The sequence below is a fragment of the Salinivibrio costicola subsp. alcaliphilus genome (genome assembly GCF_001996185.1).
Taxonomy (GTDB): domain Bacteria; phylum Pseudomonadota; class Gammaproteobacteria; order Enterobacterales; family Vibrionaceae; genus Salinivibrio; species Salinivibrio costicola.
This window is the reverse complement of sequence record NZ_MUFR01000001.1, coordinates 1-57,671: the sequence shown is the minus strand read 5'-3', so window position 1 is coordinate 57,671 and position 57,671 is coordinate 1. Positions and strand designations below refer to the sequence as shown.

Below are 57,671 nucleotides of genomic sequence, written 5' to 3'. Positions count from 1 at the left end.
GCTTATATTGCTGGTGTGACTGCGCCTCCAGGCAAACGTATGGGCCATGCGGGTGCAATCATTTCTGGTGGTAAAGGTACCGCAGACGATAAATTTGCGGCCTTGGAAGCGGCAGGCGTGACAACAGTGAAAAGCTTGGCCGATATTGGCAAAGCACTACGTGAAAAAACCAACTGGTAATGTAATTTTCCAGTCACGTAAAGCCCAAAGCCGCTCATGTGAGCGGCTTTTGTCGTTACAGGGAAAACGTTAAGGCCTGCGCGTTTTCACAGCATAAACGTGTTTAACGTTTAGACTCGTTCAGACTATGATCGTCTTCAGGCTATGATCGCATTCAGAGCATCATCGCATTCAGGCCGTGGTCGCAGATACTCAGGTAACGGCGCGAGAAGGGACCAGCTGCGTGAGCATAAATACACTGGCTGCAGCAACCACTACTGACGGCCCTGCGGGCGTATCATAAAACCAGGATCCAGCCATACCCAGCATCACGGCGAACATGCCAATCAGGCTAGCAAAAGCAGCCATTTGCTCTGGCGTAGACGCCAGTCGGCGGGCTGTTGCAGCGGGAATGATCAGCATGGATGTAATAATCAGCGCGCCAACAAACTTCATCGCCAATGCGATCACTAAACCAATCAATAGCATCAATAAAAGCCGCAGTTTTTCGACCGCTATCCCTTCGACTTTAGCCAGCTCTTCACTGACGGTCATCGATAGAAGTTGTTCCCAATAATATCCCAGTACAGCAAGCGTAAAGCAGGCGCCGACCGCGAGCCAGGTAAGGTCAGAAAATGAAACCGCCAGCAGATCGCCAAACAAATAGGCCATCAAATCAACCCGCATGTTGTCTAAAAAGCTGACCGCCACTAAGCCCAAAGACAGAGCGCTGTGTGCCAATATCCCGAGTAAGGTATCGGTAGAAACCAGATGTTGGCGTTGCAGACCAACCAACAAGATCGCGAGAAGCAAACACGTCACAACCAGCGCGAGATTTAAGTCAATTTGGAGCAAAAACCCAAGCGCGAGCCCAAGTAATGAAGCGTGTGCTAAGGTATCGCCGAAATAGGCCATCCGACGCCAGACCACAAAAGAGCCTAATGGCCCAGCAATGGCAGCGATAAGTAGGCCACCCATAATAGGGGCAAGAAGGAACTCAATCATGGTGGTGCTCTTGGTGATCACAGCTTACAGGCTGGCCTGCAAGATCATGTTGGTGATGATGGTGGTGATGATATAACGCCAGTTGTTCACTGGTTTGACGACCAAACATCGCGACATAGGATGGATGCTGAGATATGGCGTCGGGTGCGCCAGAGCAGCACACATGGTGTTGAAGGCAAATGACGTCATCGGTCTTGGCCATGACTAAATGCAAATCGTGTGACACCATTAATACCGCGCATTTTAGTGTATCGCGCAGGTGAGCGATGAGGCTATACATTTCTAATTGGCCGCTGACATCGACCCCTTGCACCGGTTCATCTAACACCAGCACATCCGGCTGTTTTAAGATCGCACGCGCCAAAAGAACACGTTGTGTTTCACCGCCCGAAAGCGTGTGCATATTGGCGTATTGCAATGATTCTGCGTTGACGGTTTTCAACGCGTGATCAATTTGGGAATTGGTATAGCGTGTTCCTAGGCGAATAAATCGGTCAACCGTCAAAGGCAGTGTCTGGTTAAGCTGAAGTTTTTGTGGCACATAGCCTATCTTGACCCCTTTAGCGACGTGAACCATACCCGCTGCAGGCTTCACTAAACCAATTAATGCTTTGACCAAGGTTGATTTCCCCGCGCCATTTGGACCAATGAGCGTGGTAATCTGTCCTCGTTTTAATTGCATAGAGACCTTGTCCAGCACATTTCGGCCGTTATAGGTCACCGTCACCGCGTCAAGCGAGACTAGCGAATTTGTCATAGTGAAAAAAAGCATTGTGAATTGGAATTGTTATAATATAACATTTCTGCCCGTCGAGAAAACAAAAGAATGAGAGGAATGATGACAGCTCGTATTATTGGTGGACTTTTTGCGCTATTGCTGGTGATGCCGGCTCACGCGATCACGGTGATGACAACCATTAAACCGCTTCAGCTTATTACGGCAGGACTCATTGCCGATGATGATCGTTTAGACGTGCTGCTACCTCCTGGCGCATCACCGCATGGCTACGCCCTGAAACCTTCGGATATTCGCGCGTTGAATCAAGCCGATATTACCCTATGGGTCGGGCCCGAACTCGAACTGTTTCTCGATAAGTTATTAGCCGATAAGCCCTCGGTGCTGACGCTATCTCAGATTGAGGGGATGCCACTGCGTGATTTTGACGGCGCCCATGATCATCATGGCCATGATCACGGTGAACATAACATCGACCCTCATCTGTGGTTGGGTCCAGACACCGCACGGGTAGCCGCGCAAGCGATTACCGCGGCTTTAATTGAGGCGGCGCCGGATAAAGCGGCGATCTATCGGGCTAACCTTAACCGTTTTAATACCCAGCTAACCCAAACCGTCGCGGATATTGAAGATGAGTTATCCACGCATATGCAGTCAGGCTACTTTGTCTTTCATGATGCCTATGGCTACTTTGAAACGGCCTTTGGCCTCGAGAAAACCGGCCATTTTACCGTGGATCCAAGCCAAAAACCGGGCGCTAAGACGTTAGTAACCATTCGCCGAGGATTGCTTAATCATGATGCGACCTGTATCTTCACTGAGCCGCAGTTTAATCCTGCACTGATTGATGCTGTGACCCGACATAATGACGTCAATGTCCTCGAACTCGATCCATTGGCGACGTCAATTCAGGTAACGCCTGATGCTTATCAGGTGTTTTTAAAAGATATGGGAAATCGTTTCGCACGTTGTTTAAAGCATGAAACTACTCACTAACTGGTTAGCTGCTACGGCTCGGCTACCACGCCAGCACAAGCTAGCACTCGCATCATTATCTCTTTTAGTTGGCGCTGCCTTGATGTGGCAGCCCCATCCTTTTTCCTCTTCACGTGATCGCCAACCGATACCTATCCCGAACGATACGCAAAATATCACCTCCGTCGAGCACAGTGAGCCTATCGAACAGGGTCTGGATGCCGATGATCCTGCACTTCGCGTACCGGAAGATGCATTAGAAAAAGACATCACCTCGGAAGCACCGCGCACCCACCAACACACGGTGGCTGCCGGCGATACGTTGGGAGGTATTTTTTCCCAATACGGACTTCCGATCAGCCAGCTTTATCAAATGCTTGATGAAAATGATCGCGTGGGTGACATCCGTCGTGGTCAAAACATGGAGTGGCAGGTCGATGAACAAGGACGGTTATTAACGTTCACCCTGTACCAATCGCTCAAATACCGGGATCAGTATCGTTTTGAGCAGGGGAAGGTAGCGTATGCGCGTTTAGAAACCAAAGGGGATCGTGAAAAAGTCACCGTGATTGGTCGTGTCAACAGCAGTTTTTACCAACAAGCTCGCCAAGCGGGGCTAACCCCCAATCAAATTCAAAACCTGGTTTCGGCATTACAATGGCGGTTTGACTTTGGACGCCAATCGCGTCGAGGCGATCAGTTTGCGATTCAGGTAGATAAAGAGTTTATTGACAATAAACCGGTCTCATCTGGAAATATATTCGCCATGCTCTATCGAGCGGGAGATCGTGATATCTTCATTTATCGACATACGGATGGCCGTTTTTATGATGAGCAAGGGCAAAGCTTAGATCGTGCCCTGCGCCGCATCCCTACGGCGAAACGCTACCGGATTAGCTCCTCGTTTGATCCTCACCGCAAGCATCCCATTACGGGGCGTATCTCTCCGCATAATGGGACCGACTTTGCTACCCCCGTTGGGACGTCGGTGCTAGCGGCAGGTGATGGCGTGGTGGTGAAAGCGCGCAAACACCCGTTAGCAGGAAACTATGTTGTCATCAAACATGGTCGTGAATACTCAACCCGTTATCTCCATTTACACCGGATTTTGGTGAAACCTGGCGACCACGTATCAATGGGACAACGGATTGCGCTCAGTGGCAACACGGGACGCTCGACCGGCCCACACCTGCATTTTGAGTTATTAAAGTACGGCCACCCTGTGAATGCCATGAAAGTGCCGTTGCCCGAAGCTCATCCCGTGCCGAGTCAGGAGAGAGGTGAGTTTCAGCGTCAAGCAAAACATGCGCAGCAAGCATTGGAGCAGCGTCTTAATGGGTAATAAATATTAAAAATGTGAGGACTCGCTCACATTTGGGGACGCAGGGTTTTCTTTCGTAGTGACTAGCAGGACACTACAAGGCTTAACCCTGCAACCCTGTCTCGCATTTTATACATGAAACGCCAATGTCTTTGTTTTTTATGGTTGGCTCTTGTTCTCCTTTGTCTGCCTTTGCATGCGCACGAACCACTACAAACGTCATTTCAATCTTATCCGGGGCTCAGTGCGCTTGGTGATGTGCGTGATGTCGCGGTCCAACCCTCAGGCGGTATGTGGCTGCTTAATAATCAAGGCGATATTTATTTCTTCGATGGACAACAATCCCACCCTCTAGACGAAACGCTGACCTTACCTGACGAAAAAATAGTGACCATCGCCTATGCCCACCAAACGTTATGGCTTGCGGGCCAACGAGGTATTTACCGCTTTCGAGCGGGTGACAATACACTAATCCAATATAAGTTGTCAGACAGCGGCAAAGACACTCGTGGCGAGAGTCAACCTCGATTAGCCGCGGTGAATAACACGCTGTGGTATATCCAAGATGGACAATTAAGCCGTTATCACGTTAAAGAGAATCAATTTCGTATTTGGCGAGCTGGTCAATGGCGTGCGGACCATACGTGGCTTACCGATGAGCACCGATTAGTCGCGATCGGCAAAGGTTTGTATCAGCTTACCGATGACGGTATTCGCCAACTCACGCGCTTTACAAGCTCTGTGACTGCGATAACGGCAAAGGGAGATAGAGCTTGGGTCAGTACTGAACGAGGTGTCTACCTCTTAGCGTTATCAGACCGTGCGGTTCAAGCACAGCATCTACTTAATACCCAAGGGGGTTACCAGCGCCTAACGGTTGGCTCCGGTGGGCTTTGGGCGGCGCGTGCCGATGGCGTCTATTTTCTCTCTATTAGCGGGGAAGCAACGCCCGTGTGGCAGCCCGGCGCTCGGTTAATACCGGGAAAGTCAGTCACCTTTTTGTGGGGCGACTTTGAGGGCGGCGTCTGGTTTTCAACCGATAAGACAACCCGTTATCGCGCGCCTGGGCAACGCTGGATTTCGCATCAACATCAGGATGTGCCAACAGCGATGACACAAGGTTTTCTGGCCAGTAGTGATTGGCGGGGGCTGTATTCAGGCGGTTGGCGGAATTTAAGCGCTGACCTCACGCTCCCCGAGTCTCTCTCGTCACTCTCGGCTCAGCATTTATATGTCGACTCAAATGGCGTTATGTGGCTGGCGTTCAAGGATCGCCTCATTCGCTATTGGCCTGAATCTGAAAAGGTCATCGATTATGGCACTAATTGGCAATCTGATGCGGGCGATATATTAGGCTTTTATGATGATGGCAGAGGGAGTGTTTGGATTCGTCATCGCCAAGGGCTGACGCGTTATCGTCATGACCAGTTCCAGCCGATACCGCTCATGGATGCTTTACTACCCATCGTTGATCTCTATGCCGATGAGCAAGGGCGGGTATGGTTGGTGAATAATAAGGGGCTATATCAATACAACCCAAACTTATCTAATTCAACCTCGGTGGCGTACCTAGCATTGGAGAATGAAGCCTTTCGCTGTATCACTGGAAATCGAGATGGTATCTGGGCGTACAGTAATCAGGCTTTAATCCACATTGCACCACGAGGTTTTATCCGCACTTTCCGACTGCCTTCTGAGTCTGAGCAAGTGGCTTGTTTTGCGTCTCGCCCGCATCAGTTGACCATTCTGGACGCTGAAAATAAGTACGTGATTGAAACCGACCAACTCGCGTTTTCGCTGCGTAAACCGCCTCAGGTGGTGATCGGGGCTCTGTGGCAGCAACATAAGCGCTGGCGTGTTGGCCCACGCCAGCAGACCGCAATCACACTGCTCGAAAAAAGCCCGGTTAACGTGTCTTGGGGAAGCTGGCCGCCAGAGCGTCAGGTCTCTCGTATTCATTACCAATTGGTCCCTTACCGACAATCTGGCCAGTCTTTGGCTAAACCGCTGGCCGCTTGGCAGCAAACCGGAAGAGAAACCTTCTCGTTAGCGAATATGGTCGGAGGGCACTATCAGCTTCGGATTGCCATTCCGCGTGATGGCGCGTCGCATACTGTACTGGATATGAGGGTCTCTATGCCGATATTGCCTCACCTGGTGAGCGGTGTCATGCTGATACTCTTTGTCAGTATTGTATTAGCCGCAGTTAGGTTAGCGTTCAAACAACGGCACCAGGTTGGGCAGCATACTGATTTTCCCTTGGATCATGCCGGTGCATATCCGCTTTTTCAGTCCACGTTGAAACCCATGTGGACTGAATACCAAGCGCTCGCTGTGCCGAGTGAAACTAAAAAACGAGAGGGTGCAACGGAGGCCTTGGCGGAATCCTCGGATGCTGGGTGACGTGATCACGACAAAACCGTTAATCCTTGAGTAACAAGCGCCTCTCTAAACTGACTCACAAGTGCTGTTTGCTGTGACGGTGAGCGCGGCGTCGCCTGGAGGTGCCCCCAGATTGGATTGGGCCATACTGCATCGTCGCGAAATCGCGCAACATGATGGAGATGAAGCTGCGGGACCAGATTACCAATTGCTGCAATATTGAGCTTATCGGGAGCAAAAAGAGATTCTAGACAGCTTGCGACCAGGGCGGACTCTTGCCAGAGTGTTTGTTGATCGCTTGGGCTGAGATGATGGATTTCTTCGATGCCACTTACCCGAGGGATAAGCAAAAGCCATGGACCAAAATCTGCGCCTGCAAGGCGTAATTGGCATAATGCAAAATCGCCGACATACGCGCTGTCAGCGGCTAAACGAGGGTGAAGACAAAAAGACATAGCCACTCCGTATTGAAATGAATCTCGCCAGCTTATATCACAACCGACGAGTGGGTCACGGCAAATAAAAAGCCCACCGACAAGGTGGGCTTCACTATTAGGTTATCTCGTCCGCTTAGCCATTACATGCGTTCAAGCGTATTGATGCCCAATAGCGCCAAACCTTGCTTGATGGTTTTCGCAGTGAGTGCGGCCATGCGCAAGCGGCTTTGGCGAGTGTGTCCTTCTGAGAGCAGGATTGGGCAAGCTTCATAAAAGCTAGAGAACAAGCCTGCAAGCTCAAAGAGGTAACTACACATTAAGTGCGGCTGTCCTTCTCGGGCTACAGATTTCACGGCTTCTTCAAATTGCAGTAGCTTAGCAACCAATGCTTTTTCTTTTTCGTGCTCAATGATCATCTCACCGTCAAGCGCATCCCGATCGACGCCTGATTTTGCAAAGACTGAGGCAACGCGAGTATATGCGTATTGCATGTAAGGCGCGGTATTCCCCTCAAAGGCCAGCATATGATCCCAGTCGAAAATATAATCGGTAGTACGGTGCTTGGAGAGATCGGAGTATTTTACCGCTGCCATCGCAACCGTCGTCGCGATATTCGCTTGCTCGGCCGCATCCATATCAGGGTTCTTTTCAGCAATCAGTGCTTTGGCACGCGTTTCTGCTTCGTCCAATAGGTCAGCAAGACGCACTGTGCCGCCCGCACGTGTTTTAAACGGTTTGCCATCTTTACCCAGCATCATGCCGAATGCATGGTGCTCCAAGCTAACGGTTTCCGGAACATACTCGGCTTTACGAACAATGGTCCAGGCTTGCATTAGGTGTTGATGCTGGCGTGAATCAATGAAATACATCACGCGATCAGCGTTAAATTGTTCATAGCGATACTTGGCGCAAGCAATGTCGGTGGTGGTATAAAGAAAGCCGCCATCACGTTTTTGGATGATCACACCCATCGGCTCGCCATCTTTATTTTTATATTCGTCGAGAAAGACCACCTGAGCCCCATCGTCTTCGACCGCGATGCCTTTCGCTTTTAAGTCTTCAACAATACCCGGCAGCATATCGTTATAAAGGCTCTCGCCCATGACATCTTTTGGTGTCAGGGAAACGTTTAGACGGTCATAGTTCTGCTGGTTCTGCTCTAACGTGACTTTAACGAGCTTTTCCCACTTCTCTTTGCAATAGGCATCGCCACGCTGCAATCGCACCACGTAGTCACGTGCGGTGGCGGCAAAGGCTTCGTCTTCATCGTAGCGCGCTTTAGACTCACGATAGAAGTTTTCAATATCGCCCAGCTCCATAGAGATATCATCACCGCGTGACTCGTGCAGCTCGAGGTTAGCAATCAACATACCGAATTGCGTTCCCCAATCACCTAGGTGGTTGGCCCGTGTAACCTTGTGACCCAAAAACTCTAATGTACGCACCACCGCATCACCGATAATGGTGGAGCGTAAATGACCAACGTGCATTTCTTTAGCAACGTTAGGTGCCGAGTAATCGACGACAATATTTTGCTTATCTTGTTTCTCGATACCTAAGTGAGCGTCGGACAGGGCGATATCCGCCTGTTTAGCCAGCCACTGATCGTTTAAAAAGATATTGATAAAGCCTGGACCGGCAATCTCTGCGCGACTTGCCATATCACCGAGATCAAGCGCGTCCAATACCTTTTGGGCAAATTCACGCGGGTTCGTCCCGATCTTTTTGGCTGCACCCATCACACCATTGGCCTGATAATCACCAAATTGTGGTTTTGCAGATTGACGCACTGCTGCTGGTGTGCCCTCAGGCGCACCCGCCGCAACCATGGCGGCAGAAACTTTTTCGTTAAGAAGACTTTGAATATTCACTTGCTTACCTTTACTACTAGCCGGGCTGATTATGAATGACCCGTTATGTGGGTTTCCAGCTTATCAATACAAGAATCCGCCAACACTGCATTGCGCGAGAATGAAGCGTGCAAACACAGTGTTGGCGGGATGCTGTATTGTCGCGAACCATGACGTTCATCGACGCGGATGATCCCTAATGATACCCATAAAACAGCAGGCATTGGCAATAGTTATTCACCGCCTTCCTTGATATCTTTACGCGCCGGAATACAACGAGCCTTTTTTCCCTCTCGGAGGTTACCAATTATGATGCCATTAAAGGCAAAGTCGTAGTGCGAGATGACACCACTTTTTAGATAAAATCAACCAGTTGCTTACACAGGTTCTTATGATCTCAACAATGAGGTAGAGGCCAGCGCCGGTGCGCTGGCAATCGATGGCAGTTTGGTGAGAATAAGGAGGCTGAGCTATAAAATCACGGTTTTATTGCCGTGTACGAAGACGCGATCGTCGATAACGCGAGCGATCGCTTGGCTGAGCACGCTTTTTTCTACGTCCCGGCCAGCTTTTGCCATATCTTGTGCGCTAAAGCTATGATCAACATGAATCACATCTTGGCCAATAATAGGGCCCTCATCCAAATCGTTGGTCACGAAATGGGCGGTCGCACCAATGATTTTGACCCCGCGCTCGAAGGCTTGATGATAGGGGCGTGCACCAATAAAGGCAGGCAAAAAGCTATGGTGAATATTAATAATGCGATGCGGATATTGGGCGACAAAATCTGGCGTTAGCACCCGCATATATTTGGCGAGAATAATATAATCAGGCTGGTGGCCTTGAATGGCCTTAATCATCGCTTGCTCGTGCTCGTCGCGACTTAATCCTTCATGGCTAACAAAGTGAAACGGGATATCAAACCGCTCGGTTAAAGGCTGTAACTTATCGTAATTCCCTACCACAGCGGCAATCTCTATATCGAGCGATCCGTCATACGCTTTCATCAAAATATCGCCGAGACAATGCGACTCTTTGGTGACCATGATCACCACACGTTTGCGACGCGAACTGACTAATTGACGCTGACTGCCGGGTGGTAATGCGTGGTCAAGATCCAATAGCAAGGTATGATCGTTGAAAATTCCCTCCAGCTCGGTGCGCATATAAAACTGACCGGTGGCGTGATCAACGTATTCGCGGTTATGAATAATATTGAGTTGGTGTTTGTAGCAAATATTGGTAATGGTAGCGATTAAGCCTTGAGCGTCAGGGCAATCCGTGAGTAGTGTTTTTCGTTCCATGCTGATACTGTGCTGCTTATTATTAAACCCTCGGTTTTACCCTGTCTGGCGGGCTAGGTCAAAGTGATTTTCGCAGTGATCTTGGCTTTCGACCCTGAATGGTTTGATCCATTTTGGGGGTTTGGCATAATGCTCTCTTTCCCCTGTGTATTTATCCAATGATCCGTAAGGTTTTCTCAGAGACGGGCGCGCTGGCTAAAGCCATTAACGGCTTCGTGCCTCGCCAACCGCAAACAGATATGGCGATCGCTGTCGATACGGCCATTCGTGAACAAGGCCAGTTAGTGGTTGAAGCGGGCACAGGAACCGGGAAAACCTATGCCTATCTGGCCCCGGTGTTGTTAAGCGGCAAAAAAGCGATTATCAGTACCGGGTCGAAAAACCTGCAAGAGCAGCTCTACCATCGCGATTTACCCTTGATGAAGTCTGCGCTGGGCTATACCGGTACCACGGCGCTACTCAAAGGCCGGGTCAATTATCTTTGTCCTGAACGTTTAGAGCGGCAAATCAGCGAGTGTCACCGCCCAGATAGTGAACCGGGACAACTGAGTCAGTTGGTCAAAATTCGTGAGTGGTCATCGTATACTGAATCAGGCGATTTGAGTGAATGCGAGGCGCTTGCCGAAGACAGTCCGCTCATTCCTGTTGTGACCTCCACCAATGATAACTGTCTGGGGAAAGACTGCCCGAGCTATGAAGATTGTTATGTAGTGAAAGCGCGGCGCCGCGCGATGGATGCCGATGTGGTGGTGGTGAATCATCATTTATTTTTGGCAGATGTCGCCATCAAAGAAACCGGCTTTGGTGAACTGATCCCAGATGCCGATGTGATGGTGTTTGATGAAGCGCATCAATTGCCCGATATCGCCAGCCAGTATTTTGGCCAGTCTTTGTCAAGCCGACAGCTTCAAGATGCCGCGAAAGATATTCATATCGCCTACCGGACCGAACTTCGTGATACCCGCCAACTGGAAAAAGTGGCCGATCGCCTCTCGCAAGCAGCGATGGATATGCGGTTAGTAATGGGGGAGCCAGGGTTTCGAGGCAATTGGCGCGAGCTTCAAGCGTCACCCGTGGTTGAAAAAGAACTGGTGCGACTGTCCGATGCCCTCGATTTAGTTCATGACGTTGTCAAGTTGTCGCTTGGGCGAAGCCAGTTATTGGATGCCGCATTTGACCGTATTACGCTGTTTAAAGCCCGATTAACGCGCCTTCGCGATACGTCGATAACCGGATATTCCTACTGGTATGAATGTACACGCCATCATTTTAGCTTGAATATTACGCCATTATCCGTAGCGGACCGTTTTCGTGAACAAATGGCCGAACAAGGCGGTGCATGGATCTTTACCTCGGCCACCTTGGCCGTAGAGGGAGATTTTGGCCACTTTAATCACCGATTAGGGATCGATGCCAAACAACAAATGACGCTGGAAAGCCCGTTTAATTATCCAGAACAAGCTCGATTGTGTGTGCCACGTCATGTCCCTGAGACCAATAGTTATCGCCGTGCGAATAAATTGGCCGCCATGCTCGGGCCGGTGATTGAACGCAACCAAGGCCGTTGCTTTTTTCTCTGCACGTCGCACCAAATGGTCCGTGAGCTCTCGGCGTTATTTCGCGAGCAGTTGTCATTGCCGGTGTTGATGCAAGGCGAAATGCCTAAACAGCGCCTATTGGCAGAATACTTGTCTTTAGGTAACGCGCTACTGGTGGCGACAGGGGCATTTTGGGAAGGCATTGATGTACGAGGCCAGGCCTTGAGTTGCGTTATCATTGATAAGTTGCCGTTTGCGTCGCCGGATGATCCTTTATTAAAAGCACGCATTGAAGACTGCAAATTGCAAGGTGGCGATCCCTTCGCTCAGGTACAAATTCCCGAAGCAGTGATCACGCTTAAACAAGGCGTGGGGCGATTGATTCGTGATCAACAAGACTATGGCGCATTGATTATCTGTGATAACCGCTTAGTCACCCGTGCCTATGGCGCGACCTTTTTACGCAGTTTACCTGCTATCCCACGGACACGGGAGCTTAACCATATTGACGATTTTTTGTCGCCCTCAGAGGCGGACAATAAAACCGTTCACTCGCATTTATCACATCAACCTATAGAGGGTTAAATGACGCTAAAAATACTTGCCGTCGATACGGCGACGGAGAATTGTTCAGTGGCACTTAGTTGTGGCGATCATGTTATTTCACGCAGTGAAATCGCCCCACGCGAACACACGAATAAGATCCTGCCGATGGTTGATGAAGTCCTGGCAGAAGCCGGCGTCGCACTCAGCCAGGTGGATGCGTTGGCGTTCGGCCGCGGGCCGGGCAGTTTTACCGGTGTACGCATTGGTATTGGTATTGCCCAAGGACTCGCTTTTGGCGCGGATTTGCCCATGATTGGCGTGTCAACGCTAGAGGCGATGGCGGCACAAAGCTACCGACTGAGCGGCGCAACCCGTGTCCTCGCTGCGATTGACGCGCGGATGGGCGAGTTATATGTCGGTCAGTACCAACGCACACAAACAGGTCGTTGGCAGTGTTTAGGTGAGGAAATGGTCGTCGCACCTGATGCGCTTTTACCTCACTCTAACCAAGGTGTTTGGACATTGGCAGGAACCGGCTGGCCTGCCTATCCTGATCTAGAGGCCCAGTTGGGATTGCAAAGCGTCAGGTCAGATGTGTTGTACCCGCAAGCGCAAGATATGATCGCGATTGCACAACACGCGTACCAGTCAGGAGAAGCGGTGGCCGCCGAGCTAGCCAGCCCTACCTATTTGCGAGATAAAGTCACGTGGAAGAAATTACCCGGGCGAGAGTAGGCCGGTAGTCGGTCGGTGAGCATAGGAAGCGAATATGGTATCGATTAACGGTGTACCGTCCCCACAGACGACCCGATCGAATCAATCCCAGCGTGCGGCAAACAAACAGAAAGCCACACGCAAGCAAACGCCGAAGACGACGCAAGTTGCCAACGCGGTTCGCCAGCGCGTTGACCCAGTGTCGGTTGCGCAAGCTGAGCAAGCGCAGCAACAGGTGCAGTATGATTTACCTGATGGTCGAGGTCGGCAGGCAATGGAATCTTACTTCGCCGTGTTAAACCAAACACGGCGAGAGGAACTGTTGAGCTTGGTTGGGGTCGATATATACGTTTAATGGCGCACAAAAGGAGCGTGTTGTATGAAACCTTATTGGCTAGTCGTTCTTGGTGCCTTGGTTTTAACCGGCTGCTCAACGTTGCCGGAGACACTCAAAGGACGCATGGATCAGCCCGTGACTGAATATCCAGTTGTGGCGAAAATGACTGAGGCGCAACGAGGCGAAGAAGTGCGCTTAGGCGGGATGATTGTCGGTGTCAACAACCGGGAGTCTGACTCGGTTGTAGAAATCGTTGCTTTACCAATCTCAGATGCGGGACGTCCCGATATTAAGGCCTCATCCCTCGGGCGTTTTAAAGCCGTTTTTGATGGGTTTGTGGAGCCTGCTGATTATGCCAAAGGGCGGCCGATTACCATTCTCGGCGACTTTGACTCACGCCAGCAAGGTATGGTCGATGCGTACGCCTATGATTACCCAGTGCTTAAGGTGAAAGGACATCAATTATGGAATATTGAGCAACAAGTGATTGATGATGACAGGCCGTATTGTTACGGGTCGTATTGTTCTCGACTTCGTATCGGTGTCGGTACCGGGCATGTGCAAAGTGTGATTACCCTTCCTTAACCCATAACGGGTCGCCATGCTATCCACACCGTTAAGTGCAAAGCTTGATGCTTTATTGGCCCAGCCTCCTGAGCAAGTGGGCCTTTGCTCGGGGTTGGTCGCCACATCTATCCCGCTTGCAGACATTCAGGTAGCGGCGGCTGTGCGTACGCCCAGCCATGGCGCACCGACATTAGTGTTCATGCACGGTTGGCAAGATAATCTCGCGAGTTTTCATTCGCTGCTTCCTTTATTGCCGCAAGATTTTGGGCTCATTCTGTTTGATTGGCCAGGACATGGTTTATCGGAACACAAACCCGGTGATTATTATTATCCGTTTTTTGACTATCTTGATGATCTGCACCAAGTGCTGAACCACTCATCGCTCTCGCTGCTCGGTCACACAGGGCAGGTGGTGCTGGTGGGTCATTCACTGGGTGGGGTGGTCGCTAGCTGTTATGCGGCTAGTTTCCCCGATAGTATTGATGCCATGGTGACCATTGAAGCACTCGGCCCGATCGCGGAACCTGAGCAGACGGTCACTGAACGTTTTGTGAACAGCTTGAATCAACGGGCCATTTTAAGAGCAAAGGCCCCCCGTTACTTTGATTCGGCGCTTAAGGCGCTACGGTTACGCGCCTCGATAAATAAAGTGTCGCTTGAGTCACTTCTGCCTTTGGTGGCTCGAGGACTTTCGGTATGTACACAAGGCGTACGCTGGCGTCATGACCGCAAATTAGGCGCAGAAGCGCTTTATCGAATGTCGCCAGCTCACAGTGAGTCGATTATTCGAGCGATCAATTGCCCAGTACTGGCGATTCGAGCGACAGATGGGTATCCTGCATTTCGCTCAACAGATGCGGCCATCCGGGCAACGTGGTTTCAACAACTCACCCTCGCTGAGCTTCCCGGAACCCATCATTGCCACCTTCAACAACCGCAACAAACTGTGTCGTTGATAACGGATTTTGTGACCAAAATTCAAACGCGCACTTAAAATGCTCGTGTAAAAATAATGTTAACGTTATGGTAGGCAGGTTAAACACTTGTTTGAATTATACCTTGCGTCGATCGAAGTGGGCAAAATAGCCGACCAGCAGAAATATAGGAGAAAGCCAGTGGAAAAGGTATGGCTTAATCGTTACCCGTCGGATGTGCCGGCGGAAATAGATCCAGATGCTCATCGCTCCCTTGTTGAAATGTTTGAACATTCTGTTCAACAGTACGCCGACCAGACTGCCTTTATTAATATGGGGCAGGTGATGACGTTTCGTAAATTGGAAGAGCGTAGCCGCGCGTTTGCGGCCTATTTGCAAAATGAGCTGAAGCTGAAAAAAGGCGATCGCGTTGCGATCATGATGCCAAACCTGCTGCAATATCCGATTGCTTTATTCGGCATTTTACGTGCCGGTTGTGTTGCTGTTAACGTCAATCCGTTATATACCCCTCGTGAGTTAGAGCACCAGCTGACGGACGCGGGAGCAAAAGCTATTGTGATTGTCAGTAACTTTGCCCATACATTAGAAAAAGTGGTCGACAATACCCCAGTCAAGCATGTGATTCTGACCAGCTTAGGCGAGCAACTACCGCGCGCCAAAGGAACCTTGGTGAACTTTGTGGTCAAATACGTGAAGAAAATGGTACCCAAGTATCATTTACCTCATGCCACATCGATGCGCCAAACGCTGAGTCGTGGTCGCCGAATGCAATACGTTAAGCCTTTCTTGAAAGGCGATGATGTCGCTTTCCTCCAGTACACGGGTGGCACCACTGGATTGGCGAAAGGCGCTATCTTAACCCACCGCAATATGTTGGCGAATGTCTATCAAGCAAAAGGTACCTACCAGCCGGTGCTTAATGCGGGTGAAGAAGTGGTGGTAACTGCATTACCGCTTTATCACGTCTTTGCGTTGACCGTAAACTGCCTGTTGTTTATCGAGATGGGGGGGCAGAACTTACTGATTTCTAACCCGCGTGATATTCCAGGCTTTGTGAAAGAGCTACAAAAATATCCATTTACCGCGATCACCGGCGTGAATACGTTATTCAATGCCTTACTCAACAACGAAGATTTCCATGAGCTCGATTTCTCGAACCTACGCTTGACCGTGGGAGGAGGCATGGCGGTACAGCGTGCAGTGGCTGAAAATTGGAAAAAACTGACGGGTAAGCACTTACTCGAAGGATATGGGTTAACCGAATGCTCACCTTTGGTTGCCGCGTATCCGTACGATTTGCGAGACTACAATGGCTCAATTGGTTTGCCCGTGCCGTCGACTGAGGTCCGTATTGTCGATGATGAAGGTAACGATGTCGCCGATAACCAACCCGGTGAGCTTCTAGTACGTGGCCCACAGGTGATGCAAGGCTACTGGAATCGGCCTGAAGCCACACGGGAGAGCATTGATGAACATGGCTGGTTAGCGACCGGTGATGTGGTGCAGTTTGATGATGATGGTTTCTTGCACATTGTTGACCGCAAAAAAGACATGATTTTGGTATCAGGTTTCAATGTTTACCCAAATGAAGTGGAAGACGTGGTCGCCCTGCACGAAAAAGTGCTCGAGGTTGCAGCGATTGGCCAGCCTGACGAGAACTCAGGCGAATTGGTGAAGATCTGTGTGGTGAAAAAAGATCCCTCGCTCACGCGAGATGATCTCGTTGCCCACTGTCGTAAGCATCTTACGGGCTATAAAGTACCGCGTGTAGTGGAATTTAGGGATGAATTACCTAAAACCAATGTTGGTAAGATTTTGCGTCGTGAGTTAAGGGACGAGCCTGAGGCGCCTGCGCAAAAAGCGTCGGCTTGATGCGAACCGACCCAGAAAAGGGTAAACTAGCAATAACGAATCACGAAATGCCGGCATCGCCGGCATTTTCTTTATGGGCTTTTTTGTGAACTATCAACTGATCACCTCTTCTCAACAACTCGTGGCTATATGCACGCGTCTTCGTCAGCAAGCAACCGTGATGGTCGATACTGAGTTTGTCCGCACTCGCACTTTCTATGCTCAGCTGGGCTTAGTTCAGCTTTATGACGGGGAGTGCCTCGCGCTGGTCGATCCTATCGCGATTGACGATTTATCGCCTTTGTGGGCACTGATGGCCGACGTCAGCGTGACCAAGGTACTACATGCGAGCAGTGAAGACTTAGAGGTGTTTCTACACCATGCGGGTGCGCTACCGACACCAATGATTGATACCCAAATCATGGCAGCATTTTTAGGCCATGGTGTATCGGAAGGGTTTGCAAGCTTAGTTGAGCGTTATGTCGGTGTGGCGCTGGACAAGGGCGAGTCACGCACTGACTGGTGTGCACGGCCACTGACCGACAAGCAAAAGCACTACGCCGCAGCAGATGTTTACTATTTGATGCCACTTTATCAGGCGTTGTCTGACGCCTTAGCGCAGACACCGTGGCAAGAGGCTATCGTCGAGGAGTGCGCACTGCTTTGCCTGAAAAAACAGCAGCCAAAGGCGGATGATGCCGTCTATCGAGAGATTAAATATGCTTGGCAGTTGAATCCACAACAATTGGCAGTATTGCAAGCGTTGGCAAAATGGCGAGCCAAAGAGGCACGACGTCGTGACATGGCGCTTAATTTTATCGTCAAAGAACAGCACCTTTGGAAAATGGCGCGATACGATATACGCACAGTAGAGCAAATGCAGGAACATGGGTTTGATCGCTTTGAAATTCGCTATCATGCACAAACACTGATAAAAATCGCAAAACAGGCTGACAAGGTGACTGCGGATAAATGCCCGCCAGCGCTGACACGGCTGGTCGATGAACCAGGCTATAAAGCGGTGATCAAAGCAATTAAAGAAAAAGTGCAAGAAGCGGCTGATAACGCTGGATTAGCGCCAGAGTTTATTGGCTCCAAAAAACAGCTGAATCAGCTGATTACTTGGGTATGGCGAGACGATTGCCAAGAAGAGAAACGCCCCGAATTAGCAAAAGGATGGCGTTACACGTTAATTGGCGATGCCCTGTTAGCGGCTATTCCCAAAAAGCCAACCGCCTAAACCTAAAAAGCGGTGCTCGTGCACCGCTTTCGTGTTTTTGAGAAAAAGGGGCCGTATTAGTGGTCCTTTCCTTCCTCGGGGAGCGTAACATTTAGCTCTAAAACAGACAGATCATCATCCCCTTGCTCGAGGCTAACCGATACCTGGTCTGGCGCAATATCGACATATTTCCGGATGACATCTAAGATATCTTGCTTAAGCTGAGGCAGATAGGTTGGAGCAGGGCTATCGGCACTACGACGCTCGGCAACAATAATCTGTAAACGCTCTTTCGCGATGTTGGCGGACTTTTTCTTAGTGGGCCGGAAGAATTCTAGCAATGCCACATTAGCCTCCAAATAAGCGTTTTAAGAAACCTTTACGCTCTTCCTCAATAAAGCGGAAGGGGCGCTCTTCACCCAGCAAACGAGCGATGGCATCTTCGTAGGCCTGGCCTGCGTCAGACTCTTGGTCAAGCACAACAGGCTCACCTTTGTTCGAGGCGTGTAATACCGACTGGCTTTCCGGGATCACGCCCAGCAGAGGAATGCGTAGAATATCTTCAACGTCTTCGACACTTAGCATTTCGCCATTGGTCACACGTGCAGGATTATAACGAGTGACTAATAAATGGTGTTTAACCGGCTCCTCACCGTTTTCTGCGCGGCGTGATTTAGAGTCAAGAATGCCAAGAATACGGTCAGAATCGCGTACAGATGACACTTCAGGATTGGTAGTGACAATTGCTTCATCAGCAAAATACAGCGCCATTAATGCGCCAGCCTCGATGCCCGCAGGAGAGTCGCAAATAATGTATTCAAAACCAAGCTCGTCCATGTCTTTTAAAACACGTTCAACCCCTTCTTTGGTCAGCGCATCTTTATCGCGTGTCTGAGAAGCGGGTAGAATAAACAAGTTTTCTACTCGTTTATCTTTAATCAATGCTTGATGGAGATTCGCCTCACCATTAATGACATTAACAAAGTCGTAGACAACACGGCGTTCACACCCCATCACCAAGTCCAGGTTACGTAAACCGATATCAAAATCGATAACCGCTGTTTTTTTGCCTGTTAATGCTAATCCGGTCGCTAATGCTGCACTTGAGGTGGTTTTTCCCACGCCACCTTTGCCGGAAGTAATTACAATAATTCGTGCCATTCCTCGTCCTTATTCTGTTATAGCGTGAGGGGGTCAATCTGTAAGCTTTCTTGATTAAGCGACACCATGGCTGGCCGCTCAACATGTTCTGGTGGAATCTTATCATTCAGCCAATAGCTACCTGCCACTGACAATAATTCTGACTGAAGGTTCTGACAATAAATGCGTGCTTGTTTTTGTCCGCATGCGCCGGCAATTGCTCGGCCTCGTAGCACGCCATAAATATGAATGCTGCCATCTGCAATCACTTCTGCCCCGGCGCTAACATGATTCAAGATGACCAAATCTGCGTTTTTAGCATAAATTTGCTGGCCGGAACGAACAGGCGCGGTGACCACTTTTGCTGGCGTTTGTATCGGATCTGCGATCCGTGACTGCTTACTTGATTTAAGCACGGCCAGTCCCGAATCTAGCGCAAGTTGGCGTGTATGGTTGTGCGTGACCCCAGTCAGTCCGATAAGAATCATTCCCGTTGCCTGTAAACAGCGCTTTAACGCACTGATGTCAGGACATTGAGAAAGGCGTTGAACATCAGCCACAACGGGGGCACCTTCAAAAAAACCAGGTGCTTGAGTGACCTTCTCGGCCAGCACATCAGCCGCCGCGGCGAAGTTATCGTCAACAAGATGGAGGACGGATAGGGTGAAAGTAGAGCCTTTCAACTCCGGTTGTTTAAGCATGTGATTCGATCCCGGTTCTGTCGTTAAAACACGAGTCAGACGCGCATTATCAGACGTTGAATAGCATGGTATATTCACAGCACGGATGCGGCAAGCAAGGTTTGCTTTTCGAGTCAGATTTCTCGTTTTAATGATGTTTTTTAGCTTTATAGTGAGAAACCACCGCAAATACGTGTTTTGATACACTTTGCGGTAAAGTTTAACAAACCTTTGCCCGAGGATGACAATTTATCGCCTGTTTTATGGCATGCTCGTGAGGACTTTTGAGATGTATTGCGCAATTTATCGAAGCAAAAAGAAAGAAGGCACCTATCTTTATCTTGCAGAGAAAGATAAATTTGATGATGTGCCAGAGGCGCTGATGAACAGCTTTGGGCAACCAGAGTTCGCAATGATGATTGACTTGGACAAGCGTGAAAAGCTTGCGGTGGTCAATATCACCAAGGTAAAGCAAAGCCTGCAAGAGGAGGGGTTTTTTGTACAGCTGCCCCCACCTCCGGACGTAGCGCTGCAGGCTATTCGTAATAGAAACGAAAAACTGTAAAAGGAAGACTATGCGCAAAGGTATGATTTCAGCCTGTATGGCGGCTGCATTAATCGTTAGCCCAGTGATGGCCAAGCCAGGATTTGAACAATATGTGGCCTCATTAAAAGATGAAGCTCGTGAGGCAGGGATTAGCGATGCATTGCTCGAGCGAGCGTTTGACGGGATTGAATATCATGAACGTGCGGTAAGCTCAGATCGAAATCAACCCGAGCGGCGCCTTACTTTAGACGAGTATATTCCCCGTGCGGTACCAGACTGGAAAGTGGCGCAAGCGAAAAAGCTCTACAATCAGCATTATGACGCATTAAAAAAAGTGGGTGAACAATACCAGGTGCAACCACGTTTTATTGTTGCCCTGTGGGGCGTTGAAAGTAACTTTGGTAAGCTCCAAGGCAGTTATAATGTGATTGAGGCATTGTCGACATTGGCATTTGATGGCCGTCGAGAAGCTTTTTTCCGTAAAGAAACCATGGCAGCACTGACAATATTACAGCAAGGTCATATTGCCCCCGAAGACATGAAAGGATCATGGGCGGGAGCAATGGGGCAATCTCAGTTTATGCCCAGTTCGTTTATTAATTATGCTGTGGATGGCAACCAAGATGGTAAAAAGGATATTTGGCAAACGGAGGCCGATGTTTTTGCATCGGCAGCGAATTATCTGAAACAAGCTGGCTGGGATGATACCTACACATGGGGTCGGCAAGTTCAAGTTCCAGAACAGCTTGATCGGTCTCTACTCGGTACCGGAGCAGACAAGGGCTTATTGTTAAGTGACTGGCAGACGAAAGGCGTAAGACGCATGAACGGCCAAGCGTTACCCAAGGTCGACATCAAAGCATGGCTCATTCAGCCTGATGATGAAAAGGGGAGAGCGTATTTGGTCTACAATAATTATCAAAGCTTATTGAAGTGGAACCGCTCGCATTACTTTGCTCTGGCGGTTAGTCATTTAGCCGATAGAATTAAATTTGATTGATACCCTATAACAAAAAAAGAGGCCTTGGCCTCTTTTTTCTTTTTCCTTGGTAAAAAGTTTATGCTTCTTGACCAGGGATGAGGAAATCGTCGAGTGTTGCAGAACCACTTTCCGTCGCTTCGCGAATAACCTTAGGCATACGGCCTTGACCTGTCCATGTTTTATGTGAACCGTCATTATCAGTATATTGGTATTTAGCTGGACGTGCTGCGCGCTTTCCTGGTGTTTTCGCTTTAGTGCTGCCACCTAATAGCTTCATGAGCTCTTCTGGCTCAATGCCATCGGCCACTAACATTTCGCGGTATTTCTCTAGCTTTTCTAAACGCTCTTGTTCTTTTGCTTCTTCTTCGCGATCAATTTCTTTACGCTCTTCAACCACAGTATGTAGTTTCTCTAACGCTTCGTTTAGTTGCTCGGTTGACATCTCTTTGGCAAGAGCGCGTAAGCTACGCAGGTTGAGTAACGCTTTCATTGCATCAGACATTATTGGTTCCTGTTTAATTTATTTGTTAATAGAAGGATGATAGCAGTATAAATGAAATATACAATATTACATATATTAATACGCCACATTGTTCATTATTTGCAAGTTATTCGCAATCCTAGCGTATAGTTTTAGTGGCGTTTTGATTCTTGTGTCTAAAAAAATAGAATGCGCGTCGTTTATCATTGGCATGGAAAAGGAATAGAACGCCTGACAACGAGCCGATGATTTTTCAAACATAAACAGTTGCGATAGTGAGCACGATGTGTAGAATGCACTTCGCTTAACGTAGAGGTGCGTTGTTTATGAGTCATGCGCAAGAGGGTGATACCGATGAGGGCGCATAAAAGGAAACAATGCCGAAGCCAATCAGGTCATCACACCGATTGAGCTGGGGCTGTTACCGAAGAGGAGCAGCACTGCCATAGTACTTAGAAACACACTATGGAGCGCTACTGTATGTAGGAGGCAAGTTGTTTGCCGTGTAATACCACGCCTTACCGTCTTCGTTTCTGCAGTAGATCTCCAACCACCTGGTTGATATTGAGATCATGAACTTAACAGACTTTTCTTCATCCGCTTTATCACTGCTTCCTCCGTTGCTGGCCTTGGGTCTCGCGATTGCAACTCGACGTGTCTTATTGTCGTTGGGTATGGGGATAATCCTTGGCACCGTATTACTGACGGATTTTTCACTTGTGCCCGCTAGTCAGTATTTACTGGACGTGATCACTGGCTTATTTATCGCTGATGGCGGTTTAAACAGCTGGAATTTGAGTATCCTCGCCTTTTTAATATTATTGGGCATGATTACCGCGTTATTATCCTTATCGGGGGGGACGCGCGCGTTTGCGAATTGGGCACAAAGCCGGATTAAGAGTAAACGTGGTGCGAAGTTACTGGCTGCTTTTCTTGGGGTATTCATCTTTGTTGATGATTACTTTAATAGCTTAGCGGTGGGGGCCGTTTCTCGCCCAGTCACGGATCGTTTTCATGTTTCACGGGCAAAACTTGCCTATATTCTCGACTCGACCGCGGCGCCTATGTGTGTGATTACACCGGCCTCCAGCTGGGGAGCCTATATCATTACCGTTATTGGCTCTATCTTGGTTGCGCATGGTGTTACCGATTACACCGCACTGGGTGCGTTTGTCATCATGATTCCGATGAACTTTTATGCCATTTTTGCGCTGCTGTTAGTGTTTGCCGTGGTCTGGTTTCAGCTTGATATTGGCCCCATGCGCCAATTTGAATACCAAGCAAAAAAAGGCAGCCGATTAGGTGATGAAAGCGAACATTGTGCTGATATTTGCGATGATTTAGGCATCGAAGAAAGTGAAAATGGCAGTGTAGCGGATCTGGTGGCCCCGATAGTCGTGCTAGTGATCGCCACGATTAGCGCCATGCTTTACACCGGTGCGCAATCTTTAGCCGCTGATCATCATGCATTCTCTATACTGGGAGCGTTTGAGAATACCGACGTCGGCATGTCATTACTGTGGGGCGGACTGGCCGGCCTGTTTGTTGCGCTAGTGATGACGGTTAAACAAGGCATTGCTAAGCCCGATATTGCGAAGACGTTATGGGTCGGCGCTAAATCAATGTTTGGTGCGATTCTTATATTGCTATTTGCTTGGTCGATTGGCCATATCATTGGTGATTTACAAACGGGTAAATATTTATCCTCGTTAGTACAAGGTAACCTACCTGCTCAATTGTTACCTGTGGTTTTATTTTTATTGGCGGCAGTGATGGCATTCGCCACGGGCACGTCGTGGGGCACATTTGGTATTATGCTCCCGATTGCGGGGGATCTTGCGGCAGCGACGGATATTGCGCTGATGTTGCCGATGCTGTCTGCGGTATTAGCCGGTGCTGTATTTGGCGATCATTGTTCTCCTATCTCAGATACCACTATTTTATCCTCAACAGGGGCGCGCTGTGGGCATATTGACCACGTCGCCACGCAGCTACCTTATGCAATCGGGGGCGCAGTCGTTGCGACATTTGGCTTCTTAGTGCTTGGCTTTACCGCCTCTTTGTTATGGTCATTAGCCGTGTCGACGCTGGCGTTCATTCTTTTGTGCTCGGGGTTACTTTGGCTTAAAAAGCGGCCCTGTCAATTGAAAGGCTAGTCGTTCAAGCCCCGCATAAACGGGGCTTTTCTTTTTCTGCGGGTTCGGTAGCATGCCGGTGTATTGAATAATGTTGGCCCTGAAGTAGGGCGTTACGTGTAGAGACAGTTATGGCCCAGTTATATTTTTACTATTCGGCAATGAATGCCGGTAAATCGACCACCTTGTTGCAATCTGCGTTCAATTATCAAGAGCGTGGGATGCAGCCTTTACTGTTCACCGCCGCGATCGATAATCGCTATGGGCAAGGTAAAATAAGTTCACGTATAGGCCTGGACGCGGATGCACATCTGTATGACAACCAAACGTCGTTGTTTGAGCATGTGGCGGCCATTTTATCTCAGGACAAAGTCGACTGTTTGTTAATTGACGAGAGCCAGTTTTTAACTAAGCAGCAAGTACTGGAACTGACCGATGTCGTGGATAAATTGCGGATCCCTGTCCTATGTTATGGTTTGCGTACCGATTTTCGTGGTGAATTGTTTGAAGGGTCACAGTACTTACTCGCGTGGGCTGACAAATTAGTGGAGCTTAAAACTGTGTGTCATTGTGGGCGTAAAGCCAGTCGTGTCATTCGGCAAGACGCTGAAGGCAACGCGATTGCAGATGGCGATCAGGTTGTGATTGGGGGCAATGAACGTTATGTGTCTGTTTGTCGTCGCCACTACAAGCAGATGCTCGGGCTGCTCTGAGCAATGGAACCGGTGTGACACACTGAAAAGACAAAAAAGGCGAGCAACAGCTCGCCTTTTCTTCAATTTGGCCGATCGGGATCAGTGCTATTTCACTGCCTCTTGATCGACTGGCACAATTTGGCTGGCATGGTAGCCTTTAGGTCCTTCCTCGACTTCGTAGCTGACGGTTTGCCCCGCTTTTAATGTCTTATATCCATCCATTTGAATCGTAGAGTAGTGAGCGAATACGTCTCCTTCCCCTTCTCCTGGACAAATAAAGCCAAATCCTTTTGCATTGTTAAACCATTTTACTGTACCAGTTTCCATGCGACACATCCTTCTTGCATCAAACTTTGCATACCTCGTGATAAACGCCTTGTCACCTTCTGGTTAGCCTTGAGCTTGGGATTCCCCCTGGCGCAGACTGACCGAAGCCAGCTTGGTCATTTACCTACCACACAATCCACTTTAGTAGATACTTTTAGGCAGTCAAGCGCTGGCTATAACATATAACAAGAATGTAATAATAAATCGAAAAAGTGTGAGGGAGTGACGATAATTCATTAAAGAACAGACATGTCATTTGCATGAATGTCGGACTGTTATCGATGCTTTTTCGCTCGTGATAAGTGTTGTTTTTATGGTTTTTTTTATATAACACATTGTTTAATAATGTTTTGTTTGAGAAGTTGTTTTTTTGTTGTGATTTGACGTTGTTTGCCGGCGCGGTATCGCGTTTACGAAGGCGTGTTAGCGCCAAATGCGTAAACATGAAGGTTTATTGAATAATTGTAAGAAGAAAGAATACAGGATAAGCGAACATATGATCCTGCTTGCGTGGTGATAGCCCATCGGGTAGGTGTATGTCTGCCTTTTTTTTTGTGCACGCATACAGGCACCCGGTTGGCAACACATTTTCATGGGCTTTGGCATAGTCAGTGAACGAATTTGCGTGTTTCACCCTATATATATGTGCAACGATAAAGCACTACCATGATTAACAATTGCTCAGACAAACGATGTTCGCATTGAAAAGGTTGCTGGAATACAATCTGTAGCTTAACTTTAAAGACAGGTGGACGGGATTCGTGGATGGCAGTGCTGCCCCGCCACACAATGAGCCTTGATACCCTAACAATGCATTGAAGTGGTTATGAGTAATTGGAATCAATGGGGTTTGCCTGACGCAGAGCTTGAGGCGTCAGAAAAAACTAAGTTACAACCGCCATCGATGTACAAGGTGGTGCTCAACAATGATGACTACACTCCCATGGAGTTTGTTATCGAAGTGCTCCAGACGTTTTTTGCCATGGATGTGGACAAAGCGACACAAGTCATGCTGGCGGTGCACTATGAAGGAAAAGCGGTCTGCGGTGTGTTTACTGCCGAGGTCGCTGAAACGAAAGTGGCACAGGTAATGATGTATGCCAAAGAGCATGGCCATCCGCTACTGTGCACGATGGAGAAAGCGTAAGCTGCTTCATCACGCTTTAGCGCGGTTTTTGAGGGAGGTGCCTTTATGCTTAACAAAGAACTTGAAGCAAGTTTGAACGGCGCGTTTGCACGTGCGCGTGAAAAACGCCACGAATTTATGACGGTGGAGCACCTGCTTCTCGCGTTAATCGAAAATGCGGCGGCGCATGAAGCGCTGGTGGCATGCCGAGCTGATCTGGAGGCGCTACGCAAAGAACTCGACGCGTTTATTGAACAAACCACACCGCTGATCCCGGCGGATGATGAGTCGCGAGAAACACAACCCACGTTGAGCTTCCAGCGCGTCTTGCAACGGGCCGTGTTCCATGTTCAGTCATCGGGGCGCAGCGAAGTCAGTGGTGCGAACGTGCTTGTCGCTATCTTCAGTGAGCAAGAGTCGCATGCGGCTTATTTGTTGAAGAAAAACGATGTCAGCCGCTTAGACGTGGTGAACTATATCTCCCACGGCACCACCAAAGACGACAGTGAAGACCTTCCCAGTAGTGATATGGGGACAGAAGAAGCGGGCGCCGACCCAGGTGAAGATCGCTTAGAAAACTTTGCTACCAACCTAAATCAGTTGGCGCGCGTCGGTGGCATAGACCCCTTGATTGGTCGTGACAAAGAGCTTGAGCGAACCATTCAGGTGCTGTGCCGTCGTCGCAAGAACAATCCATTGCTGGTGGGGGAAGCCGGCGTGGGTAAAACAGCGATTGCCGAAGGGCTGGCGTGGCGCATTGTCGAAGGCCAAGTGCCCGATGTCATTAAAGACTGCGTCATCTATTCGCTAGATATTGGCTCGCTCTTGGCGGGGACCAAGTATCGCGGTGATTTCGAGAAACGTTTTAAATCAATTTTAAAGCAGCTTGAGAAAGAAGATCATGCCGTACTTTTCATTGATGAGATCCACACTATCATTGGCGCGGGTGCGGCAAGTGGCGGCCAAGTCGATGCTGCAAACTTGATCAAGCCGCTACTGAGCAGCGGTAAGTTACGTTGTATTGGTTCGACAACCTACCAAGAGTACGGCTCTATCTTTGAGAAAGAGCGTGCATTGGCGCGTCGCTTCCAAAAAATTGATGTGTTGGAGCCGTCTATCGACGATACCACCAAGATCTTGATGGGCTTGAAACCGAAATACGAAGCTCATCATGAAGTGCGGTATACCAACAAAGCGATTCGTGCGGCGGTTGAGTTGTCGGCAAAATACATCAATGAGCGCCACCTTCCTGACAAGGCGATTGACGTGATTGATGAAGCGGGCGCGCGATGCCGAATGGCACCTGCGAGTAAGCGTAAAAAAACCGTCAACGTGCCTGATGTTGAAACCATGATTGCAAAAATGGCACGGATCCCGGAGAAGTCGATATCTTCTTCCGATAAAGATGTGCTGCAGTCGCTAGACGACAAACTTAAGATGTTGGTGTTTGGGCAAGATACTGCGATCACGGCATTGTCAGAGGCGATTAAACTCAGTCGTGCCGGCTTGGGTGATGATAACAAACCCGTGGGGTCGTTCTTGTTTGCTGGGCCAACAGGTGTGGGCAAAACAGAGGTGACCGTGCAGCTTGCGCGTGCCATGGGCATTGAACTCCAACGTTTTGATATGTCCGAATACATGGAGCGTCACACCGTTAGCCGCTTGATTGGTGCACCACCAGGTTATGTTGGCTACGATCAAGGCGGCCTGCTGACGGATGCGGTGATTAAGCATCCTTACAGTGTGGTGCTGCTTGATGAGATCGAGAAAGCGCATCCTGACGTGTTTAACTTGTTACTCCAAGTCATGGATAATGGCACACTGACTGACAACAATGGCCGCAAAGCCGATTTCCGTAATGTTATCTTGGTGATGACAACCAACGCCGGGGTGGCGGAAACGGTACGTAAGTCCATCGGTTTGATTCAGCAGGATCACAGCCATGATGCAATGTCGGAAATTAAAAAGGTATTTTCACCTGAGTTCCGTAATCGTCTCGACAATATCATCTGGTTCAATCACTTGGATGAGCAAGTCATCTTGCAAGTGGTGGATAAATTTATTGTTGAGCTGCAAGCGCAACTGGATGCTAAAGGTGTTTCACTCGAAGTGACATCGGAAGCCAAACAGTGGTTGGCAGAAGAGGGCTACGATAAGGCGATGGGTGCGCGACCGATGGGGCGTGTGATTCAAGATAATCTGAAAAAACCATTAGCGAACGAACTGCTCTTTGGTTGTTTGATCAATGGAGGAACGGTTCGAGTGGTATTGAAAAACAACCGCTTGGACTTCCAGTTCAGTGATCAAATGGAGCCCGCGTAACGGCAGTTGCTCACGTAAGTGTTCATTAAAGCAAGCGTTCACCAAAAGCAAAACCCGGCCTGAGAGCCGGGTTTTTTTGACCGCGTTCGGAGGATTAACGCGAACGGAAAACGATGCGACCTTTCGACAAATCGTAAGGGGTCATTTCAACAGTGACTTTGTCGCCGGTCAGGATGCGGATGTAGTGCTTACGCATCTTGCCTGAAATGTGGGCAGTCACCACGTGACCGTTTTCTAGTTCTACGCGGAACATAGTGTTAGGCAGCGTATCCAATACGGTGCCTTGCATTTCAATTACGTCTTCTTTTGCCATTGAATCCTCTTAGGCTTATTCTGATAGCCAATTTTTTGACCGACAGATAATGCCTCTATTCTGAAAGTCTGTAAAGTTCGGGTGCGAATTTTACCCTGTTGGGGCGCACCTTGCTAGAAAAAATAGCGACTATTGTGGAATAACTGGCCAGGAAAAGGCCCGCCACTGCTGATTAATAAAGCGTTGGTGGGGATAATAGTCCGCTTTATAGCGCATCGCGGCGCAGGCATCGATTTGGTAGCCCAAATACAGCCAAGGTAACTGCATCGATTTTGCTAGCTGGAGTTGCGCTTGAATACTCACACGTCCTAATGAAAATCGGTGCTGGGGGTCAAAAAACGTATACAAGGCACTAAGGCCGTCATCCACCACATCGATCACTGCCACGGCGATCAAGCGTGAACGCTGTTCTTCATTTTGGTACAGATGAATAAAGCGCGGGGTTAGCCAATCACTATGGATAAAATCTAAGAAGTCTTGCCGTTTGGCCGGGTACATGTTGCCCTCTGAGTGACGGGCGGTAATATAGCGGTCATACAACTCGAACCAGTGGTCATCTAACTGGTCACTGACGTGCATAGTGAGGCGCTTGAGCTGGCTGCGATGCCGCTTTTGACTTTTTGATGGGCGGTAATGGTCGACATCGACTCTCAACGCTTGGCAAGCCTGACAAGAAGGACAATGAGGACGGTAGATGAGATGACCGCTTCGCCGAAAGCCTGCCGCTAACAGCGCGCCATAACGTTCGCGTTGATGGTATTCTGGAGACATCACCACCGCGAGTTGCTCAGTTTGATCAGTAAGATACTGGCAATCAGCGCCTGGTGTGACGCCAACTTGGATTCCAACACTCATGTTATTCTCCAATCGGCAAGACGTTGCGGTGGGTAGCCATCAGCAATAGGGCGGTCACGATGTGCGTGAAGCGCGTCGATAAACGTATGACGTGACCAAGGTTGCGCACCTAATGACGCTAAATGCGGTGTCATCATTTGGCAATCAATATATTGCCCTCCTTGGTGAGCAAAATATTGGCTGAATTGCCACAGCGCGAATTTAGACCCATTCGTTGTGCTTGAAAACATGGACTCACCGCAGAAAATGGCCCCCACCGACACACCGTATAATCCGCCGACTAATGTATTGCCTTGCCATACTTCCACGCTGTGGGCATCACCTTGATGATGAAGCTGGCAATAGGCCGCTTGCATTTCGTGCGTGATCCAAGTTTGCTCCGGCCCTCGAATCTCGGCACAGATAGCAATAACGCGCTCAAAGGCCTGATTCAAAGTAACCGTCATTCCGGACTTTCTCGCTGCTTTTTGTAAGCTTCTGCTGGCGTGAAACTCGGTTGGCTGAATGATGGCCCGCTCACTGGGTGACCACCATAACAGCGGGTCATCTTCACCAAACCACGGGAAAATCCCGTTGCGATACGCAGACATTAGCCGAGCAGGGCTAAGATCCCCCCCGATGGCAAGCAAGCCATCGGGATGATCCAGCGCCTCGGTGACGGGAGGAAAACGAACGTCATCTTGCGCTAAAGAAGGCAAATAGAGGGTCATCGTGTGCTCTCTGATTTACAGCCGATGCATCAATTGTGCATAGCGTCCATTGGCATCGATCAATGACTGATGCGTCCCTTGTTCAATAATCTGACCGGCATCCATTAAGCAGACAGTGTCCACCTGCTCCAAGCCAACAAGACGATGGGTAATGATCACCACTGTTTTATCTTGGCAATGGGTTTTCAATAAAGACAGGATTTCGGCTTCAGTTTGCACATCTAAGCCTTCTGTCGGTTCATCTAAGAGCATAATCGGGGCCGAATGCAATAAACCACGCGCGATACCTAAACGACGGCGCTCACCGCCTGATAACTGGCGTCCACCATCGCCTAGCCAGGTGTCTAAGCCTTGCCCTTCTAATAGACGCGCTAACCCGACCTGCGTCAATGCGTGAGATAATGCCGAGTCTGAGGCATTTGGACGGGCGAGAATGAGATTATCGCGGAGTGAGCCGTTAAAGAGATCAACCCGTTGCGTCACCACAGACATAGCATCACGTAACCTAGACTCATCCCACTCGCTCAACGGAACACCATCGAGTGTAATTTGCCCCTGAGTCGGATCCCATGCACGCGTCAGCAAGCTCATAAGGGTCGACTTACCACAACCTGTACGACCTAATAGCGCGACGGTTTGCCCTGCTGTGATGTCCAGCGAGACCCTTGATACCGCCTCTTGTGCCGCCCCAGGGTATTGATAGCTCACCTTATTCAAGCCAATTGATCCTGTTACCGGTCCTTTGTGGCCATCGAGAGGGAAAGGAACACTGGGTGGGCGTTCTGTGATGGCGTTGAGCCGTTTTGCGGCCGTGAGCGTTTTGCCTAAATATTGGAAAGCTGCCGTAATCGGCATCATCAGTTCAAAGCTTGCCATGGTCGTAAACGCTACCATGGCGATGAGGGGGCCTGGTGCACGATCGCCAACGCCATCGGCTGCCAGCCAAATCATCAAGACTAACGTGAGTCCGGTGGCTGCGATTAGCACGGCGTTAGCCCATCCTGTGATACGGGCCATATTCGCTTGCGCGTTGAGCATCGCTTGTTCGCTGTCGTCAATGCGCGCACGATATCGCTCACGAGCGCCAAATAAGGCTAATTCTGCATGGCCTTGCAGCCAATCTAGCAGGGCAACGCGGGTTGCGGCATTTTGTTCTAGTTGATCTCGGCCCTGATCCTTGCCCAGACGATAGAAAACGATCGGTAGACTGACAAGCAGTACCAGCAAACTCAGACCCAAGGCAATACCAAGCGTCGGATCAAACCAGCCCAAGAATAAGCTCACGGCTAATACGCCCAGTACACCCACAATCATGGGGCTAATAAGGCGTAGATAAACATGATCCATGGCGTCGACATCCGCCACCATGCGGTTAAGCAAATCACCATCACGCATATTCAGACGATGGTCGGGGACTAACGGCGCCAATTTACGGAAAAACGACACGCGGAGATCAGCAAGCAACTTGAAAGTAGCGTTATGGCTGACCACACGTTCCGCCCAGCGACCAAAGGTGCGCCCAATAGAAAACCCACGCACGCCCGCGGCTGGCAACATATAGTTAAAGGTGGCGATGCCTGCGATACCGGCCACTGCCGCTGCGGCAATGAACCAGCCAGAGAGAGTGAGCAAGCCAATGGCGGCAAATAAAGTGGCAAACGCGAGGACAATGCCCAAACTTAAGCCAAACCAATGACGTTTATACAAGCGTAGATACGGCAGGAGTTCACGCATCAAGATTTCTCCTATCGGCTGAAGCCAGCATCTCTGCCAGCGGCCCTGTGTGCGCTAATTGATGATACTGGCCTTGTTGAACCAGCTTTCCGTCGGCCATCAACCAGACTTGATCACTGTTAGCCAGTGCATCTAGACGGTGAGAGACCTGGATGCAGGTTTTAGCTTGAGTGGCAGCGTGTAAGCTTTCAATGACCAGCTTTTCACTGTGTGCATCCAGGCTCGCAGTCGGTTCATCTAGCACCCATAACGCACCGTCTTGCAACAAGGCGCGTGCGACAGCGACACGCTGCGCTTGGCCGACGGATAAGCCGCCATTGCGATCACCGACGGCGTGCGCAAGGCCATTTTTTAACCGCATCACGAATTCATCCACATAGGCTTGTGTCATCACCTGGTTAATCGTTTCTGGACTCGCATCGGGGTTGGCGAGCGCGATATTATCGCGAATACTGCCATGGAACAGTTGTGGATTTTGCCCTACCCAGCTAATGGCTTGTCGCCAATGCGAAAGTGCCAGCTCACTGCGTTCACAGCCATTAATGGTCAAGCTACCTCGGTAGGGAAGAAAGCCGAGTAACGCATTGAGTAAGCTAGATTTTCCGGCGCCACTCACGCCAACCAGTGCGATATGTTCACCGGGCTTAATATGAAAACTCATGGGACCGGCGAGTACCTGGCCATCTGGGCTGAGCACTTCGAGATCCTCGGCAGTGATGGTGACCGTGGCCAAGTCGGGAGTTGCTTCTCCTTGCGTGCCTGTATCAGGCTCAGCGTTTAAAAATGTGACAATCGATTCAGCAGCCCCAATCGCTTGCGCTTTGGCATGATAAAAGGTACCGAGATCGCGAAGCGGTTGGTAAAACTCCGGTGCCAACACCAGCACAAACAAGCCGGTAAAGAGCGAAATAGGCGCTCCGTAATGACCAAAGTCAAGCTCACCGATAAAACTAAAACCAAAATACACCGCCACAACCGCAATCGAAATCGCCGTAAAAAACTCAAGCACCGCAGAAGATAGGAACGCGAGACGTAATACTTCCATCGTTCGTTGACGGAACGTATGTGACGCCAGGTGTAACTGATCGGCTTCGGCATCAACGCGATTAAATAGTTTTAGTGTGGGTAGGCCACGTAAACGATCGTAAAAATAGCCGGATAAACGCTGCAGTGCTTTAAAATTCTTGCGGTTAGCATCGGCAGCTTTCATCCCGACCAGTGCCATAAACAGGGGAACCAGCGGTGCTGTGATTAAAAAGATCAGCCCAGAAGCCCAATTGATTGGAAACACGACGACTAAAATCACTAAGGGGATCAAGACTGCGATCGCCATTTGGGGTAAGTAACGAGCGAAAAAGTCCTGTAACTCCTCAACCTGCTCAAGGATCAGGCTTGCCCAGCTCCCCGCGGGTCGCCCTTGAATACTCACAGGTCCAAGCGCATGAAGTCGGTTGAGTATTAACTGGCGGATGTGTTGCCGAATGACCTCACCACAGCGATAGCCAGTTTGTTCTTTGGCCCAACTACACCCAGCACGGGCTAAAACAACGCCGACCAATGTGAGAAAACTTGGCAGTAAGGCGTATTTATCGGTTTGCTCAATAATCAGTTGATGCAGCAGGTGGGCAAGAAGTGCTGCTTGGGCAATCAAAAGCACACCAGAGAGGAGTGCAATGCTAATCGTCGCAACTAACCAGGGTTTGGCTAACGTGCTCTGCGACTTGAGCCATTGGGTTAGCGCCCGCTGTTTAGATTTATCCATATCATCTTATTATTCTATCAAAGCCTGCCAACAGGCTGGGCAGGCCATCGAATGATAGCCTGCATGAGCGCGAGAAATTACTGATTCGCGAGTGCGTCGAGATAACGCTCGGCATCTAGAGCCGCCATACAGCCGGTCCCTGCAGAGGTAATCGCTTGACGGTATACGTGGTCCATGACATCACCAGCCGCAAATACGCCTTCGACGCTTGTCTGGGTTGCATTGCCACTTAGGCCTGATTCAACCTGGATATAGCCGTTTTCCATTTTCAGCTGGTCAGCAAAGATGTCTGTGTTAGGTTTATGGCCAATCGCAACAAAAACACCCATTACATCAAGGGTTTCGGTCTCATCGCTTTGTGTGTCTTTTAAGCGCGCTTGTGTCACGCCCATTTCATCGCCCAACACTTCATCCAATACCCGGTTAGTGTGCAGGACAATATTACCGTTCTTCACTTTGTCCATCATACGATCGACCAGAATTTTCTCAGCACGGAAGGTATCGCGACGATGGACAACATGCACTTCAGAGGCGATGTTAGAAAGGTATAAGGCTTCTTCGACTGCCGTATTACCGCCACCAATTACCGCCACTTTTTGGTTGCGATAGAAAAAGCCATCACAGGTCGCACAGGCGGATACGCCACGTCCCTTGAACGCGTCTTCAGACGGTAAGCCAAGGTATTGCGCAGACGCTCCCGTCGAAATAATCAAGGCATCGCAAGTGAACTCGCCGTTGTCGCCTTTTAGGCGGAAAGGGCGTGAGGATAAATCCACGTCATTGATGTGATCAAAAATAATCTCGGTATCGAATTTTTCTGCGTGGGCTTTCATGCGATCCATTAATGCGGGACCGGTCAGTCCTTCCGGATCGCCAGGCCAGTTTTCAACATCCGTGGTGGTGGTCAGCTGACCCCCTTGTTGCATGCCTGTTACCATAACAGGGTTTAAATTGGCACGAGCCGCGTAAACAGCCGCGGTGTAGCCCGCTGGGCCTGAACCAAGAATCAATAGGTTCGCATGCTTAATGTTACTCATTCACGTCTCCGAGCAGGAAAGAGGTTCGTTTTTTTGAATGGAGTGATTGTAGGTAAATTGGAAGGCTAAAGAAAGGGCACCGTGATGGTGCCCTCTATTTCTATCATTGATATTGCCGATTAATGGGCTGACTTCAACGCATCCAGGGCATCAACGTATGGAAGATCAAAGCCTTCGGCCACTTCTTTGATGGTAACGTGGCCACTGATCACGTTAAGACCGTTACGCAAGTGCTCATCTTGAACTAAAGCATCGCGATATCCCTTGTTCGCCAGCTTTACAATGTAGGGCAGTGTTGCGTTATTTAAGGCAACCGTCGAGGTGCGCGCGACAGCGCCAGGCATGTTTGCCACACAGTAGTGGACAACATCATCAACGATGTAGGTTGGGTCAGCGTGGGTCGTTGCATGTGAGGTCGCGAAACAGCCACCTTGGTCGATAGCGACATCGACAACCGCAGCGCCTGGTTTCATTCGCTTGATATGGTCTTCGTTGACCAGTTTCGGTGCAGCAGCACCTGGGATAAGGACAGCACCGATAACTAAATCAGCGTTAAGTACGTGCTGGTCTAATGTTTCCTCGGTTGAGTAGACGACTTTGGCGCGGCCTTGGAATTCTTCGTCCAAGCGACGCAATGTATCGACATTTTTATCCAAAATAGTGACGTCAGCTCGGAGGCCAACCGCCATGCGCGCGGCGTTTGAGCCAACCACGCCACCGCCAAGTACGACGATTTTAGCGGGTTCGACACCAGGAACACCACTGAGCAGCATGCCCGAACCGCCGTGTGATTTTTCTAACGCTTGTGCACCTGCTTGAATAGACATACGGCCGGCGACTTCAGACATTGGCGCTAATAGTGGCAATCGACCTTTAGAATCTGTTACCGTTTCATAGGCAATGCAGATAGCTTTACTTTTAATTAAGTCTTCTGTTTGCGGAAAATCTGGTGCAAGATGCAAATAGGTGAACAAAATCTGTCCTTCGCGCAGCATGGCACGCTCGACAGCTTGCGGTTCTTTGACCTTGACGATCATGTCTGCTTTCGCAAATACGTCAGCGGCGGCAGGGAGAATGGATGCCCCAGCGGCTTTATAGTCATCGTCAGAGAAACCAATACCGTTACCTGCATTGGTTTCAACATAGACCGAGTGGCCGTGAGAAATAAGCTCACGGACACTTGCTGGAACCATACCCACGCGGTACTCATGGTTCTTGATTTCTTTTGGAACGCCAATGATCATGCTGTCACCTCTTGTTTATTTAGTGTTATCGGCTGGCTTGTTATTGAAATTGTCAATTTTCAGGCTAGTATAAAGGCAATAAACCAGCATTTGATGCTAAAGATTGTTTAGATGTTATTTAATTTGGTATATCTTTTTGCAAGGAAGTAACAAGGTGGAATAAAAAATGGTAGATACCAAAAACAAGCCCTCCAAGGAATTGGACCGTATTGACCGCAACATCCTAAATGAGCTCCAAAAGGATGGGCGAGTCTCCAACGTTGAGTTATCAAAACGTGTCGGTCTCTCTCCAACCCCCTGCCTAGAACGTGTGCGACGTTTAGAGCGTCAGGGCTATATTCTTGGCTACACGGCACAGCTTAATCCCCAGTATTTAGATGCATCACTGCTCGTTTTTGTGGAAATCACACTAAACCGTGGCGCACCTGACGTGTTTGAGCAATTTAATAAAGCGGTGCAGACACTAGAAGACATCCAAGAATGTTCGTTAGTGTCCGGTGATTTCGATTACCTACTTAAGACACGAGTAGCTGACATGTCGGCTTATCGCAAGTTATTGGGTGAAACCTTGCTACGTTTGCCCGGCGTGAATGACACACGCACTTACGTGGTAATGGAAGAGGTAAAACAAAGTAATCATCTGGTGATCCACACGCGTTAAGTGTTGGCCATAGGGTGAAGCAAAACATAACTAAAGCCGGGCATTGCGCTCGGCTTATTTTTTGTACGCCATGATTTAAAGAATGTGATATCTCGGTAAAGATTGAACGTAAACACGCATCATGCCTGCCGTCACGGCATGAATGTGATAAAGTCAGGGCAATCAGAGCAAGCCTCCATTCAGGGTGAGGAATGCGATTAACGAATAATATTAAACAGGTAATGATGGAGTTTTCTTTACGTCGAGAGCCGAAAACGGCTCAGCCGAAAGCGCGTTTAGATGGCGGTCAACGTTTAAAAGAGTGTGGATTCATCTTGGTCCTCGCCGCTGCTGTGTTTACCATGGTGGCATTGTTATCTTTTAATCCGGCTGATCCTTCGTGGTCGCAAACCGCGTGGCATGGTGACGTTCATAATGCGGCTGGCGCGATGGGTGCATGGATAGCAGACAGCTTTTTCTTCTCGTTTGGGATCTTGGCGTATCCATTACCCCCTGCCGCTATTCTTGGCGGTTGGGTTTTTTTGCGGCGGCGTGGTGATAATGAACCCATTAATTACACCATTATTGGCGCACGTCTATTGGGGCTTCTGGTCCTTTTCCTGACCAGTTGTTCGTTGGCTGATCTCAATTTTGATGACTTTTGGCATTTTTCATCCGGTGGCGTGATGGGAGATGTCACCAATAGCCTTGCTTTGCCCTTGTTTAATGTCTTAGGGACCACCTTGGTCATGTTGTTTGGCTGGGCGGCCGGTTTCACCTTATTCACGGGAATTTCATGGCTCACGATCGTGGATCACCTCGGCGCGGTGACGCTGAATGGTATCACCTGGCTGGTTAATCGCGTGCGTGGCGATACCCCGACACAACTTGGTGCGCCTGGCTCATCGGCCCCCGAGCGCACAGACGTGACGCAATCGCGTGAGACTTGTGAACCGATGGAGCTGAGTGATTTACGTCGATTGACGCCGACATCGCCTGAGAAAGCGTCCGTTTCTGAGAAAAAATCGGTCGCTGAAAAAACGACAGAGACGGAAAAAGAAACCGTTGATCACAGCGCGCACGAGAGTGAAAGGTCGATCATCTTTGGTGGACATGCCACCGCTGAGCAAGCCGGTTCGACGCAATCCGAATCCTCCCTGTCAGAGAGTGCGGATGAACCGGCATTGGGACAATGGCAAACCGCTGTTGCTGATGATGAGCCCTCTGCGTCGGTATTCAGCGCAGACACCGACTCAGACCCGCAAGCCCAAACACCGACTCAGCATGATCGTGAGTCGGTCGCAACTTACGTGTCGACAGATTCAGAGCATTCAGAGACAAAGCTCTCAGAGACAAAGCATTCAGAGCCAGAGCATTCAGAGACAAAGCTCTCAGAAACAAAGCACTCAGAGTACGCTGATACCACCTATGGCAATCAAGATGGACTCTCGGAGCTAGAGCGCGCGGAGCAGGCAAGCAAGTTGGCCGATGATGACGAGGATCCTTTCCAAGAAACGATTCGCCAAGCACAAAAATCCCAACAGCAAGCGGCCGGGCTCGACCATCCTTTTTTAGTGAAAGATGAGCCCAATTTGCCTAAACCGGCAGAACCTTTTCCAACCCTCGATCTGTTGGATCCTGCGCGCCATACCGCGCAACAAGCCACGCGCGAAGAGCTAGAGCAAATTGCGCGCTTGGTTGAGGCGCGCTTGGAAGATTTTAAAGTGCAAGCACGCGTGGTGGGCGTGTATCCAGGGCCGGTGATCACGCGTTTTGAGCTTGATTTGGCGCCGGGCGTTAAGGTCTCACGAATTTCAGGTTTGTCTAAAGACTTAGCGCGTGCGCTATCAACCACCGCGGTGCGCGTGGTCGAGGTGATCCCAGGTAAACCTTATATTGGCCTTGAACTGCCGAACGAGCATCGCGAAACGGTGTTTATGTCAGAAGTGATTGGCAGTGAGCGATTTAAAAACAGCCAATCGCCGATCTCCGTAGTCTTGGGAAATGACATTGCCGGCGAAGCCATTATTACCGATCTTGGCAAAGCACCGCATATGCTGGTGGCAGGGACGACAGGGTCGGGTAAATCTGTGGGCGTGAACGTGATGCTGGTTAGTATGCTCTATAAGGCGTCTCCTGAAGATGTGCGCTTTATCATGATCGACCCTAAAATGCTGGAGTTATCGGTCTATGAGGGCATTCCGCATTTGTTGTCAGAAGTTGTCACCGATATGAAGGATGCGGGGAATGCGCTGCGTTGGTGCGTGGGTGAGATGGAACGACGTTACAAGCTGATGTCAGCCCTTGGCGTGCGCAACCTTAAAGGTTTTAACGAAAAGGTCAAAGCAGCAGAAGCCGCGAATAATCCGATCCCTGACCCACTATGGAAATCGGGCGATAGTATGGATGAATCGGCGCCTAAACTGGAAAAACTGCCCTATATCGTGGTGGTGGTAGATGAATTTTCCGATCTCATGATGGTGGTTGGTAAAAAAGTCGAAGAGTTGATCGCACGATTAGCACAAAAAGCACGGGCCGCGGGTATTCACCTTGTGTTAGCCACCCAACGTCCTTCTGTTGATGTGATTACGGGGCTGATTAAAGCCAATATTCCAACGCGTATGGCGTTTACTGTCTCGACCAAAACAGACTCGCGCACCATCCTTGACCAAGGCGGCGCTGAGTCGTTGCTGGGAATGGGGGATATGCTCTTTATGCCGAATGGTTCCAACCATCCGATTCGCGTGCATGGTGCCTTTGTCAGTGATGAAGAAGTGCATCGGGTGGTTAATAATTGGAAAGCGCGAGGCAAGCCGCAATATATCGATGAAATCACCCAAGGCGATCAAGGTGCAGATAGCTTATTACCTGGTGAAGCGCCGACCGGCGGCGATGGCGAAGAGCTGGACCAGTTGTTTGATCAAGTGGTTGAATTTGTGACCGAAAGTCGTCGTGGTTCCGTGTCTGGTGTCCAGCGTCGATTTAAAATTGGTTATAACCGTGCGGCGCGTATTGTGGAACAACTCGAAGCACACGGTGTCGTAAGTTCACCAGGCCATAACGGTAATCGCGAAGTAATCGCACCGCCGCCACCGAAAGATTGATCGAATGGAAGGTTCAATGACTCGATTTGCTGCTGTCCGCCACCTGTTGGCGGTGATATCTCTCTTGGTTGTTGTCAGCGCGCAAGCGCAAACAGAGGCGCAACAACATTTAATCGAAAGACTGAATAAGGTTGATGCGTTCAGCGCACAGTTTGAACAAAAGGTCCAAAGCCCAGAGGGTGACGAGATTCATCAAGCGAAAGGGACCTTGGCTATCCAACGCCCTAATTTGTTTAACTGGACCACCACGTCGCCGGACGAAACCATCATGATTTCTGATGGTGAAACCTTGTGGTACTACAGCCCCTTTGTTGAACAAGTAACTGCCATGTGGTTAGAAGAGGCAACAGCACAAACGCCCTTCGTGCTATTGACCCGTAACCAACCGAGTGATTGGCAGGATTACCAAATCACCCAGGAAGGCAATACCTTCACGCTCACGCCAAAAACCACCGGCACCATTGGTCAGTTTGATGTCACGGTCAAGCCCGATGGTACCTTGACTGGCTTTAGAGTCGTTGAGCAAGATGGGCAACAGAGTCAGTTCGCACTGAGCCAATTTAGCCGACAAACGCCAGACGCGGACTTGTTTTCGTTTACCCCGCCTGAGTCGGTCATGGTCGACGATCAACGCCAGTCACGTTAACCGCATCGGAGGATGCCTTGCCTACCTTGCCGCTCGATTTCGCTGAGGACTTTCGCCCACTGGCCGCGCGTATGCGGCCCGTCACCTTGGACCAATATATTGGCCAGCGCCATCTGCTTGGCGAAGGCAAACCGCTACGCCGTGCCATTGAGTCGGGGACGCTTCATTCCATGATTTTTTGGGGACCACCGGGCACAGGCAAGACCACACTGGCCGATATTGCTGCGCGTCAAGCTAATGCCGAGCTGGAACAAATTTCTGCGGTGACCTCCGGTGTGAAAGAGATCCGAGAAGCGATTGGACGTGCAGAGCAAAACAAGCAAGCGGGTGTACGCACTGTCTTATTCGTTGATGAGGTACATCGCTTTAACAAAAGTCAGCAAGACGCTTTTCTGCCTCATGTCGAGTCGGGGACCGTCACCTTTATTGGCGCCACGACGGAAAATCCATCGTTTGAGCTTAACAATGCCTTACTATCGCGCGCCCGCGTCTACCGACTGACAAGCCTGGATGATCGCGATCTTGAAGCCGTGATTGATCAAGCGCTTGCCGACTCGCAACGCGGGTTAGGCGAGCAGGCACTCACTTTCGATAAAGGCGTTAAAGCGGCGTTAACCGCGACGTGCAGCGGCGATGCGCGCATGGCGTTGAATCTTCTGGAAATGCTGGCAGATATGGCTGATGGCCAAGTGACGCTGTCGATGCTTAAAGACGTTGCCGGTGAAAAAGTGGCGCAATTCGATAAGCAAGGGGATGCTTGGTACGATTTGATTTCTGCGTTTCATAAATCCGTCCGTGGCTCGAGTCCTGATGGCGCCCTGTATTGGTACGCACGCATTGTCAGTGCCGGTGGCGATCCCCTTTATGTGGCCCGCCGCTTATTAGCTATCGCCTCGGAGGATATTGGCAATGCGGATCCACGTGCCATGCAGGTGGCATTGAATGCGTGGGATTGCTTTACTCGCGTAGGACCGGCGGAAGGCGAGCGAGCGATTGCTCAAGCCGCTGTATATTTAGCCAGCGCGCCCAAAAGCAATGCTGTTTACACCGCATGGAAACAAGCGTTGCGAGACGCTAAAGAAACCGCCAACGCGCCTGTTCCCATGCACTTGCGCAATGCGCCGACCGCATTGATGGAAGATATGGGGCATGGGAAGGGCTATCGATATGCCCATGATGAGCCCAATGCTTATGCGGCAGGAGAACGCTATCTACCGTCCGAACTTGGCGATACTCGCTATTATCAGCCCGTTAATCGTGGGCTAGAAATTAAAATCGCCGAAAAGCTCGCCTTTCTGGCCGAGCAGGATGCAAAAAGCCCGCAAAAGCGCTAGGCAAGTTTACCCTTTTTGGGTAAGGTTTAGAGTGCAGCGACGCCATGAAGACGCAGTCTCCTCGTCGTGGTGACATCCACCGTCACCCTTGACCAATCGCGTAATACAATACGCAGTATCGACGCTTGTTTTCAAACGTGATGACAAGTGACAACCAACTAATCAACCCGAAAAGCACAGGATTAGCATGCTGGATTCCAAATTACTTCGAACTGAGCTGGAAGAAACCGCTCAACAACTCGCTCGTCGTGGCTTTACGCTTGACGTTGACGCTATGCGTGAACTCGAGGAACAACGTAAGGCGCTGCAAATTCGCACCGAACAACTGCAAGCAGAGCGTAATTCCCGATCGAAGTCCATTGGCCAGGCTAAAGCAAAGGGTGAAGACATTGCGCCATTGCTAGAAGAAGTGTCAAACCTTGGTGATGAGTTGGACGCAGCGAAAACAGAGCTCGCGGCGCTGCAGCAAAAAGTCAACGACGTGGTGATGAGCGTGCCTAACTTACCGGCGGAAGACGTCCCAAGTGGTAAAGATGAGTCTGAGAACCAGGAGATCATGCGCTGGGGTGAACCGCGTCAGTTTGATTTTGAGGTCAAAGATCATGTTGATTTAGGTGAACTGTCCGGTGGTCTCGACTTTGCCAGTGCGGTAAAACTATCTGGCTCTCGCTTTATCGTGATGAAAGGGCAGATGGCGCGCATGCATCGTGCTTTAACCCAGTTTATGCTCGATTTACATACCAACGAACACGGCTATACCGAAATGTATGTGCCGTACTTAGTCAATGCCGACAGTCTCTATGGCACCGGCCAATTGCCTAAGTTTGGTGACGATTTGTTTAACACCAAGCCGGCCACCGAAGAGGGGATCGGCATGTCGTTAATCCCAACCGCGGAAGTACCTCTGACTAACATGGTACGCGATGAGATCATCGATGAAGCGGATCTGCCGCTGTGCATGACCGCACACACACCGTGTTTCCGTTCAGAAGCCGGCTCCTACGGACGTGATACGCGTGGACTGATTCGTATGCATCAGTTTGATAAAGTCGAGCTGGTGAAAGTGGTGAAGCCTGAAGATTCTATGGCAGCACTCGAATCACTTACCGCCGATGCCGAAAAAGTATTGCAGTTGCTGAACCTGCCTTACCGAAAAGTACTGTTATGCACCGGTGATATGGGCTTTGGCGCGGCCAAAACCTATGACCTAGAAGTTTGGTTGCCTGCGCAAGATACCTATCGTGAAATTTCATCATGCTCAAATACCTTGGACTTCCAAGCGCGTCGTATGCAGGCGCGTTTCCGCCGTAAAGGTGAGAAGAAGCCTGAGCTGTTGCACACGCTCAATGGGTCTGGCTTAGCTGTGGGTCGTACCTTGGTGGCCATTTTGGAAAACTATCAGCAAGCGGATGGTCGTATCGAAATCCCTGAGGTATTACGTCCGTATATGGGTGGACAAACGCATATAGGCTAATGGGCTCACCGTGTGCTTAATAACCATGAAGCCGGCACGATTGTCGGCTTTTTTTATGCTTGCATAAACGTGGGGATTATCGGTTAAGCACTGTCTGTCACGCACTGTTTGTTTAGCGCTATCTGTTAAGCGCTGTTTGTTTAGCGCTATTTCGCGGCTCATGCAAGGGCGATAAGGTATTAAAAATATCGTCCTGTGGTGCAGGAAAGCCTGCTAATAGGTCGGCAAGACAATTATCGAGCACGGTGAGTATCACTGCATTGACGCGCTGAGATAGTGCGAGGCGACTGGCCAGTGGTGTCTTATCAGCTAACGGTTTCTCAGTTACCAACGATTTCTCAGTTGCTAACGGTGCCTCAGTCGCTAAGGCCCGCTCAGCGTCGTTACTGAGTTGGGAGATAAGGCGATCAATCTCTGTGCTTAGCGAATCCTCTAGGTTAAGGTGCTGGAGCTGGCATAAGCGTTTCACTAAAATTTGCTGTTGCAGATTTAATGATTGGCTCGAATTTGGCGTCGCTTTGTGTAACTGAATACTGGCGTAAGAATATCGCTGACGTGCTTGTAATAATTCTAAAACGGCATACCACACGTGTTGATAATGCGACAAGCTGGCTTCGTCATTGTGGGCTATCAGGAAGGGTGGCACCGCCTCGTCAACAAGATAAATAATATGTTGTAACGCGCGGTTTTTCATCCGTGCTTGTGTGACTTCATCGTATTGCGGTAGCGCATGTAAATGATGAAATAAAAGCCGATACATCGGTTTTTGTGCCTGAGGCGCTAAGTGGTGCAATTGACGAATTTGACTGAGTAAATGTTGGTAGTCACTGGAAGCAATATGTGTTTGAGCGGCCAGCTCACGTGCGTGCTGCAGCAGCGCACGTAATTCATGTAGCTGATGTAACGGCCAATCTGGGCGTTGACGGTAAAGTACGACGGCGACGACGACCGCTATTCCGAGCGCCAGTGCGCCTACCATGACTAACCATCCCATATGCTCTCCTTACGATCGCGACTCTCAGTCATCAAGCTCAGCATGAACTGTGCCAAAGATGAGAAGCGGGTCACATCCTATGAAAGCGGCGTTAAGGGCATCAAGATCAGATAAAAACGCACTATGATAGCGCTTGAGCGCACTCAAACGGTGCAAACTATCAAACGGTGCAAACTAAGAGAGTCGCAGGCAAAAAAAAGAGCCCTTGTTGGGCCCTTTGATGTTTTAGCTATCGCGCTGTTTTACATGACGCGCATGCCAGGTTGAGCCCCTTCATGCGGCTCTAAAATCCAGATTTCTTTGCCACCCGGACCCGCCGCGAGGATCATGCCCTCTGACATGCCGAATTTCATCTTGCGAGGCTTTAAGTTGGCGACCATGACGGTGTGCTTACCCACGAGATCTTCCGGCTTGTAGGCCGATTTGATCCCAGAGAACACCTGACGCGTTTCACCGCCAATATCGAGCTTAAACTTCAGCAGTTTGTCCGCTTTTGGCACCGCCTCACACTCAACAATTTTAGCGACACGCAGATCGACCTTAGCAAAGTCACCAAATTCGATTTCATCGGCAATCGGCTCGTCCGCTAACGGCCCTTGTGCTTTGGCCTTTTCTGCTTGTTCAGCGGCTGCATCTTCCTTGCTCGCGGCGATCATGGCGTCGACGGCTTTCGGATCGATACGGTTAAACAGTGCCTTGAACTTGCTAATGCGATGGCCGGTCAGTGGCGTCGCAATGCTTTCCCACGTCAAGGTATCATTCAAAAAGCCTTCCGTGCGCTCTGCCAGCTTAGGCATCACAGGTTTGAGGTACGTCATCAGCACACGGAATAGGTTAATCCCCACAGAGCAAATCGCTTGTAGTTCGGCGTCTTTTCCTTCTTCTTTAGCGATCACCCATGGCGCCTTTTCGTCCACGTATTGGTTGGCTTTGTCGGCCAAGCCAATAATTTCGCGGATGGCGCGGTTAAACTCTCGGGCTTCGTAAAGCTCACCAATGTATTCAGCTTTGTCGATGAACGATTGATAAAGCTCGGGTTCGGCGCACGTATCAGAGAGCTGACCATCAAAGCGCTTAGTGATAAAGCCAGCGTTACGTGATGCCAGGTTGACGACCTTGTTGACAACATCCGTGTTCACACGCTGGATAAAATCATCCAGGCTTAAATCCAGATCATCAATGCGGCTATTGAGCTTGGCCGCGTAATAGTATCGCAGGCATTCTGGATCAAGATGGTTCAAATAGGTACTGGCTTTGATAAATGTCCCTTTTGACTTGGACATTTTCGCGCCATTGACCGTGACATAGCCGTGCACGAAGACGTTGTTAGGTTTACGGAAGCCAGCACCGTCCAGCATGGCAGGCCAGAACAGACTATGGAAATAAACAATATCTTTGCCGATGAAATGGTATAGCTCGGTGTCGCTATTAGCCTTCCAGTATTCATCAAAGTCGATATCACCGCGTTTGTCACAATAGTTTTTAAACGACCCCATATAGCCGATCGGTGCATCGAGCCAAACGTAGAAAAACTTGCCGGGTTGGTCGGGGATTTCAAAACCAAAGTAGGGCGCATCGCGGGAGATATCCCACTGCTGAAGACCGGTTTCGAACCACTCATTCATCTTGTTAGCGATTTCGCTTTGCAGCGAACCAGACTTGATCCACTCGTTAAGCATTTGCTCGAACTGTGGTAAATCGAAGAAAAAGTGCTCTGAATCACGCATCACCGGCGTGGCACCGCTGACTGCGGAACGAGGATTGATCAATTCAGCCGGCGTATAGGTTTCACCACAGTTATCACAGTTATCGCCGTATTGATCGTCGGCGTGACACTTCGGACATTCGCCTTTGACAAAGCGATCCGGCAAGAACATTTCTTTTTCCGGATCAAACAGCTGAGATATCGTGCGGCTGGTGATATAACCTTTATCACGAAGTTGCGTATAAATGAATGACGCTAATTCGCGGTTTTCATCACTGTGGGTGCTGTGGTAATTATCGAAGCTGATATCAAAGCCATCAAAATCTGCCTGGTGCTCTTGTTGCACGCCGGCGATCATGGCTTCTGGCTCGACACCCATTTGCTGCGCTTTTAACATGATAGGTGTGCCGTGAGCATCGTCAGCACAAATAAAGTGAGTGGTGTTGCCACGCAGGCGTTGATAGCGAACCCATACATCTGCCTGAATATGCTCGAGCATGTGGCCCAAATGAATCGAGCCGTTCGCATAAGGCAGCGCACAGGTCACCAGAATTTTCCGTGGGTTTGCAGCCATAATCTTGTTTATTCGCTCTTATGATATGAATGGAATGATTGCGGAAATCTTACCTGATACGATATGCCTTGCCTAGTGTAAGGCCGGGTACTCGCGCGTTTATCCGTTAAAGACGCACACGAGCGGCTAACATATTTCAATCAACGGGATGGTGCTGGATGTTTTTTGGGTCCAAAAAGAAAAAAACAAAAAAAGAAGACACAGCTGCTTCGCTCTCAAACCTTGATGATGCGATCGCGTTACTTAATCAATTCTCACACCCGCAGTTGGTCGAGCAGTGGGCAAGCCAAACGGGGTGGGTGAGAACCGCAGATCATGGCTTTAGGGTCACGTTCCCCTTTGCGGCGCACTCTATCGCTGAAGCGCTTAAAGATTGGCTCAGTGCGCAGTCTGATGCCCTTGCCAACCAATTTGAACTGATGCAACGGGTGGCACCGTTAAAAACGGGCGAAAAAACGCCGGTGAAAGGGGTGAAAAACCTGATTGTTGTAAGCTCAGCGAAAGGTGGCGTCGGTAAATCGACCACCGCTGTGAACCTAGCGCTTGCGTTGCATGCGGAGGGCGCTGCAGTCGGCATTGTTGATGCGGATGTGTATGGGCCGTCTTTACCTATCATGTTGGGCGCCAAAGATAGTGAGCCACAAACCCATGATGGCAAGTTAATGGAGCCTGTGACGCGCCATGGTATCGCCTCAAATTCGATCGGTTATCTGGTGCCCGCAGATAACGCGACTGTTTGGCGAGGTCCTATGGCCTCAAAAGCGTTTGCACAGCTGATCAACGAAACACGGTGGCCCGAGCTGGATTATTTAGTCGTCGATATGCCGCCTGGTACCGGTGACATCCAACTGAGTTTGGCGCAACAGTTTCCGGTGACAGGCGCGATTGTGGTGACAACGCCACAAGATTTGGCATTGGCCGATGCGGTGAAAGGGGTGGCGATGTTTGAAAAAGTTCACGTTCCCGTGTTGGGCGTGGTAGAAAACATGAGTTATCACATTTGCTCGCAATGCGGCCATCATGAAGCCATTTTTGGCTCAGGGGGCGCCGATAAAATGGCGCAAGAGCAGGGGACGCCAGTGCTTGCACAGGTACCGCTTCATGTCGCGATTCGGGAAGATATTGATGCCGGTGTTCCAAGCATGGTCGCGCGCCCTAACAGTGAGCATGCGGCGGTTTATCGACAGATGGCAGCGACGGTCGCCAGTCAGCTCTACTGGCAAGGTGAAACACGTCCTGAACAGATTAGCGTACAAACTGTGTCGCCCTGATTGCGCAACCGGCCGTGATTTATCGGCTAAAGCGGCCGGATGCACAGACAAGCGCGATTTTCTCTGGCGCCAGCTGCTTCAACTCCCTATAATCAGGCGGTTTATGTTGATTCCGCCAAGCTTCCCCTGGGTATTCATATTATGAGTGACAACAACCACCACTGCGTTATTATCGGTATTGCAGGTGCCTCTGCTTCCGGTAAAAGCCTGATCGCCAGCACCATTTATAAGGAATTAAAGGAAAAAGTCGGTGATCATCAAATCGGCGTGATTACAGAAGATAGATATTATCGTGATCAGAGCCACCTCAGCATGGAAGAGCGCGTAAAAACCAATTATGACCACCCTCAGGCACTGGATCACGATCTTTTGTGTGAGCATCTTGAAGCATTGGTCGCCGGTCAGCCGGCTGATGTGCCGGTTTATAGTTACTCCGAGCACACCCGTATGGGAGAAACCACGACGATGACGCCCAAAAAAGTGATCATCCTCGAAGGTATTCTGCTTCTCACCGATCCCCGTCTTCGCAATTTGATCCACGCCAGCGTCTTTATGGACACGCCACTTGATATTTGTTTACTGCGTCGGATGAAACGTGACGTTGCCGAGCGCGGTCGTACCATGGATTCGGTGATGGAGCAGTATCAAAAGACGGTCCGCCCTATGTTTATGCAGTTTATTGAGCCGTCGAAGCAATATGCCGATATCATTGTCCCGCGCGGGGGTAAAAACCGCATTGCGATTGATGTACTAAAAGCGCATATCGCGCGTTTACTTAAAGCGTAAGGCATGATCTCCCATCACATGATGGGGCAATGACTGTGTCTCTAGGTAATCAGTCGTGGTTTAATCCATAATGTGTGCGCGAATATATCGAATGAGTGCGGTGCATAAAGCAAAACACCGCGTGAGTAAATAACCGTGAGGAATGTTAGATGCGACTGTGCGACAGGCATATCAAAGAACACCTTGATGATGGCCGCATCAAAATTGATCCCCGTCCTGCCGCAGACGCGATTTCGGGCGTGACTGCGGATGTGACCCTGGGTAACCAGTTCCGTGTGTTTAACGATCATGGGGCCGCTTATATTGATTTATCGGGGCCGAAACAAGAAGTGAACGCCCAGCTTGAGCGTGTTATGAGTGATGAAATAGAAATCGCTGACGGCGACCCTTTTTATCTTCATCCGGGTCAATTGGCCTTGGCAGTCACGCATGAGGCTGTGACATTACCCGATAATATTGTCGGTTGGCTCGATGGCCGTTCATCGTTGGCGCGGTTGGGTTTGATGGTCCATGTCACGGCACACCGAATAGATCCGGGCTGGTCAGGGCGAATTGTTCTAGAGTTTTATAATAATGGGCGTCTACCGTTAGCGCTACGTCCCGGCATGCCGATCGGCGCCTTAAGCTTTGAGCCCATGTCAGGGTCAGCGGACCAGCCTTATAATAAACGGGACAATGCCAAGTACAAAAATCAGCAAGGGGCAGTCGCCTCTCGTATTAGCCAAGACAAGGCTTAATGAGTGAAATGCGCCTGAGGGCGCATTTTTTTTCTCACCAGGAACTCGACGGTTAAATCGTGGTCGATAACGCGTCTGACACACAAGGAGCATCTTGCAATGATAAAAAAAATCGTCCTTATTCTCGCAGCATTCGTCGTGGTGTTGATTGGCGCCGTCGCGGCTTTAATTGCCACGGTAAACCCCAATCAATTTAAGCCCTTGCTGGTGGAACAAGTCGCAGAGCAAACGGGCTATGAGGTCGTTATCGGTGGCGACATCGAGTGGCAGTTCTGGCCGAGTTTGGGCTTTTCCATTGCTGAGGTGGCGATCAAAAACCGACCTGGTTTTGATGAGCCTGATTTACTCCGTTTGTCGCGCGCGCAATTATCCGTTGATGTGTTGCCATTGATGTCTCAGACATTACAAGTGGGTGAAATTGTCTTACAAGACCCGCATGTATTTATTCAAACGTTGGCGAACGGCGATAGCAATGTGACGCCAGCTCAAACAGTGACGCCAACTCAACCAAAAAACGTTGGCGCGTCGGCAGAGCAACAGACAAGTTCGACGTCGTCAGAGCCGGCTAGCCAGCAAGATACAGTGAGTGGGACGTGGCAAGTTTCTTTACAAGGTCTACGCGTCACCAATGCCAGCGTCGTGATTAAAGATGATCAGGCGGGTACGCAAACGGCCTTACGAGATGTTGATCTCCAAGTGGGCAATATAGCAACCGATATATGGACGCCACTGACCGTATCACTGCGTGGCGAACAGGATGGTGCGACCTTCAGCGCGCAAGGGCAGGGTGAACTGAAGCTTGCCGCGGATCCACAACAAAGTCAGTTACGAGAACTTGCGCTAAATGTTTCGGCACAACAAGGCGAGATGACCATCAATGAAGCCAATATTACCCTCGACCGTGTCGCCTTGGGTCAAGCGGCTCAGCTCGGCTTTAATATCAATGCGCAGACGTCAGAGCTAAAGGTTGAAACCTCTGGAAACGCACAAGTTACTGTGGCAGAAAGCCAAGACAAGGTCACAGTGCAGGGGTTGGACATGCTCACTCAGCTCTCGGGTGACGCATTACCCGGCGAGTCGCTGACTCAAGAGCTGGCGGCAGATATCGTCTTCGATGCCAAGCAGCAAACGTTAGATATCACTGAGATGACCAGCCGTCTTAATACTGACAAGGTGGTCATAGACGGTAAAGTGGCCATCAAGCTGGCAGATATCCCGCAAATTCGTTTTGCACTCAATACCAATCACATCGATCTCGATACCTTGTTACCGACAGACAATGCAGCGCCTCGTCAATCTGCAAACGAAAGTCAGTCTGGGTCCAATGATGAATCCAGCCCCAGTACGCAAACTGGGTCACTTAGCCAAGAAGAGCCTGATCTGAGAGTGTTGAAGACGCTGGATATTGCCGGCTCACTGGCGATGAAAGGGCTTACCGTGAGTAACGTTACCTTAGGACAAACACGCGCCACGGTTGCTATCAACCGTGGCAAAGTCGACGTGTCCGAGCTGATCACGCAAGCCTATGAAGGCAGGGTAGTTGTGCAAGGGATGTTAGATGCCACTCAAACCCCCGCGCGCTATCAAGTGAGTAAAAAAGCACGCAACATTGCCATCTTGCCGTTATTGGAGGATGTCGCACAGGTTGATCTGCTTGAAGGCAAAGGCAATGTGGATATTAACCTCCAAGGTCAAGGTTTATCGCCTTATGCTCTCCGTCAGGCGATTCAGGGCAGTGCTGCGATTTTCTTTGAGGATGGCGCGATCAACGGCATTAACTTGGCACAAATGCTGAGAGAAGCAAAAGCGACGTTGAAAGGAGAAGCGACCAGCAACGCTGCCAACGATGTGCGCAAAACCGACTTTAGTGCGCTCACCGCCAGTTTTACCATCGGAAATGGCATGGCACGCACCAACGATCTGCTACTAGAAGCCCCAGCGCTGCGAGTCAGAAGTGAGGGGCAAACTGATTTGCTGAAAGAAACGTTAGATTTTGATGTGTTCACGTCTGTGGTTGAAACCAGCAAGGGTCAAGGCGGTAAAGATATTGATGAACTTCGTGATGTGACCATCCCAGTGACGGTGGCCGGTACCTGGCAATCGCCGAGTTATCAATTAGATATCAAGCAGCTACTCAGCAGCAACAAAGTCTTGGAAGAAAAGGCACGCAAAGAAGCACAGCGTGGGATTAAAAAGTTACTGGGTGATAAAGCGGATGATGACAAGGTAAAAGAGGCAACCGATAAACTGCTTAATTTATTCCAGTGATCGGTTTACAACTTTTTACGCTAATAAATCAAAACCTTGTTAAAGGATAAGCGATGGATTCTATTACCCAGGCGGCACTGGGCGCGGCGGTTGCTGGGTTAGTCTCGGGCAAGCGCTGTTCTCCAAAAGTGCTTTTGGCCGGTGCTGCATTGGGCACCTTACCTGACTTAGATGTGCTGATTGATTATGGCGATCCGGTGGCGAATACGGTCAACCACCGTGGATTCAGTCACTCATTATTTGTGCTGCCTTGGGTTGGTGCAATCATAGGATGGTGCGGGTGGCGATGGCGTCGTCAATGGCCGCTGTGGCAAGTCATGACGCTGGTGATCGCGGTGCTCGTGACACACCCGTTGTTGGACGCGATGACGGTTTATGGTACCAAGCTTTTTTGGCCGTTAGACGTGCCTTCGGTAGCGGTCGCCAGCCTGTTTATTATTGACCCACTTTATACGGTGCCCTTATTGGTCAGTGTTATCGCCGCGTGTATTTGGCGACATCGGGGCGCCAAAGCATGTGGTATCGGGTTGGCAGTCTCTACGCTCTACCTAGCCAGTTCGGTCTATCAGCTTGAAAAGATTGAAGTACGTGTTGCAACCCAAACCCAAGGAACCGACTTGGCAGGGCGACCGCATATTATTATGCCCACCCCGTTTAACACGCTGCTGTGGCGAGTGGTGATTATCGGCGACGACCACTACTGGGAAGGACTCGCGTCACGCTTAGACAAAGATAAGCATATTCAATGGATCACGCGTCCTCGCGGACAATGGCCACTAGCGGGCTCGGAAACATTAATGGCACTTCGCACGTTTTCGCGTGATTTTATTCGCTTTGAAAATCGGAATGGGCAGCAGGTGGTGACCGACTTGCGTTTTGGCGTAGCAAACTATCAACCCTTTCAGTTTTTGCTTGCCGAGCAAGACGCCGAAGGGCAGTGGCAGTCAGTTATGCCTAAGCAGCTTGAGCCAGGGCCGCTACGAGACAGCGCCTTGCCAACCCTCTGGCAGCGATTGCTGGGTGATCAATCGATTGATGCGCGTTTGTGTCGCCAGTCTTGCCAAGAGGATGCCGTGGACAAGACGCAGTCGATATCGTTAAGCGCGAAGCCCTGAGAAAAGCGGCGCTCAGGTTAACGTCAGCCACGGCTTTCTTTGTTTTTACTCGGTAGCTTACCAGTCAATGCCTTGGCGCGCTTTCACGCCGGCGTCGAAGGCATGCTTAACGTTTCTGACTTCCGAGACGGTATCTGCTATCTCAACTAAGCGGCGGTGTGCGCCACGCCCAGTGATGATAACGGATTGTTCGCTAGGGCGTTGTTGCAGGGCATCAATGACTTCATCGAGGCTGATATAGTCGTACGTGATCATGTAGGTGATCTCATCCAGTACCACTAAATCGTAGCGGTCATCCGCAAGCATCGCCTGACACGCTGCCCATATTTGCTGAGCGGCTTGGGTGTCTGCGGTTTTGTCCTGCGTATCCCAGGTAAAACCGGTACTCATCACGTGAAAGTCGACACCATGTTGGCTCAGTAAATCCCGCTCTCCACAAGCCCACGTGCCCTTGATGTACTGAGCTACGCCACACTTTAGCCCATGGCCGGCGGCCCGCGCCACTGTGCCAAACGCGGATGTCGATTTACCTTTACCATTGCCTGTTATGACCAGGAGGAGCCCTTTTTCTTGTTGCGCGGCTTCAATTCGAGCATCAACTTTTTCTTTTAACTTTTGCTGACGTTGCTTGTGTCCTTGTTCTGACATACGATTTCTAACCCCAAATAAACGTTACACCATAGTAAAGCGACGTCATGCTTCATGCTACCCATAACAACGCAAAGGCGAGCAGATTGAAGCGACTAGGCATCTGAGTGTCGAGTTGATAGAGTAAAACTTTACCAATAAGGAGACTCTATCGATGACACCCCCAAAAAATGTGCCGAGTCTATTGGTGGTTTGCTTAGGCAATATTTGTCGTTCACCGACGGCAGAAGCGGTATTACGCGCCCGTGCCCAGACGAGAGGGATCATGGTGAATATTGATTCTGCGGGGACAGCAGGTTATCACCAAGGTAATCCGCCAGATAAGCGGAGCCAACAGGCAGGTCAAGCGAGAGGGTACTCGTTTGCCGGTATTCGAGCCCGTCAAGTACGGCAGGAAGATTTTGCGGATTTCGATATGATCTTAGCGGCCGATGAAAATAACTTGGCCGACCTGCATGCACAATGTCCGGCTGATTACCAAAACAAACTGTCTCTGTTTCTCAGTTGGGGAGAGCAGACGGAGGGTGCGATCCCAGATCCTTATTACGGCGGCGACGATGGATTTGAGCACGTACTGGACTTATTGGAGCAAGCAGCAGACGGTGTGCTAGACCATATTGTTGCAAAGACCAACGCGCAATAGAAGCAGTTAAGACCACAGCCAGTTAAGACACGCAGGGCATGAAAAAAGGCGCTGTCATCAAGCGCCTTTTGGGTTTGTGATGAGAGACGCTACCATTTTTTCTTGGGGGCAAACAGCTCGTCCAATTCGCTTTTTTCTTCTTCTTGCTCGGACTGCAATTTCTCATGACCACTGTTTAGCGTATGAGTGATGTCGCTGTGCATTTTTTCAAGATGCTGTTTCATCTCTGACGAGTATTCATCGGTCTTTGGACTGACGACATCGATCGCTTTTTTCAGTAATTGCTGCGCCGTGCCCATTTGACCTTTATTTTTCGCATCGTTGGCACGTTTAATCACGTTCTCAATATTTATCTTGAGCTGCATTTGCTCTAGTCGCGCGTTTTCCGATACAAAAGCTTGCGTTGCCAAACGGCCTTTCGAATGCTCGGCTTTAACCACTGAGCGCAAGCGCTTGACGAGTTTGAGCATCGATATTGCCTCTCGGTCGTTATTAGGCACTTTAAACGATGTCGAGTCTCGGTTGGAGTAGCTTTGTTTGACCTGATCGATTTGAGCCTGGGTCGCACTAATTCGTTGCTTAATTGACTTATCCGATGGATCGACCTCGTACATGGCTTTCAAGGAATCCAAGATCTTTTTGTTCAAGCACGCCAGTAACGTCCCGCTATAGGGTAGGTTATGCGCATTGCCAATCAGCTCTTCAGTCGCATCGATGACGGCAATGTGCTTCGCCATTTCTTGGCGCTTGTGAGACTCGATTTGCTTTCGTTGTTGAGCCAATATGTTGTAGCCGACAATCAGGCCGAGCAATATGACACAAAGGCCAGCTATCAAGGCAATATTCATAATTTAGCGTCGATGTTCCTTGCAATAAACTCAACTGGTTAAGATACACCATCTCGACTGACAGAGATAGCATCAATCGAGAGGTGAAAGCTGCATGAGTGATCCGCCTCTAACTCTGAGCGTTGCGGCCTCGTCGAATGCGCCTTTATGAGTGTGGCCCATGATCTCGCGATCTGCGATAAAGTTGTTGCAATAAAATACTATTTGCGTTCGAGTCGGTTAGAATGACAGGGTAAATTGCTTAGTGAATGTGCAATCGCTAACGTTTATATAACCAAAGCCTATTAAATAGTCGAATTTGGGTATATAAATGAGTGATATAAAACCATGCTGCCACTTAACCCACGAGGCTGACGCGTCTGCACTATGAAATTACAACAGCTTAGATATATCGTTGAAGTCGTTAACCACAACCTTAACGTATCTGCGACGGCGGAAAGTTTGTATACCTCTCAACCTGGGATTAGCAAACAAGTCAGGCTGTTGGAAGATGAGCTAGGCGTACAAATATTCGAACGAAGTGGTAAGCATTTAACGCAAGTAACACCAGCCGGTGAGGCGATTGTCGAGATCTCACAAAGCATTTTATCACGAGTAGAAAGCATCAAAGCGGTCGCTAGTGAGCATACTCATCCTGAAATGGGGAACCTCAATATATCGACCACCCATACGCAAGCGCGTTATGCATTACCCGACGTGATCAAAGCCTTTACCAAGCGGTACCCGAAAGTTTCCTTGCATATGCACCAGGGGACGCCGACGCAAATATCCAGTTCAGTGGCAAAGGGGACGTCTGACTTTGCCATTGCAACCGAAGCATTTCATCTCTACGAAGATTTGGTGATGCTGCCTTGTTATCACTGGAACCGCTCGATCATTGTCACGCCCGATCATCCTTTAGCACAAAAAACGGATCTCAGTATTGAGGATCTCGCGGCCTATCCGCTCGTAACGTATGTGTTTGGGTTTACAGGGCGATCTGAGCTGGATGAAGCCTTCCATCGCGCTAACCGCACACCGAAAATTGTATTCACAGCAACTGATGCGGATGTGATTAAAACCTATGTGAAGTTAGGCCTAGGTGTGGGCGTGATCGCGAGCATGGCCATGGATAGTCATGCTGATGCAGATTTGGTTGCCATCGATGCGAGTCATATTTTCGGTGCGAGCACCACCAAGATAGGCTTCCGTAAAGGAACCTTTCTTCGTAGTTATATGTATGACTTTATTGAGCGTTTTGCGCCGCATTTGACCCGAAATGTGATTGACCAAGCGGTAGCACTGCGTACCAATGAAGAAATTGATGCTATGTTCAAGGACATTCCGCTTCCGGTTCGATAAACTGTTTAAAACGACGAGGCTGCTGAGGCAGCCTTTTTTGATCACGCACTCATCAATACCTTCATGCTAATCATGTCATCTTTATCGTTCAGCGACCAATTTAATCAGTTAACCAATCTGTTGATACAGCACCAAAATCTGTGGCGACCGATGCCGATGGCGCATACTCAGCTTCCTTGGCAAGACGGCGGGCCGCTTTGCCAATGGCTCGCCACGTTGGATAATACGCAACTCGCGGCGTTAAACGCGGATCCAGACGCTGTGATAAAAAAACTCGCGACCTGGTGGCCAGCGTTAAACCAGTTACCTGCGTTAGTCTCAGTACCGATGGCGCAACATACTGATATTGAAATTGATTCGCGCTTGAATGTTGGTGTGCCGGGACGCAAATGGGCGCAAATACAGGCGTATTTAGGCGCGATGCCGCAAACAGATAAGACGGCGTGTTATTTAGAGTGGTGCGCTGGAAAAGGATACTTAGGACGCGGTGTCGCGGCGATCACAGGTAAACCAGTAGAAAGCGTAGAATGGCAATCGGAACTGTGCGAACAGGGACAAACTTTCGCGGATCAAAAGGCGCTCCCGATGCAGTTTTACTCGTTAGATGCAATGAGTGAGGCGGCAACAGTCGTCATTGCCGGTTGTGAGCACGGGCTGGCGTTGCACGCGTGTGGCGACTTACACGTAAAGCTTCTTCAAAAGGCGGTCGCAACGGGTATGCGTGCACTAACGGTTTCACCTTGTTGTTATCATTTAATTCGCGGAGATAGGTATCAACCTTTATCCGCACAGGCGCAGGAAGCCGCCCTGACGCTTTCAAAAGCAGATTTAAAGCTCGCGGTTCAAGAGTCCGTCACTGGCGGGCAGCGGGTGCGCCGTCAACGCGAGCAGGAGGTCACTTATCGGTTGGGCTTTGATGAATGGCAACGTGACTATCAACAATCTGAGCACTATTTACCGCTACCCGCACTCAAAAAGTCACAGCTTAACCAAGGGTTCGCTGCCTTTTGCCGCTGGGGGGCCGCGCAAAAAGGGCTCACATTCCCCGGCGACTTTGATCAGACTCACTACTTGGCTCGAGGCGAAGCAAGGTTTTTCGTGCTGGAGAAAATCAATCTAATTAAAAGTGCATTTCGGCGCGCCATGGAGCTGTGGCTAGTGCTTGATCGTGTTTTATATCTTCAACAACATGGATACCGTGTCACGCTAACCCAGTTTTGTGAACGCGAACTCACGCCAAGAAACCTCCTTATTCATGCAGAGCGTACTCATGGCGACCATATGCATGGCGACCATATTCATGGCGACCATATTCACATAAAAAAGAAACGACGTAATAACAATTAAGCACGTGCATAACGTGTTACTCCTAGTTGACAATATCTAGCGCGCCAAAGCCGGGTGGTACTCGCTGCCGCGACTGAAAATGGGTACACTGGCGGTAAATAGTTTAATGTGAAGAAACTTTATTATGCCAGATATACCCGTGATCATTGAAGATGCTTGATTTTACGTAGAAACAGGATCATGATTCCTACCTATGAAAGTGACTTTAACCAAACAGCAGAAGCTTGAAC

51 protein-coding genes and 1 riboswitch (1 of these 52 running past the window's edge) are annotated in these 57,671 nt (G+C 49.7%); of the genes, 30 read left to right on the top strand and 21 right to left on the bottom strand.

Translation table 11 applies throughout. From position 1 onward, the window contains the following. Positions 1–180: the final stretch of a succinate--CoA ligase subunit alpha gene (gene sucD, locus BZJ21_RS00260; RefSeq protein WP_021022452.1), read on the top strand. The gene continues 693 nt to the left of window position 1, outside the view; the window shows 180 of its 873 coding nt (coding positions 694–873); its start codon lies off the left edge, out of view; the stop codon is at positions 178–180. 192 nt (positions 181–372) lie between these two features. Here sucD and znuB read toward each other — a convergent pair whose 3' ends face one another. Next, positions 373–1,164, bottom strand: coding sequence for a zinc ABC transporter permease subunit ZnuB (gene znuB, locus BZJ21_RS00255; RefSeq protein WP_021022451.1), 792 nt, complete (start codon positions 1,162–1,164; stop codon positions 373–375). Beyond that, positions 1,157–1,921: a zinc ABC transporter ATP-binding protein ZnuC gene (znuC, locus tag BZJ21_RS00250; RefSeq protein ID WP_077575868.1), complete on the bottom strand. Its 765-nt coding sequence runs from the start codon at positions 1,919–1,921 to the stop codon at positions 1,157–1,159. Before znuC ends, znuB begins: the two co-directional genes overlap by 8 nt. A gap of 78 nt (positions 1,922–1,999) precedes the next feature. Here znuC and znuA point away from each other — a divergent pair, with 78 nt between their 5' ends. From znuA to BZJ21_RS00235, 3 genes are all read left to right on the top strand, one after another. After that, on the top strand, positions 2,000–2,896 hold the full coding sequence (gene znuA, locus BZJ21_RS00245; protein ID WP_236719484.1) for a zinc ABC transporter substrate-binding protein ZnuA: 897 nt from the start codon (positions 2,000–2,002) through the stop codon (positions 2,894–2,896). Beyond that, on the top strand, positions 2,880–4,217 hold the full coding sequence (mepM, locus tag BZJ21_RS00240; protein WP_077668841.1) for a murein DD-endopeptidase MepM: 1,338 nt from the start codon (positions 2,880–2,882) through the stop codon (positions 4,215–4,217). Before znuA ends, mepM begins: the two co-directional genes overlap by 17 nt. A gap of 114 nt (positions 4,218–4,331) precedes the next feature. After that, entirely contained in the window at positions 4,332–6,599 is a 2,268-nt protein-coding gene (locus tag BZJ21_RS00235) for a ligand-binding sensor domain-containing protein (protein WP_077668840.1), read from the top strand. 5 nt (positions 6,600–6,604) lie between these two features. Here BZJ21_RS00235 and BZJ21_RS00230 read toward each other — a convergent pair whose 3' ends face one another. The 3 genes from BZJ21_RS00230 to purU all read right to left on the bottom strand — a co-directional run bounded on the left by BZJ21_RS00230 (position 6,605) and on the right by purU (position 10,169). Next, complete coding sequence (locus tag BZJ21_RS00230; RefSeq protein ID WP_077575864.1) at positions 6,605–7,033, bottom strand: HIT domain-containing protein; 429 nt, start codon at positions 7,031–7,033, stop codon at positions 6,605–6,607. A gap of 122 nt (positions 7,034–7,155) precedes the next feature. Beyond that, complete coding sequence (gene argS, locus BZJ21_RS00225; protein ID WP_077575863.1) at positions 7,156–8,886, bottom strand: arginine--tRNA ligase; 1,731 nt, start codon at positions 8,884–8,886, stop codon at positions 7,156–7,158. A gap of 449 nt (positions 8,887–9,335) precedes the next feature. Next, entirely contained in the window at positions 9,336–10,169 is an 834-nt protein-coding gene (gene purU / locus BZJ21_RS00220) for a formyltetrahydrofolate deformylase (protein ID WP_021022444.1), read from the bottom strand. 158 nt (positions 10,170–10,327) lie between these two features. On the opposite strand from purU, the gene BZJ21_RS00215 reads away from it, so the two are divergent. The 7 genes from BZJ21_RS00215 (at position 10,328) to rnd (ending at position 17,897) form a co-directional block, all read left to right on the top strand. Then, positions 10,328–12,292 carry an ATP-dependent DNA helicase gene (locus BZJ21_RS00215; RefSeq protein ID WP_077460178.1) on the top strand — a complete coding sequence of 655 codons (1,965 nt, stop codon included), beginning with the start codon at positions 10,328–10,330 and terminating at the stop codon, positions 12,290–12,292. After that, positions 12,293–12,988: a tRNA (adenosine(37)-N6)-threonylcarbamoyltransferase complex dimerization subunit type 1 TsaB gene (gene tsaB, locus BZJ21_RS00210; RefSeq protein ID WP_077668839.1), complete on the top strand. Its 696-nt coding sequence runs from the start codon at positions 12,293–12,295 to the stop codon at positions 12,986–12,988. Between the two features lie 34 nt (positions 12,989–13,022). Beyond that, positions 13,023–13,322, top strand: a complete 300-nt coding sequence (locus BZJ21_RS00205) for a hypothetical protein (RefSeq protein ID WP_021022441.1) — start codon at positions 13,023–13,025, stop codon at positions 13,320–13,322. Positions 13,323–13,346: 24 nt separating this feature from the next. Further along, the gene (locus BZJ21_RS00200) at positions 13,347–13,889 is read left to right on the top strand and encodes a Slp family lipoprotein (protein ID WP_021022440.1); all 543 of its coding nucleotides are present in this window, start codon (positions 13,347–13,349) and stop codon (positions 13,887–13,889) included. A 16-nt stretch (positions 13,890–13,905) separates the two neighbouring features. Next, complete coding sequence (locus BZJ21_RS00195; RefSeq protein WP_236719483.1) at positions 13,906–14,865, top strand: alpha/beta fold hydrolase; 960 nt, start codon at positions 13,906–13,908, stop codon at positions 14,863–14,865. A 121-nt stretch (positions 14,866–14,986) separates the two neighbouring features. Next, entirely contained in the window at positions 14,987–16,678 is a 1,692-nt protein-coding gene (gene fadD / locus BZJ21_RS00190; protein ID WP_077661359.1) for a long-chain-fatty-acid--CoA ligase FadD, read from the top strand. Between the two features lie 85 nt (positions 16,679–16,763). Continuing rightward, positions 16,764–17,897, top strand: a complete 1,134-nt coding sequence (rnd, locus tag BZJ21_RS00185; protein ID WP_077661364.1) for a ribonuclease D — start codon at positions 16,764–16,766, stop codon at positions 17,895–17,897. A 56-nt stretch (positions 17,898–17,953) separates the two neighbouring features. Here the strand turns inward: rnd and minE are convergent, their stop codons facing one another. The 3 genes from minE to minC are packed head-to-tail and all read right to left on the bottom strand — an operon-like array spanning position 17,954 to position 19,717. Next, the gene (minE, locus tag BZJ21_RS00180; RefSeq protein WP_021022437.1) at positions 17,954–18,223 is read right to left on the bottom strand and encodes a cell division topological specificity factor MinE; all 270 of its coding nucleotides are present in this window, start codon (positions 18,221–18,223) and stop codon (positions 17,954–17,956) included. A 1-nt stretch (position 18,224) separates the two neighbouring features. Further along, complete coding sequence (gene minD, locus BZJ21_RS00175; RefSeq protein ID WP_077460182.1) at positions 18,225–19,037, bottom strand: septum site-determining protein MinD; 813 nt, start codon at positions 19,035–19,037, stop codon at positions 18,225–18,227. Positions 19,038–19,054: 17 nt separating this feature from the next. Then, on the bottom strand, positions 19,055–19,717 hold the full coding sequence (gene minC, locus BZJ21_RS00170) for a septum site-determining protein MinC (protein ID WP_077460183.1): 663 nt from the start codon (positions 19,715–19,717) through the stop codon (positions 19,055–19,057). 268 nt (positions 19,718–19,985) lie between these two features. Here minC and BZJ21_RS00165 point away from each other — a divergent pair, with 268 nt between their 5' ends. Both BZJ21_RS00165 and BZJ21_RS00160 read left to right on the top strand, forming a co-directional pair. After that, positions 19,986–20,261: a YcgL domain-containing protein gene (locus BZJ21_RS00165; protein ID WP_021022434.1), complete on the top strand. Its 276-nt coding sequence runs from the start codon at positions 19,986–19,988 to the stop codon at positions 20,259–20,261. Positions 20,262–20,271: 10 nt separating this feature from the next. Continuing rightward, positions 20,272–21,243 (top strand): lytic murein transglycosylase, encoded by a 972-nt coding sequence (locus BZJ21_RS00160; protein WP_021022433.1) that lies wholly within the window; start codon positions 20,272–20,274, stop codon positions 21,241–21,243. A 58-nt stretch (positions 21,244–21,301) separates the two neighbouring features. Here BZJ21_RS00160 and BZJ21_RS00155 read toward each other — a convergent pair whose 3' ends face one another. Then, positions 21,302–21,727, bottom strand: coding sequence for an H-NS family histone-like protein (locus BZJ21_RS00155; RefSeq protein ID WP_021022432.1), 426 nt, complete (start codon positions 21,725–21,727; stop codon positions 21,302–21,304). A 281-nt stretch (positions 21,728–22,008) separates the two neighbouring features. After that, positions 22,009–22,190: riboswitch (Lysine riboswitch) on the top strand. An 88-nt stretch (positions 22,191–22,278) separates the two neighbouring features. Here BZJ21_RS00155 and BZJ21_RS00150 point away from each other — a divergent pair. Further along, positions 22,279–23,862: a Na+/H+ antiporter NhaC family protein gene (locus tag BZJ21_RS00150; RefSeq protein WP_077668838.1), complete on the top strand. Its 1,584-nt coding sequence runs from the start codon at positions 22,279–22,281 to the stop codon at positions 23,860–23,862. A 110-nt stretch (positions 23,863–23,972) separates the two neighbouring features. Continuing rightward, positions 23,973–24,554, top strand: a complete 582-nt coding sequence (locus tag BZJ21_RS00145) for a thymidine kinase (RefSeq protein WP_021022430.1) — start codon at positions 23,973–23,975, stop codon at positions 24,552–24,554. A gap of 87 nt (positions 24,555–24,641) precedes the next feature. Here the strand turns inward: BZJ21_RS00145 and cspD are convergent, their stop codons facing one another. After that, positions 24,642–24,863, bottom strand: a complete 222-nt coding sequence (cspD, locus tag BZJ21_RS00140; RefSeq protein ID WP_021022429.1) for a cold shock domain-containing protein CspD — start codon at positions 24,861–24,863, stop codon at positions 24,642–24,644. An 826-nt stretch (positions 24,864–25,689) separates the two neighbouring features. Between cspD and clpS the strand changes: the two genes are divergently transcribed. Further along, positions 25,690–26,010 carry an ATP-dependent Clp protease adapter ClpS gene (clpS, locus tag BZJ21_RS00130; protein WP_021022427.1) on the top strand — a complete coding sequence of 107 codons (321 nt, stop codon included), beginning with the start codon at positions 25,690–25,692 and terminating at the stop codon, positions 26,008–26,010. Positions 26,011–26,055: 45 nt separating this feature from the next. Next, positions 26,056–28,311 (top strand): ATP-dependent Clp protease ATP-binding subunit ClpA, encoded by a 2,256-nt coding sequence (gene clpA, locus BZJ21_RS00125; RefSeq protein WP_077668836.1) that lies wholly within the window; start codon positions 26,056–26,058, stop codon positions 28,309–28,311. Between the two features lie 94 nt (positions 28,312–28,405). On the opposite strand, the gene infA is transcribed toward clpA, so the two are convergent. From infA to ald, 7 genes are all read right to left on the bottom strand, one after another. Next, positions 28,406–28,624, bottom strand: a complete 219-nt coding sequence (gene infA, locus BZJ21_RS00120; RefSeq protein ID WP_021022425.1) for a translation initiation factor IF-1 — start codon at positions 28,622–28,624, stop codon at positions 28,406–28,408. Between the two features lie 129 nt (positions 28,625–28,753). Then, positions 28,754–29,479: an arginyltransferase gene (locus BZJ21_RS00115; protein ID WP_077575858.1), complete on the bottom strand. Its 726-nt coding sequence runs from the start codon at positions 29,477–29,479 to the stop codon at positions 28,754–28,756. After that, a complete protein-coding gene (gene aat / locus BZJ21_RS00110; protein WP_077668835.1) occupies positions 29,476–30,189 on the bottom strand; it encodes a leucyl/phenylalanyl-tRNA--protein transferase in 714 nt (237 codons plus the stop codon). Before aat ends, BZJ21_RS00115 begins: the two co-directional genes overlap by 4 nt. Before the next feature lie 15 nt (positions 30,190–30,204). Further along, positions 30,205–31,923 (bottom strand): heme ABC transporter ATP-binding protein/permease CydC, encoded by a 1,719-nt coding sequence (gene cydC / locus BZJ21_RS00105; protein WP_077668834.1) that lies wholly within the window; start codon positions 31,921–31,923, stop codon positions 30,205–30,207. Next, on the bottom strand, positions 31,916–33,685 hold the full coding sequence (gene cydD / locus BZJ21_RS00100) for a heme ABC transporter permease/ATP-binding protein CydD (RefSeq protein WP_021022422.1): 1,770 nt from the start codon (positions 33,683–33,685) through the stop codon (positions 31,916–31,918). Before cydD ends, cydC begins: the two co-directional genes overlap by 8 nt. A 77-nt stretch (positions 33,686–33,762) precedes the next feature. Beyond that, positions 33,763–34,722 (bottom strand): thioredoxin-disulfide reductase, encoded by a 960-nt coding sequence (trxB, locus tag BZJ21_RS00095; protein WP_077460191.1) that lies wholly within the window; start codon positions 34,720–34,722, stop codon positions 33,763–33,765. A 119-nt stretch (positions 34,723–34,841) separates the two neighbouring features. Continuing rightward, complete coding sequence (ald, locus tag BZJ21_RS00090; protein WP_021022420.1) at positions 34,842–35,966, bottom strand: alanine dehydrogenase; 1,125 nt, start codon at positions 35,964–35,966, stop codon at positions 34,842–34,844. A gap of 166 nt (positions 35,967–36,132) precedes the next feature. Between ald and lrp the strand changes: the two genes are divergently transcribed. The 5 genes from lrp (at position 36,133) to serS (ending at position 43,164) form a co-directional block, all read left to right on the top strand. Beyond that, on the top strand, positions 36,133–36,627 hold the full coding sequence (gene lrp / locus BZJ21_RS00085) for a leucine-responsive transcriptional regulator Lrp (RefSeq protein ID WP_077460192.1): 495 nt from the start codon (positions 36,133–36,135) through the stop codon (positions 36,625–36,627). 224 nt (positions 36,628–36,851) lie between these two features. Next, a complete protein-coding gene (locus BZJ21_RS00080) occupies positions 36,852–39,710 on the top strand; it encodes a DNA translocase FtsK (protein ID WP_077668878.1) in 2,859 nt (952 codons plus the stop codon). Between the two features lie 16 nt (positions 39,711–39,726). After that, positions 39,727–40,356, top strand: a complete 630-nt coding sequence (gene lolA, locus BZJ21_RS00075) for an outer membrane lipoprotein chaperone LolA (protein WP_021022417.1) — start codon at positions 39,727–39,729, stop codon at positions 40,354–40,356. 71 nt (positions 40,357–40,427) lie between these two features. After that, positions 40,428–41,690, top strand: coding sequence for a replication-associated recombination protein A (locus tag BZJ21_RS00070; protein WP_051109666.1), 1,263 nt, complete (start codon positions 40,428–40,430; stop codon positions 41,688–41,690). A 187-nt stretch (positions 41,691–41,877) separates the two neighbouring features. Beyond that, entirely contained in the window at positions 41,878–43,164 is a 1,287-nt protein-coding gene (serS, locus tag BZJ21_RS00065; protein ID WP_077460193.1) for a serine--tRNA ligase, read from the top strand. A gap of 118 nt (positions 43,165–43,282) precedes the next feature. On the opposite strand, the gene BZJ21_RS00060 is transcribed toward serS, so the two are convergent. Continuing rightward, on the bottom strand, positions 43,283–44,158 hold the full coding sequence (locus BZJ21_RS00060; protein WP_077668833.1) for a hypothetical protein: 876 nt from the start codon (positions 44,156–44,158) through the stop codon (positions 43,283–43,285). 242 nt (positions 44,159–44,400) lie between these two features. Then, positions 44,401–46,437 carry a methionine--tRNA ligase gene (gene metG, locus BZJ21_RS00055; RefSeq protein WP_077460195.1) on the bottom strand — a complete coding sequence of 679 codons (2,037 nt, stop codon included), beginning with the start codon at positions 46,435–46,437 and terminating at the stop codon, positions 44,401–44,403. Positions 46,438–46,595: 158 nt separating this feature from the next. Here metG and apbC point away from each other — a divergent pair, with 158 nt between their 5' ends. From apbC to BZJ21_RS00030, 5 genes are all read left to right on the top strand, one after another. Further along, positions 46,596–47,708: an iron-sulfur cluster carrier protein ApbC gene (gene apbC / locus BZJ21_RS00050; RefSeq protein WP_077668832.1), complete on the top strand. Its 1,113-nt coding sequence runs from the start codon at positions 46,596–46,598 to the stop codon at positions 47,706–47,708. Positions 47,709–47,849: 141 nt separating this feature from the next. Beyond that, a complete protein-coding gene (udk, locus tag BZJ21_RS00045; RefSeq protein WP_077460248.1) occupies positions 47,850–48,494 on the top strand; it encodes a uridine kinase in 645 nt (214 codons plus the stop codon). Positions 48,495–48,643: 149 nt separating this feature from the next. Next, complete coding sequence (gene dcd / locus BZJ21_RS00040; RefSeq protein ID WP_021022410.1) at positions 48,644–49,231, top strand: dCTP deaminase; 588 nt, start codon at positions 48,644–48,646, stop codon at positions 49,229–49,231. Between the two features lie 99 nt (positions 49,232–49,330). Beyond that, a complete protein-coding gene (locus BZJ21_RS00035; protein ID WP_077668831.1) occupies positions 49,331–51,499 on the top strand; it encodes an AsmA family protein in 2,169 nt (722 codons plus the stop codon). 53 nt (positions 51,500–51,552) lie between these two features. Beyond that, complete coding sequence (locus tag BZJ21_RS00030; RefSeq protein ID WP_077668830.1) at positions 51,553–52,614, top strand: metal-dependent hydrolase; 1,062 nt, start codon at positions 51,553–51,555, stop codon at positions 52,612–52,614. 57 nt (positions 52,615–52,671) lie between these two features. On the opposite strand, the gene cobO is transcribed toward BZJ21_RS00030, so the two are convergent. Continuing rightward, on the bottom strand, positions 52,672–53,262 hold the full coding sequence (gene cobO / locus BZJ21_RS00025) for a cob(I)yrinic acid a,c-diamide adenosyltransferase (RefSeq protein WP_077668829.1): 591 nt from the start codon (positions 53,260–53,262) through the stop codon (positions 52,672–52,674). A 154-nt stretch (positions 53,263–53,416) separates the two neighbouring features. Between cobO and BZJ21_RS00020 the strand changes: the two genes are divergently transcribed. Continuing rightward, a complete protein-coding gene (locus tag BZJ21_RS00020; protein WP_077647408.1) occupies positions 53,417–53,905 on the top strand; it encodes a low molecular weight protein-tyrosine-phosphatase in 489 nt (162 codons plus the stop codon). An 89-nt stretch (positions 53,906–53,994) separates the two neighbouring features. Here the strand turns inward: BZJ21_RS00020 and BZJ21_RS00015 are convergent, their stop codons facing one another. Beyond that, positions 53,995–54,753, bottom strand: coding sequence for a hypothetical protein (locus BZJ21_RS00015; RefSeq protein WP_021022405.1), 759 nt, complete (start codon positions 54,751–54,753; stop codon positions 53,995–53,997). 366 nt (positions 54,754–55,119) lie between these two features. Between BZJ21_RS00015 and cysB the strand changes: the two genes are divergently transcribed. Together cysB and BZJ21_RS00005 are read left to right on the top strand one after the other, a co-directional pair. Further along, positions 55,120–56,094 carry an HTH-type transcriptional regulator CysB gene (gene cysB / locus BZJ21_RS00010; RefSeq protein ID WP_021022404.1) on the top strand — a complete coding sequence of 325 codons (975 nt, stop codon included), beginning with the start codon at positions 55,120–55,122 and terminating at the stop codon, positions 56,092–56,094. 72 nt (positions 56,095–56,166) lie between these two features. Next, entirely contained in the window at positions 56,167–57,441 is a 1,275-nt protein-coding gene (locus BZJ21_RS00005) for a methyltransferase (RefSeq protein ID WP_158075488.1), read from the top strand. The last annotated feature ends 230 nt before the right edge of the window (positions 57,442–57,671 follow it).

Coding starts and splice junctions, on each gene's coding strand:
- clpA (WP_077668836.1), top strand. CDS start 26,056: ATGCTTAACAAAGAACTTGAAGCAAGTTTGAACGGCGCGTTTGCACGT.
- ald (WP_021022420.1), bottom strand. CDS start 35,966: ATGATCATTGGCGTTCCAAAAGAAATCAAGAACCATGAGTACCGCGTG.
- clpS (WP_021022427.1), top strand. CDS start 25,690: ATGAGTAATTGGAATCAATGGGGTTTGCCTGACGCAGAGCTTGAGGCG.
- BZJ21_RS00200 (WP_021022440.1), top strand. CDS start 13,347: ATGAAACCTTATTGGCTAGTCGTTCTTGGTGCCTTGGTTTTAACCGGC.
- znuA (WP_236719484.1), top strand. CDS start 2,000: ATGATGACAGCTCGTATTATTGGTGGACTTTTTGCGCTATTGCTGGTG.
- BZJ21_RS00165 (WP_021022434.1), top strand. CDS start 19,986: ATGTATTGCGCAATTTATCGAAGCAAAAAGAAAGAAGGCACCTATCTT.
- cobO (WP_077668829.1), bottom strand. CDS start 53,262: ATGTCAGAACAAGGACACAAGCAACGTCAGCAAAAGTTAAAAGAAAAA.
- BZJ21_RS00235 (WP_077668840.1), top strand. CDS start 4,332: ATGAAACGCCAATGTCTTTGTTTTTTATGGTTGGCTCTTGTTCTCCTT.
- minC (WP_077460183.1), bottom strand. CDS start 19,717: ATGCTTAAACAACCGGAGTTGAAAGGCTCTACTTTCACCCTATCCGTC.
- BZJ21_RS00150 (WP_077668838.1), top strand. CDS start 22,279: ATGAACTTAACAGACTTTTCTTCATCCGCTTTATCACTGCTTCCTCCG.
- trxB (WP_077460191.1), bottom strand. CDS start 34,722: ATGAGTAACATTAAGCATGCGAACCTATTGATTCTTGGTTCAGGCCCA.
- BZJ21_RS00145 (WP_021022430.1), top strand. CDS start 23,973: ATGGCCCAGTTATATTTTTACTATTCGGCAATGAATGCCGGTAAATCG.
- BZJ21_RS00215 (WP_077460178.1), top strand. CDS start 10,328: ATGATCCGTAAGGTTTTCTCAGAGACGGGCGCGCTGGCTAAAGCCATT.
- tsaB (WP_077668839.1), top strand. CDS start 12,293: ATGACGCTAAAAATACTTGCCGTCGATACGGCGACGGAGAATTGTTCA.
- BZJ21_RS00230 (WP_077575864.1), bottom strand. CDS start 7,033: ATGTCTTTTTGTCTTCACCCTCGTTTAGCCGCTGACAGCGCGTATGTC.
- cydC (WP_077668834.1), bottom strand. CDS start 31,923: ATGCGTGAACTCCTGCCGTATCTACGCTTGTATAAACGTCATTGGTTT.
- lrp (WP_077460192.1), top strand. CDS start 36,133: ATGGTAGATACCAAAAACAAGCCCTCCAAGGAATTGGACCGTATTGAC.
- BZJ21_RS00205 (WP_021022441.1), top strand. CDS start 13,023: ATGGTATCGATTAACGGTGTACCGTCCCCACAGACGACCCGATCGAAT.
- cysB (WP_021022404.1), top strand. CDS start 55,120: ATGAAATTACAACAGCTTAGATATATCGTTGAAGTCGTTAACCACAAC.
- BZJ21_RS00030 (WP_077668830.1), top strand. CDS start 51,553: ATGGATTCTATTACCCAGGCGGCACTGGGCGCGGCGGTTGCTGGGTTA.
- lolA (WP_021022417.1), top strand. CDS start 39,727: ATGACTCGATTTGCTGCTGTCCGCCACCTGTTGGCGGTGATATCTCTC.
- mepM (WP_077668841.1), top strand. CDS start 2,880: ATGAAACTACTCACTAACTGGTTAGCTGCTACGGCTCGGCTACCACGC.
- purU (WP_021022444.1), bottom strand. CDS start 10,169: ATGGAACGAAAAACACTACTCACGGATTGCCCTGACGCTCAAGGCTTA.
- BZJ21_RS00020 (WP_077647408.1), top strand. CDS start 53,417: ATGACACCCCCAAAAAATGTGCCGAGTCTATTGGTGGTTTGCTTAGGC.
- BZJ21_RS00155 (WP_021022432.1), bottom strand. CDS start 21,727: ATGTCTGATGCAATGAAAGCGTTACTCAACCTGCGTAGCTTACGCGCT.
- znuB (WP_021022451.1), bottom strand. CDS start 1,164: ATGATTGAGTTCCTTCTTGCCCCTATTATGGGTGGCCTACTTATCGCT.
- znuC (WP_077575868.1), bottom strand. CDS start 1,921: ATGACAAATTCGCTAGTCTCGCTTGACGCGGTGACGGTGACCTATAAC.
- BZJ21_RS00195 (WP_236719483.1), top strand. CDS start 13,906: ATGCTATCCACACCGTTAAGTGCAAAGCTTGATGCTTTATTGGCCCAG.
- minD (WP_077460182.1), bottom strand. CDS start 19,037: ATGGCACGAATTATTGTAATTACTTCCGGCAAAGGTGGCGTGGGAAAA.
- udk (WP_077460248.1), top strand. CDS start 47,850: ATGAGTGACAACAACCACCACTGCGTTATTATCGGTATTGCAGGTGCC.
- BZJ21_RS00015 (WP_021022405.1), bottom strand. CDS start 54,753: ATGAATATTGCCTTGATAGCTGGCCTTTGTGTCATATTGCTCGGCCTG.
- apbC (WP_077668832.1), top strand. CDS start 46,596: ATGTTTTTTGGGTCCAAAAAGAAAAAAACAAAAAAAGAAGACACAGCT.
- serS (WP_077460193.1), top strand. CDS start 41,878: ATGCTGGATTCCAAATTACTTCGAACTGAGCTGGAAGAAACCGCTCAA.
- BZJ21_RS00005 (WP_158075488.1), top strand. CDS start 56,167: ATGTCATCTTTATCGTTCAGCGACCAATTTAATCAGTTAACCAATCTG.
- aat (WP_077668835.1), bottom strand. CDS start 30,189: ATGACCCTCTATTTGCCTTCTTTAGCGCAAGATGACGTTCGTTTTCCT.
- cspD (WP_021022429.1), bottom strand. CDS start 24,863: ATGGAAACTGGTACAGTAAAATGGTTTAACAATGCAAAAGGATTTGGC.
- BZJ21_RS00035 (WP_077668831.1), top strand. CDS start 49,331: ATGATAAAAAAAATCGTCCTTATTCTCGCAGCATTCGTCGTGGTGTTG.
- BZJ21_RS00080 (WP_077668878.1), top strand. CDS start 36,852: ATGGAGTTTTCTTTACGTCGAGAGCCGAAAACGGCTCAGCCGAAAGCG.
- BZJ21_RS00060 (WP_077668833.1), bottom strand. CDS start 44,158: ATGGGATGGTTAGTCATGGTAGGCGCACTGGCGCTCGGAATAGCGGTC.
- BZJ21_RS00070 (WP_051109666.1), top strand. CDS start 40,428: ATGCGGCCCGTCACCTTGGACCAATATATTGGCCAGCGCCATCTGCTT.
- dcd (WP_021022410.1), top strand. CDS start 48,644: ATGCGACTGTGCGACAGGCATATCAAAGAACACCTTGATGATGGCCGC.
- metG (WP_077460195.1), bottom strand. CDS start 46,437: ATGGCTGCAAACCCACGGAAAATTCTGGTGACCTGTGCGCTGCCTTAT.
- BZJ21_RS00160 (WP_021022433.1), top strand. CDS start 20,272: ATGCGCAAAGGTATGATTTCAGCCTGTATGGCGGCTGCATTAATCGTT.
- infA (WP_021022425.1), bottom strand. CDS start 28,624: ATGGCAAAAGAAGACGTAATTGAAATGCAAGGCACCGTATTGGATACG.
- BZJ21_RS00115 (WP_077575858.1), bottom strand. CDS start 29,479: ATGAGTGTTGGAATCCAAGTTGGCGTCACACCAGGCGCTGATTGCCAG.
- cydD (WP_021022422.1), bottom strand. CDS start 33,685: ATGGATAAATCTAAACAGCGGGCGCTAACCCAATGGCTCAAGTCGCAG.